The organism is Pseudosulfitobacter sp. SM2401, from assembly GCF_042932805.1.
In the GTDB taxonomy this organism is placed as follows: Bacteria; Pseudomonadota; Alphaproteobacteria; order Rhodobacterales; family Rhodobacteraceae; genus Ascidiaceihabitans.
Window position 1 is genome coordinate 3,638,689 of sequence record NZ_CP170633.1, and the last position, 57,124, is coordinate 3,695,812.

Genomic DNA, 57,124 nt, shown 5'->3' on the forward strand with positions numbered 1-57,124 from the left:
GCGCGTAAGGACGGTTTTTAGGATCGACAGAACGGGTGTTACACCTGATCCGCCAGCAAATCCAAGGTATGACTTGGCCTTGTTAGGCTCTATTTCTGTATGGAATTTGCCCATAGGCGGCATCGCGTGCAGGGTGTCGCCGACATTCAGTTCTGTGTTGGCAAATGTCGAAAATGCACCGCCATCAACGCGTTTGATTCCGACCTGCAATTTGCCGTCATCCAGCCCCGCGCAGATCGAATAATTGCGCCGCAATTCGGTCCCGTCAAAGTCTTGTTTGAACGTCAGGTACTGCCCTTGGACAAATGCGAAATCATCAGCGTTTTCGGGTTCTAACGTCAGCACAACCGCATCGCGGATCGTGTGGTGAATGTCGGTTACGGTGAGGGGACGGAATTGGGTCATAGGCTCAGATACACTTGAAATAATCGAAGGGTTCCAGACAGTCCGCACAGCGCCATTGTGCTTTGCACGGGGTGGATCCGAACTGGCTGATGCGTTGTACGTCTTTTGATTGGCAGTGTGGGCAACGATCAGGGCCACCGGCAGTTTGTGGTGGCGCAATCCCGTAAGTTTCCAATTTGGAACGCCCTTTTTCAGACAGCCAATCGGTGGTCCATGCAGGCGACAATTGGCGTTTTAGAGACAGGTTTTTGATGCCATGCCCTGTCATCGCCAATTCGATATCGAGGTTGATAATGCTTGTTGCGGGACAGCCCGAATAGGTTGGCGTCACGGTGATTTCCAAAGTGTCTTCTTGCCATTGAACATCACGAATGATCCCCAAATCAACAAGCGAGATCACCGGAATTTCGGGGTCTGGAACATTGTCCAGCCATTCCCAAATCTGCGTAACCGTGGGTTTTTCGACTACCATTTTGCATCCGGGTATGCGCGCGGCAAGGACTGCATGACCGCCAACATATGCCCTAGCGCTTCGGTGTGACGCGCGCCGGTTTTGCCGCCTTTGTGGGTGAATGTGCTGTCGGGTTGAACCAAGGTTGCCTGACCCAGAACATCCAGCAGACGTGCATCAAATGCGGGGCGCAGGGTGCTGGTGTCGATGTGATCGCAATCGTCGTTCAGGAACATTTCCCCGACATAAGGCCACAGCCGATCAAGGGCGTTTTGCATCCGGTTATGGCTTTCCTCGGTTCCATCGCCCAAGGCAATAACCGTGTCGGTCGAGCGTTCCAGATGGTACGTAACTTCCTTCAGTGATTTTTCAGCAATGGCGCTAATTTGTGCGTGATCAGATGCCTTTAGCGCACCCAGCATTTCGAAATGCCATGCGTCGAACAGGAACTGTCGCATCATCGTGTGACCGAAATCGCGGTTGGGTTGTTCGACCAATAGAAGGTTGCGAAAATCCCAAACGTCGCGGTGAAAAGCGAGGCCATCTGCGTCGCGATCACTGCCTTCGATTTCGGCGGCAAGGCCAAGCCAAAGTTGCGTTTGTCCGATCAGATCGAGGGCAATGTTTGCCAGTGCGATATCTTCTTCCAACACGGGCGCGACGCCGCACCATTCTGAAACGCGATGTCCTAAGACGAGGGAATTGTCGCCCATGCGGCAGGCAAATTCGAACAGGTTGCTCACATCGCACCTACGTCATCTGGGATGTCGAAAAACGTCGGATGACGGTACACTTTGTCGTCCGCCGGATCGTACAAATGCCCCTTATCCTCGGGTGAGGACGCGACGATCGCTGAGGATTCGACGGCCCAAATGCTCACGCCTTCTTTGCGACGGGTATAGACGTCGCGCGCGTTCTTGATTGCCATTTCGGCGTCTGGCGCGTGCAGACTGCCGACGTGGCGATGGGACAACCCATGCGCGCCACGAATGAAAATTTCCCAGAGGGGCCATTCTTGTTTGGTCATTTGAACTACTCCGCCGCCAGTTTTGCCGCGCGCTTTTTGTCGGCGTGGGCCATCATGCCGTCGCGCACCCACGCGCCATCGTCCCACGCTTTGTTGCGGGCTTCCATGCGGTTTGCGGCTTCTGGTCCGTTGCCTTTGAGGACATCGAAAAATTCATCCCAGTCAGGTTGTGCGAAATCGTAGCCGCCTTTTTCGTCGTTCCATTTCAGCGTCTCGTCCGGGATCGTCAGCCCTAGGTATTCTGCCTGTGGTGCTGTTTGATCGACAAACAATTGGCGCAACTCGTCATTGCCGTTCATCTTGATCTTCCATGCCATGGATTGCGCAGAATGGACAGAATCCCCATCGGACGGGCCGAACATCATCAGCGATGGCCCCCAGAACCGGTTCAGCGCATCTTGGGCCATGCGCTTTTGCGCAGCAGTGCCGTTTGCCATCTTCATCATGATGTCGAAACCTTGCCGCTGATGAAAGGATTCTTCTTTGCAAATCCGCACCATCGCACGTGCGTAAGGGCCGTAAGATGTGCGTTGCAGTGGTACTTGGTTCATGATCGCAGCGCCATCGACCAACCAGCCAACCGCACCCATATCAGCCCATGTTAGGGTCGGATAATTAAAGATCGAGCTGTATTTCATCCGCCCGTCAAGCAGCATTTCCGTCAGTTCATCCCGGGTCACACCCAGCGTTTCAGCGGCGCAGTAAAGGTACAGGCCGTGCCCTGCTTCGTCTTGTACTTTGGCGAGCAAAATCGCTTTGCGTTCCAGTGTGGGCGCGCGGGTGATCCAGTTGCCTTCGGGCAATTGGCCAACGATTTCAGAGTGCGCGTGTTGCCCGATCTGGCGGATTAAAGTTTTGCGATAGCCCGCTGGCATCCAATCCTTAGGCTCGATCTTGTCACCTGCATTGATGCGTTCCTGAAAGGCGCGTTCTTGGGGGTCCATTTCGTCCAATGATTTGACGCCTTGGCCAGTGGATTTCACCATTTGAGCATACATCGTTCAGACCCTTTCAAGGATAAGTGCAACGCCTTGGCCGACGCCCACGCACATTGTGCACAGCGCGTAGCGACCACCAGTTCGTTGCAGTTGATAGGCGGCCGTCATGACCAATCGCGCGCCCGACATGCCCAGGGGATGACCAATCGCGATGGCCCCACCTTGAGCGTTCACGCGCGGATCATCGTCAGCCACACCCAGGCTGCGCATTGTAGCGAGCCCTTGTGACGCGAAGGCTTCGTTTAACTCAATCACGTCCATTTGGTCGATGGTGAGCCCTGCGCGGTGCAGTACTTTTTCGCATGCCGGGATCGGGCCGATGCCCATCACGCGCGGCGCAACACCTGCGGCATTCATCGCAACGACACGCGCCATTGGCGTGAGGTTGTTCTTGGCGGCAGCGTCTTCTGATGCGAGCAACAGGGCCGCTGCCCCATCGTTCACACCAGACGCATTGCCTGCGGTCACTGTCAAATCAGCGCCATTGATGCCACGCAATTTCGCAAGCCCTTCTGCGGTGGAACCGGGGCGCGGATGTTCATCTGTGTCGACAATCAGTGCATCACCCTTGCGCTGCGGTATCGACACGGGCGCGATTTCCTGCGCAAAGGCACCAGCCTCATGGGCGGCGGCCCAGCGCGCTTGGGACCGCGCTGCAAATGCGTCTTGATCGGCGCGGTTCACGTCATAGTCAGCGGCAACATTGTCGGCGGTTTGCGGCATTGAATCGGTGCCATACTGATCGTGCATTTTGCGGTTCACAAAGCGCCAGCCGATGGTTGTGTCATACATTTGCGGGTCGCGCCCAAAGGCCGAGGTGGCCTTGCCAACGACGAAGGGTGCGCGGCTCATGCTCTCGACTCCGCCTGCGATGACCATGTCGAGATCGCCGGCTTTGATCGCACGTGCGGCCATGCCAACGGCGTCGAGACCGGAGGCGCACAAGCGGTTGACGGTGATGCCCGGCACGTCGACGGGCAGACCAGCGAGCAACGATGCCATGCGCGCGACGTTGCGGTTGTCTTCGCCAGCTTGGTTGGCGCAACCCATGATCACATCATCAAGTCGGGACCAATCGACATCCGGATTGCGCGCCATGAGGGCGGCAATTGGTGCCGCCGCCAAATCGTCAGCACGAACAGAGGATAATCCACCGCCATAACGACCGATGGGTGTGCGCTGCGCGTCACAAATGAATGCCTGCATGTCGAAATCTCCCTTAGTCCAAAAGCATAGGGGAGCCTGCGATTCGACGCAAATAAAACGTTACGAAAAATTTGATCTGAGAGATATTGCGTAACGCGTTAGAGCGACGCAGTGATCCCACCGTCGACGTACAGCGTGTGACCGTTCACAAAACTGGATGCTTTGGAGGATAGGAACACAGCAGCTCCAACCAGTTCATCCACATCACCCCAACGTCCCGCCGGGGTTCGTTTTTCCAGCCAAGACGTGAATTCGGGGTCAGCGACCAATGCTGCGTTCAGTGGCGTGTCAAAATATCCGGGCGCAATCGCGTTGCATTGCAGTCCGTGTTTCGCCCAATCGGTCGCCATGCCCTTGGTCAGGTTGCCAACGGCGCCTTTGGTCGCGGTGTATGGTGCAATTCCAGGCCGCGCTAGCAAGGTTTGAACAGACGCGATGTTGATGATTTTGCCCCGTTTGCGATCAATCATGTGACGCGCAACCGCTTGGCCGACGTGAAAGACCGAGGCGACATTGGTCTGCAACAATTTCTCAAACGCCTCGGGCGGGAAGTCCTGCAATTCGGTGCGGTGCTGCATACCGGCATTGTTGATCAGGATATCGATCGGACCGATGTCATTTTCGAACCGGTCTACCGCGGCGCGCACCCCGTGATGGTCCGTGGCATCAAACGGCAGTTGGTGGACAGTGGCGCCTGTATCCGCAAGCGTTTTGGCAGCAACGTCCAGCTTGGTTGTGTCGCGTCCGTTCAAAACGATTTCGGCACCCGCGCCTGCAAGCCCTTTGGCCAATGCATAGCCGATCCCTTGGCTGGAACCGGTGATCAGGGCGCGTAGGCCAGTCAGGTCAAACATTTGCAGTGTCATGGTTATTTCCCTTGATGCTCGCCCTCAACTATCCCAACGTTCGTCGCAAATGTATAGCGTTGAAAGCGAAACGATGTCCTCAAAAGCTGTTGTCATTCACGATGCCCGCGATCTTAGGGTTGAGCCGTATGAAACGCCGACACCCGCTGCCGGTGAGGTTCTGTTGGACATGAAAGCCGGTGGGATTTGTGGCTCTGACTTGCACTACTACAACCACGGCGGGTTCGGCCCTGTTCGGCTGCGTGAACCGATGGTTTTGGGGCATGAGGTGTCAGGAGTTGTGACGGCTTTGGGTGACGGTGTTGAGGGGTTGGCTGTGGGTCAGTTGGTTGCTGTATCCCCATCGCGCCCTTGTCTAAACTGCGAATACTGCTTGCGAGGGCAGCAAAACCACTGTTTGAACATGCGCTTTTACGGCAGTGCAATGCCGTTCCCGCATATCCAAGGTGCGTTCCGAAATGCGCTGGTTGTGTTGGCCAGTCAATGCGTTGTGGCGGATGGCCTAACCCCCGCACAGGCCGCAATGGCAGAGCCGCTGGCAGTCTGCCTACACGGTGTTGGACAAGCGCCTGACCTTTTGGGAAAAACGGTTTTGGTAACGGGCTGTGGCCCGATCGGAGTCCTTGCCATTATGGCGGCGCGACGGGCAGGGGCCGCTGAAATCATCGCAACCGATCTGTCAGATTACACCCTTTCTGTTGCGCGCGCGTGCGGGGCTGATCTTGGGCTGAACACCAAAACGGACCCCGATGCGCTGGCCCCGTTCAGCGCTGGCAAAGGGCGCATTGATGTGCATCTGGAGTGTTCCGGAGCCGCCGCAGCCTTGACGGCCGGCGTGACGGTTTTGCGCCCCGGTGGCACGTTGGTGCAGCTGGGTATGGGCGGCGACATGACCGTCCCGATGCAATCGATCACGGCCAAAGAAATCACTTTGCGCGGATCGTTTCGGTTTCACCCTGAATTCAGCACAGCGGTGACGTTGATGCAGAAGGGGCTGATTGATGTCGACCCGTTAATCACGCACAGTTTTGATCTAAAAGACGTGGTGGCCGCATTTGAGATGGCCAGTGATCGTTCGCAGGCGATGAAGGTTCAGATAACCTTTTGAGAGTACAGTCAGACCGTGTCGCATTTTACCGATTGGAAAACGCCTAAATGATTTCGCTTGGATTGGGACTAGTCGCTGCGTTGGCGTGGGGCATTCATGACGTGTGTGTGCGCTATGTTAGCCAACGCACGGGGATTGTGGCAGCGCTTTTGACGGTTCTGGTGTTAGGCAGTTTTCTAGCTGTCCCAGTGGCTTTCGTGTTTTCGGATGCCCAGATGACAACGGGCAACATCGTACGCGCGGTCGTCGCGGGCGTGGCATTTGCCGTCGCCGGATTGGCGTTGTACCACGCGTTTTCGATAGGGCCAGTGCGGCTGGTCGCGCCGATTATCGGGGCCTATCCAATCCTGTCTGTCGGGTGGGCTGCGATCAATGGCGCGTCGGTCGATGTGTTTCAGTGGATTGCGGTGTTGCTGGTGATTGCTGGTGTGGGGTTTGTTGCAGGTTCATCGGGTTCTTCTGAGGATAATTCACAGCGTCCGGCCGCAATCAAGTGGTCGCTGATGGCCTGCGTCGGTTTTGCGTTGTCGTTTGCGATTGCCCATTATGCGACAACTGAAGGCACGGAATTCAGCGTCAATGCTGTGTCGCGCTTGACCGCAGTTGTTTGTATCTTCGGGTATGCGTTGTTTACCCGTTCGGTCATGTTGCCCGCTCGATCGCAGCTGCCGTTGTTGGCGTTGATGGGTGCGCTGGACTGTTTGGCGCTGGGCGCAGTTGTCTATGCCGGTACGCAAACCAACCCTGAATATTCTGCTGTTGGTGCCTCTAGCTTTGGAATGATCACTGTCATTCTGGCGTCGCTTTTCTTGCGCGAAAAAATGACCAATGCCCAATGGGTGGGCGTCGCTGTAGTGTTCAGCGCCATCGCGTATTTGGCGTTTTAAAGGCTGGAAAAAAGCGCGAGGCCCACAACCAAAAGCATCGCGCAGGCCATCGCAATGTTGATCGCACGCTGCGTGCTCGCGCCCAAATTCAATTGACGCAAACGTACGCCTGCAAATAGCCACAACACGTGCAAGGGCGTCCAGATCAGGCTGTAAATTAGGATTTTTACAGTCACTTCGAACAAGAAGGCATCGGGAAACATCGCGAAACCCGAGAACAATGTTGTGGTTACGACGTATGCTTTTGGATTGATCGGTTGCAGGGCCAGCCCGTTCCAAAACCCGAGCGGTTTGGTCGGATCAATGAACCCAATGCGCGCGCCGGCGGTCGCGATCCGCCACGCAAGAAACAAAAGGTACCCAACAGACGCCAGTAGCAAAACCGTGCGCAGCCAAGGGATGGCAAGACCGGCCGCCGCGATCCCTGACAACACCAAAATCATCACGATGAACCCGCCGACATACAGCCCACCAATGAACGCGAGGCCGTGGCGATAGCCGTACGCCGCACCAATTCCGGCAGTCGTCAAAACACCTGGTCCGGGCGTGATGATCAAAAAGAAAACGGCGGCGATAAATTCAATCATGAGCAGTCATAAAGCCACTTCGAAATCTGCGATCCGGTCCCAGTCAAATTCGACACCGATTCCGTGGGTGTCCGGCGCGACGGCGCGCTGGTTTTCAATCACGAGGGGCCGTTTTGTGTAGCGATCAATAGGAAAGCTGTGGACCTCTAGCCAGCCGCCATGCTCTTGCGCAGACACCAACGAAACGTGCAATTCCTGCATACCGTGGCTGCACACTGGCACACCCGATCCGCGCGTCAATTCCGCAACCTGCAACCACCCCGTGATACCGCCACAGTTCGACGCATCCGGCTGAATGAACCCGAGATTTGATTGCTCCATAGCCATTTCGAATTCGTGGATCGTGTGCAGATTTTCACCCATTGCAGTGGCCATGCCAGTGGCCTTGGTGATCTCTGCGTAGCCCGAATAGTGATCGGGAATAATCGGTTCCTCGAACCACATTATGTCTTGGTCTTTGACGGCATTCGCGAGCGAAATAGCCTGTGGCACAGTCATCGAATAATTCGCGTCGATCATGAATTTCGCATCCGGCCCGATCTGCGCGCGCACGGCACGGATGCGGTCGATGTCTTCTGCCTCAGTCGGCTGGCCGATTTTGATTTTGACAGCATTGAGCCCTGCGTCCAGATAGCTTTGCACGTGGGTCAGCAGCTTTGGCAAGGGATAGGCCAAATCGATACCGCCGCCATAGGCATCGCAGGTTTTACCGGCACCACCTGCCATCTGCCACAGCGGTTTTCCGGCAGCTTTACAACGCAAATCCCACAAGGCGATATCAACGGCAGAGATCGCAAAACTCAGCACGCCACCACGCCCGACATAGTGCATGTGCCACTGCATTCCGTCGTACAGCGCCTCGATATTCGTAGCGTTCTGACCGATCAGCCACGGGGCAAGATCGCGATCAATCATAACCGCAATCGATTCACCGCCGCGCCCACCGGTGTAGGTATAGCCGGTGCCTGTACTGCCGTCTTCCAGCGTCACGGTGGCGGTGATCAGGTGAAAATGACTGTGATCACCGTGTTTGGCGTCCACCAAAACTTCGTCCAACGGCACGTTGAACAGGCGGGCTTTGACGGACGCGACCTGCACCCTACATTCCTGCGCATTCGGGAACGGCTGTTACGACTGTCCCGTCTTTTAGATGCTGCAACAGGTTGTCGACGGTCAAACCGCCCATCGCCGTGCGGGTTTCATGGGTGGCGCTGCCGACGTGGGGCAACAGGGTTACATTTGGCAGCGCACGCAAGCGTTCGGGCACGTGGGGCTCGCCCTCAAAGACGTCCAGACCGGCCCACCCAAGCGCGCCGGTTTCCAATGCTTCGATCAGTGCTGTTTCATCAACAACAGACCCACGCGAGACGTTGATCAGCGTGCCGTTTGATCCCAATGCGTTCATGACTTCTGCGTTGACGATCTTGTTCGTGGACGGCCCGCCGGGGGTGATGCAGATGATCACATCGCTGTCGTGCGCCATCGCCAAAAGACTGTCGTAGTAAGTGTACGCGACGTCCTTTTTGGTGCGCGAATGGTAGAGGATATTGGTGCCCCAAGGGGCCAGTTTATCCGCAATCGCTTGACCAATCCGACCTAACCCAAGGATGCCCACGGTTTGGTTGTCAGCAGAGCGGGTCAGCGGCGCGCCGCCGTTAGTTTCCCAGTCGCCCGATCGCACGTAGGCATCATCGCGCAGCACTTCGCGGTAGCACGACAGCATCAGCAAAATCGCGGTGGTTGCGACCTCTTGGTTCAAGACGTTTGGCGTGTGTGTCACGACGATGCCGCGGCGCACTGCCTCGGTTGCGTCGATCGCATCGTACCCGACGCCGTAGCCGCTGATGACCTTGAGGTTGGGTAGCGACGCCATCAGATCCGGGTTCACACCGTCATGGCCATTTGTGACGACATGGGTGATTTTGTCGGCAGGAAAATCGGCCAGCTGGTGGATGGTAAACGCAGCCTCAAGTCGCGCTTTCATAGCGTCGGTTATTCCGCCGATTTGCAAAAGATCAGGCATCTTGATCGACCTTTTGTTGTTGGTGGCCAAGTCCTTCGATTTTCAAATCCATCACGTCACCCTTTTTCAGGAAAACCGGGGTGGGTTTGATACCTAGTCCAACGCCGGGGGGCGTACCGGTCGTAATTACGTCACCGGGGTGCAGCGTCATCAGCGACGACAGATGTTCGATGATTTCAGCTACGGTAAAGATCATCGTGGCGGTGCTGCCTGTCTGCATACGTTTGCCGTTCACGTCCAAAGACATGGCTAGATTTTGCGGGTCCGCGACCTCATCCCGTGTCACCAACCACGGGCCAGTGGGGCCAAATGTGTCGCAGGATTTGCCCTTGGTCCATTGCCCCGTCAGATTCGCCTGATAGTGGCGTTCGGACACATCGTTGACGATGCAATAGCCGGCCACGTGATCCAGCGCGTTCTCTTTTGAAACGTATTTTGCCTTGGTGCCGATGACGACGCCCAGTTCGACTTCCCAATCGGTTTTTTCGGATCCGCGCGGCATGACCACATCGTCATACGCGCCGACGATGGCCGAGTTGGCCTTGAAAAACAGGATCGGGTGTTTGGGGATTTCGGCACCCGTTTCAGCGGCGTGATCCGAGTAGTTCAATCCGATGCAAAGGAATTTTCCGATGTTACCGACGCAGGCCCCGATGCGCTGTTCGCCGTCGATGATTGGCAGGCTTTCTACATCAATTGCACGCAGCTTTTCGAGTGCTGCATCGCCCAGCATATCACCGTTGATGTCACTGACGTGTGCGGACAAATCGCGCAACAGGCCTGCGCCATCCAACATGCCGGGTTTTTCTGCGCCAATGGCTCCGTAGCGTACAAGTTTCATGTGTTTCGTCCTTTAATGGTTGTCGCGTGGCATGTGCGTGCGTGCGATATCTTGGTATTCGGTTGAGCCTTTGAGGGTCATGCCCTCATCAAAGCGGCCGACTTTTTCGCGGAACAGTTCTTGCCACGGGGTTTGGTTTGCAGGGGCGTCATAGCCGCCGTTGGCTGCCAGCGTTCGCGCGCGATCTGCCAGTTCGTCCAGCGGCACCAGCATGTTGGCGGATCGTTTGCCCAGATCAATGCGGACGCGATCGCCGGTTTGCAATAACGCGAGCCCACCACCGTCCGCGGCCTCGGGTGAGGCGTTCAAAATCGAGGGCGAACCGGAGGTTCCGGACTGGCGGCCATCCCCGATGCACGGCAATGCCTCGATCCCTTTTTTGATCAAATAGGACGGCGGGCGCATGTTTACGACCTCGGCCCCGCCGGGATACCCTTTGGGCCCCGCGCCGCGCATGAACAGCACGCAATCTTGGTCGATATTCTCGGCTGGATCATCGATGCGGTGGTGGAAATCTTCGGGTCCGTCAAAGACCACTGCGCGGCCCTCGAACGCTTCGGGGTCGTCGGGGTTTGACAGATACGTCGCACGGAAGGCGTCGGAGATCACCGAGGTTTTCATGATCGCGCTTTCGAACAAATTGCCTGACAGGTTGATGAACCCTGCGTGTGCTTTCATCGGGGTTGCAGCGGTTTTGATCACGTCGTCATTCAGGGTCCGGGCCGCGCCACAATTGTCGCCCATGCTTTGCCCGTTTGCAGTGATCGCGCCGGGATGGGGCAACAGATCGGCGGCGATCAATTCGCCCACAACGGCAGGGACGCCGCCAGCTTGTTGGTAATCTTCGCCCAGATATTTTCCGGCAGGTTGCATGTTGACAAGCAAAGGAATGTGGTGTCCGACCGCTTGCCAATCGTCGTTGTCCAGCGGCACGCCGAGGTGGCGCGCGATGCCGTTCAGGTGGATCGGCGCGTTGGTCGACCCGCCGATGGCAGAGTTGATGACGATCGCGTTTTCAAACGCTTCACGCGTCATGATGTCGGTCGGGCGCAGGTCTTCCCACACCATGTCGACGATGCGTTTTCCGGTCTCGTAACTGATCTGGCCACGCTCGCGGTAAGGCGCTGGAATGGCGGCGGAACCGGGCAGTTGCATGCCCAACGCCTCGGCCAGCGAATTCATCGTGGTCGCCGTGCCCATCGTGTTGCAATACCCGACAGATGGGGAAGAGGCGGCGGCGATATCCATGAATTCGTCGTCATCAATTTCGCCAGCGGCCAGCAGTTCGCGCGCCTTCCAAATGACGGTGCCAGAGCCTGCGCGTTCGCCTTTCCACCAGCCGTTTAGCATTGGCCCGACGGACAATGCGATGGCGGGAATGTTGACCGTAGCAGCAGCCATTAAAAGGGCCGGCGTCGTCTTGTCACACCCGATGTTCAGCACGACGCCGTCCAACGGATAACCGAAAAGGGTTTCGACCAAAGACAGGTAAGCAAGGTTGCGATCCAACATCGCTGTCGGGCGCTTGCCGGTTTCTTGGATCGGGTGCACGGGCACTTCGATACACGTACCGCCAGCGGCGATAATGCCGTCGCGCACGCGCTTGGTCAGTTCGATGTGGTGACGGTTACAAGGCGACAGATCACTGCCGGTTTGCGCGATGCCGATGATCGGTTTGCCCGATTGCAGTTCCTCGCGCGTCAGCCCGTAGTTCAGGTAGCGTTCAAGATACAGCGCGGTCATTTCGCGATTGTCTTTGTTCATGAACCATTTGCGCGAACGCAGGTCTTCGACGCCAATTCGTGCCTTGGGTGTGACGCTAATTTTGCTCGTCATTGGCCGCTCCAACCTCCGTCGATGATATGGGGATGACCTGTGGTGAAACCTGATTCATCACTGGCCAGATACACCACCAGGGCGGCGATTTCTTCGGCGGTGGCGACGCGACCCATGGGCTGGCGCGCGACAAATTGCGCCAAAGCCTCGTCGTAGCTGCCGAGCTGTTCACCAAGGGCTGTGACGCGGTCGTGCCAACTGGGGGATTCGACGGTGCCGGGGCAGATGCAATTGCAGCGAATACCTTGCTTGATGTAATCGATGGCCACTGATTTGGTGAGACCCACAATGGCCGCTTTGGTCATGCCGTATGCGAAACGGTTGGGTGCGCCAATGACAGATCCGGCGGCCGAGGACATGTTGATAATCGACCCGCCGCCACCTTCGATCATGGCGGGCAATGCGGCCTGGATAGTGCGCACCATCGAACGGACATTCAGGTCAAAAGCAAAGTCGATTTCATCGCTCGTGGCATCCTGAATTGTGCCGTGATGCACAAAGCCCGCACAGTTGAACAAAACGTCCGGATTGGCCCGCTGCACGCCTGCTTGCACGCTCTCTTCGTTCAGCACATCAAGTTCGAAAATTTCAATATTTTCGTGATTCGCATCCCGAATCGAGGATAACGCATCCATGTTTATATCGGTTGCATAGACCTGCGCACCCTCTGCGGCCATCGCCAATGCACTGGCCCGACCGATCCCTTGACCGGCCGCTGTCACCAGCGCGCGTTTCCCACTAAGTCTTTTTCCAGTCACACTAATTTCCCATTTTCTTAGCTGTACCTTCGCCCCGCATGACGGATGAAAAGGATGTGGTTTCGCGAAAAATAGCAGCCTATGGGCTGGCTCCTTCGCAGGTTTACGTTAGCGTATGTCAGACAAACGGCTTTGACTACAGGCTTTGATCAACTTCTCAGGATGGGCGCGAACATGGCGGATGCACGCAAGATCACATTGATAGGAACGGGCCTGATGGGCGTGCCGATGGCGCGAAACTTGATGGCCGCCGGGCATCAGATGACGGTGTGGAACCGCACCCGCGCACGGGCGGATAGGCTGGTGGCGGATGGTGCAATTTGGGCGACAACTCCGGCGGATGCGATTGCTGGAACAGAGGTGATTATCACCATGCTGTCCGACGGTTTTGCGACGGCTGATTTGATTGCAGATCCGTCGGTGCGCGATGCGTTGCAGGCGGGCATGATTTGGCTGGATATGTCCAGCGCCAAGCCTGAACATGCCCGCGCGCAATGCGCAGATTTAGCGACCCTTGGTGTCGCGCATCTGGACGCACCAGTGTCGGGTGGAACCAAGGGCGCCGAAGGGGCAAGCCTTGCGATTATGGCCGGCGGTTCCGCTGAGACGTTCGAATTGGCAAAGCCGGTATTTGAGGCCATGGGACGCCCCGTGCATGTCGGTCCGTCTGGCGCTGGGCAGCTGTCGAAACTTGCCAATCAGACCATCGTTGCCGTAACCATCGGGGCCGTTGCCGAGGCTATGTTGTTGGTGGAACAAGGCGGCGCTGATCCCGCCGCAGTGCGCGCCGCGCTAAAAGGTGGTTTTGCTGACAGCGTGATTTTGCAACAGCACGGAGAACGGATGACGACTGGTAATTTTGACCCCGGCGGGTTGTCAAAATTCCAACTTAAAGACCTTGAAAACACGCTGGCCGAAGCAAACGCGTTGGGCTTGTCGTTGCCATCTACGCAAGCGGTCCGGGATCGGTTTGAACACTTTATCGAAGAAATGGATGGTGCGGATCGTGATCATTCTGGACTGTATCTGGAACTGAAAAAACGCAATGGGATGACAACATGACCAAAATTCTGATCCTTGGCGGCGGCGGTATGATTGGCCAAAAGCTGGCGCGCCGTATTTCTGAAAACGACATTTTTCCAGCAGTCGATCTGACGCTGTTCGACATTGCGTTTCCGCCGGATGGCGTACCTGCAAAACGTGTGACCGGCAGCGTGTCTGACCCTGCAACGGCGCAAAGTTTAGCAGCCACCCGCCCGGACGTGATTTTTCATCTTGCGGCGATTGTGTCGGGTCAAGCCGAGGCGGAATTCGATCTGGGTTGGGACGTCAACATGATGTCGATGTGGCATTTGTTGAAGGCGCTAAAGGACGAACATGACGGGTCCGGTGGCACCTATCGCCCGCGTTTGGTGTTCACGTCATCCATCGCTGTTTTTGGCGGTCCGTATCCCGATAAGATCGACGATGAATTTCTATCCGCACCCCAGACCAGTTACGGCGCCCAAAAGGCGGCCTGCGAATTGATGGTCAGTGATTTTAGTCGCAAGGGGTTCATCGACGGATTGTCCCTAAGGCTACCGACAATTTGTGTGCGACCGGGCAAGGCGAATGCGGCGGCGTCTTCTTTCTTTTCGGGGATCATTCGGGAACCGCTGAATGGTGTCGAAGCAATTTTGCCGGTCGCGGACACCGTGCGTCATTGGCATGCAAGTCCGCGCACGGCGGCTACGTTTTTGACCCACGCAGCGACACTGGATACCGCAAAGCTAGAGGGTCGGCGCGCGCTGAATTTGCCCGGTTTCAGCTGCACCGTCGCCGAGCAGATCGAGGCAATGCGACGTTTGGCAGGGCAAAGTGCCGTTGATCTGATTAAGCCCCAACCTGACGAGACGATCATGAAAATCGTCGAAGGCTGGCCGCGTAATTTTGACCCGCAGCGCGCAATTTCGCTGGGTTTTGTCGCCGAGCAAAGCTTTGATGAGATTATCGAGGTCTACATGCAGGACGATCTGGGTCAGAGCTAACGTCAGAATTAAAACTGGACGATTTCTACTTTAAGGGGCAAGCTTTGGAGGCGGTTCGTATTTTCGGACGCGCTTTCGATCCATTTCTGATTCTTAGACATTTATTTAAAGCAAAGGACATTTGTTATGCCTGATCAAACTCCTCCAATTCCGGCCGGCTGGGTCGGTGGTTTTGAGCAATCCAATCCAGATTTCGCTTATCCTGATCCAAATCTGACCTCGCTCGATATGCTCGGCAACTTGGACAACATCGACAAATTGCAGCGCCAACAGGCCGTGTTGTGGCCTGAATTTAGCTGGGAAACCGAACCGGGCGCGGCGGATCCCAAGCGCGCCTATCAGATGTTTGCCCCCGATATTTCGCGGCTTGGCTACACGGATGAAGGGCGCGTTTATTCGATCATCTGCCCGCAACAGGGCGTGTGTTCGCCGGCAATCGGTTGTCTGAACGTCGAAGTGACGGTGACGGGCCAGCGCGGTTGGGCCAACGAAACCGACCGTACATTGGCCGCCGACATGGAAGTGACCGGCAAAATTTGGTTCAGCCCAAGCGCCAAGCAAAAGACGTTGTACAAGGTGTTTTGGGAAATCTTCAAGCACTCAAGTCACCCGTTTCCGTCCAGCAAAGAGCACGCGATCGAAGTCACGACGTTTCGTCCCGGTCAGCCTGATCAGCCGATCTTTCCATTGCTCAAAGGGCAAAGCAAAACGTTCCCGATCCCTGATTTTGCCAAACACGAGGACGACGGTGCGTGGTCTGTCGGCAATCTGGCTGTCGAAATTGGTCCGATCAAACCGACGGGTGATAGCACAGTCGACAAGTTCAACGAGTTGGTTCTGGAGGTATTCAACCTCGGCGCTGGCAACATGTTGAAACAAGGCAATACGCTGACGTGGAATGTTTGGTTCAATCAGCCGGGACTGGTCGATCAAGAGGAATGGGCGGCGCATGCAGAAAAATGGCGCCAGTCCATTGATGCGGATCACGGCAGCCCTGATGGCGAAGGCACCGAGGCGCGCTATTTTGATGGCTCGCCGTTTAGTGTTGTGCAGTCGCTAGAAGACCAAGAGATCAAGAAAATTACTAGCTTTATCAAAAGCCATTTGTGACAAAACGCGTGGCCAGCGCAATTTTCTGTCCGGCCACGCAATTGACTACGCCAGCAACGTGTCACCCGTCAGATGCCGCGCCAAATGGTCGTGAATTTTCTGGCGGGTAAGGGTTTCGTCCCCGGCTAGCGCTGCCGTCATGATCTCAAAATGGTGTTCGATGTTTTCCGAGATGAAGCTAAAGTTTCGATCCGCGACCATCAGCTGTTGGCGGAAACGGGCGTAGACCAGGCTATGCATTTCCTTCAGCGTTTCGGACTGGCAGGCTGAAATCAGGGTCTGGTGGAATTCTTGTTCGGACGCGAACCACAGGCCGACAAGGGGCTCTTGATCATCGGTGGCATGAATGCGTTTTTCGATGTGACTTAGCTGGTGGTGGGCGGCCGTTAGGCGGGCTTCCCACGCCACGCCGCCATTGCGAATGGACAAAACTGTGCCTTCGCCTTCGAGCAGCACGCGCATGTGCGTCAGCTCAATCAGCAGAGCCGGTTGACGTTCAGGAACTCGAAAACCACGCTGTTCTTGGAAATTGACCAGACCGACGGTAGACAGGCGAAACAACGCTTCGCGCACGGTGCTGGCCGAGCAACCCAGTTCGTTTCGCAAGTATTCTGCGCGCAGTTTTGTGCCATGCAGAAACCCGTTCGAAATCAGGCGGTGCCGCAAGGCTTCGTAAATGTCTTTGTCTTGGGTCATGATTGGCTATGCGTCCATTGCAGATTTTAGCTGCCGCTGTATATCACAATAATTTTGAAATTATACTAAAATCTCAAAATTATTGAAAATTTACTATTTTTCTTGTGAGACTCGAATTCCCAACATAACCTTGGGTCAGCGTATCACGGACGGAGCCAATGGCTTCGCGAAACTTTGCAACGCTTCACGTCTGGGAGGACAATATGAAATTTATGAAAACAGCGGCTACAGTTGCCGTCGCTGCGGCAATGGCTGCAACAGGTGCGATGGCCGATGGTCACGCCACAACGAAACTGCGGATCCAAACACACTTTTCCCCTGAAACATTGTCGGGTCAGTTGGCTGCGAAATACGTCAATGACATCCAAGAGATGTCTAACGGCGAAATTCAGATCGAAATGTTCTATTCCTCTTCCGTCGTGAAATCGGTTGAAACGTTTGACGCAGCGGCCACAGGAATTCTGGACTGCGACATGACCGGCGGCGCGTATCAAACGGGTAAAAACCCGGCGTTCCAATTTGCGGGTGACTTGATGGGTGGTTATCAGAACCCGTATCAGCAGATGGCTTGGTTGCTGCATGGCGATGGCCGCGCAGCACTGAACGGCTTGTACAATGGCTATGACATGGAATTCATTGGTTGGTGGATCCCGGGCCCGGAATCACTGGCGTCGACCAAACCGATCCGCTCTGTTGGTGACTTCAAAGACTGGAAGTTCCGCTCTCCCCCCGGCCTTGCGACAAAAGTATTCGCAAACCTTGGCGCCTCGCCAATCGTTATGGATTTCAACGAAATCTTTACAGCGCTTGAAACCGGCATCATCGACGGCGCCGACGCGGCAAACCTGACCAACAACGTCGGCTTGGGTCTGTATGACATCGCAGAGCACACCAACTTTCCTGGTTTCCACTCTATGCCAGCGGATCACCTCGCGTGCCGCAAAGACATCTGGGATGCGATGCCTGCGCACCACCGCAAAATCATGGAAGTCGCGATGGACAGCCTCGCGTTGCACAACGCAACCAAGAACGAAGTCCAAAATGCGCAGACAGCCAAAGACCTGCGCGCCAAGGGTGTAAACCTGTACGAATGGACACCTGAAGATCTGCAAGTTTACCGTGACGCAGTTCAAAAAGGCTGGACAGAGTTTGCAACCACACCCGAAGCCAAAGCGCTTTTGGAAAGCCACATCGCGTTCCTGAAAGACATGGGCGCAATGAAATAAGTCCTCTCTTGGACATTTGAACATCGCGGCAGGGCTTTGCAAAAGGCCCTGCCGTTTCTTCCTCACACATCTGAAAACCCAATGAAAATCACCCGCATCACCAGCCATGTATTGCAGTACGACATGCCCGAGCAGTTGGGCTATTCGCAGCAGTACTATGCGCAACGCACGGCCCATTTGGTCGAGGTCGAAACCGATGAGGGCATCACCGGGTGGGGTGAATGTTTTGGTCCAGGCAACATTGCGCTGGCCAACAAAAACATCGTCGAAAAGGTGATCCAACCGATGGTCTTGGGGTTAGACCCGATGGACCGCGATGTGATTTGGCACAAAGTTTACAATCTGATGCGTGATCACGGCCAAAAGGGGATGCCGCTGCAATCCTTGTCCGGTGTTGATATCGCGCTGTGGGACATTGCGGGCAAGGTCACGCGCCAGCCCATTCACAAACTGATCGGTGGTGCGCATCGCACGTCGGTGCCCTGTTATGGCTACGGTATGATGCTGCGGGATGAACCGGTCGAGGCGCTGGCCACCCGGTTTGTAGATGAGGCCGCCGCGATCAAAGATGCGGGATTTGTCGCGACCAAGATGAAGGTTGGGTTCGGTCCCAAACCTGACGTCGCCCTGTGCGAGGCTGTGCGCCGCGGCATCGGTGACGATTTCAAATTCATGGTCGACGCCAACCACGCCTACACCACGTCGGATGCGTTCTATGTGGGGCGGGCGTTAGAAGAGCTCGACGCTTACTGGTTCGAAGAGCCCATCGCGCCCGAAGACCTAGACGGCTACCGCGAATTGCGCGCCGGTCTCAAGGTTAACATTTCTGGCGGCGAGGCTGAATTTAACCGCTGGGGCTGGCGGGCGATCCTGGAAAATCGTGGACTGGACATCGCGCAGCCAGAGGTTTGCGCGCTGGGTGGCATCAGCGAATACCTGCGCGTGCTCGCCCTGTGTCACGCCCATTTCACGCCTGTCATCAATCATGTTTGGGGCAGTGCTATTGCTGTCGCAACAAACCTGCAATTGCTGGGTGCAATGCCGCCCTTGCCCGGTGGTCTGCACCCTTGGGAACCGATGTTGGAATTCGACACAACCGACAACAAATTCCGCGATGAATTGCTGCAAGAACCGCTCGATATCCAAGCCCAAGTCAAAGCCAACAATGGCCGCGTCGCCGTACCAACCGCCCCCGGAATCGGGGTCGAACCGGACCGCGCCTTTATCAAACACTACACCTGGGACGCCTAAGCCCTAAGGAAGGGGACACCATGTCGCAAAAATCTGGATCGCTTTGGGAATGGGTCATACCGATGACCTTTTTCGTCTGTGTCTCGTGGGTGGTTTGGCAACTGCCTGCCTTCATTCTGGACTGGATTCCGCCGGCCAGTGAATCGCTTTATGGGCAGGTCGAGGCGATCTTTATGCGCTCGGATATTATCGCCTTATCCCCGATTTTCAACAAACATATCGACATCGTTGATCTGATCGCTTTGGTGATGATCCCGGTGACGTTGATCTTGGGTATTCGCACCGTGCGCCGCGCGTCATTAGAGAACGAAAACTTCAAAGCCATCGACAAAATCGCGATGTTCCTCGGGCGCGTGACGATGATGATGATTGTGACCCTAACATGCGTCATGCTGTACGAAGTGTTCGTGCGCTACGTGGTTGAACGCCCCACACTTTGGGCCAATGAAACCACCCTTTGGTTGGCAAGCTTCGTGTTTCTGCTGGCCGGTCTGTACGCCATGCAACAGCGCAGCCATATCCGTATTGTGCTGCTGTATGATGCTGTGCCGCGCAACGTGCAGCGGGCGTTTGATGTGATCTCGACCTTGCTGATAATTCTGTTTGCTGCGGCGACTGTGTTTGGCAGTTACAAATACGTTTTCTACAACAAGCTCTACAAATGGGAGCTGTACGGATCGGCCTTTAACCCGCCGATTCCGGCGACGTTGCAGCCGATGGTTTTGATCGTCATCACGCTGGTTGCCATTCAATCGGTCATCAATTTGATCAATGACTGGAACGCCGATCCGGCAAGCCTGCGCACCCCCGAAGTTGACGAAGACGAAATCGAAGCGATCAAACGGTCCCTTGGCCAAGATGTGGAGTCTAAATAATGGATATCGGCACAATTTCACTGATCGTAATGCTGGCGCTGATTGCGCTTTTGGCGATTGGTATGCCGCTGGGTTTTGCCTCTGCTGTGTTGGCCGTCGCCGTTTTGGTGATGAAATTTGAACCTGCGTTAATCACGAATCCGATGTCGTTCGGTGATGGGATGCTTACGGGGCGGCCGGGGACGGGCGCGCTAAACCTGATGCAGAATAAAATATATGGGCTTTTGACGGACTATGTCCTGATATCGATCCCGTTGTTCATTTTTATGGCGTCGCTGCTGGAACGATCCGGCGTGGCGAAAACCATGTACGATTCACTGTCGATGTGGCTGAACCGAACCCGTGGTGGCATTGCGATTGTGACGTCGATCATGGCGGTGATCATGGCAGCGATGTCGGGGATCATCGGTGGTGAAGTAGTGTTGCTGGGTCTGATTGCCTTGCCGCAGATGCTACGGCTTGGGTATAATCAGAACCTTGCGATCGGGACGATTTGCGCCTCGGGCAGCTTGGGCACGATGATCCCGCCATCCATTGTTTTAATCATCTACGGGTTGATCACTGAAACCTCGATCAAGGCGCTGTTCACCGCATCGTTTGTCCCGGGCTTTATGCTGGCCAGTTTCATTATCATCTACATTATTGTGCGCACGCAGATCCGACCCCAAGACGCGCCTCTGCCTGATCCGGTACCCGGTGACCCGGTTGGGCGTGAAAAGGCGGGCTTGTTTTTTGCATTCCTGAACGTGCTGCTGATTGCAGGCGCGGTGGTGTTGTTCGTTCGTGCGGGGTTCATCGAATTCTCGGGGCAGAATGCGGCCAACGATGGTGACCCTTACGCATTGGCATCGATCGGCGCGATGATGAAATTGGGCTTGGTCATTGCGGCAGCTTTGGGCGTTGCGTTCTTTGCATTTGGCAAGGAACGATCCGCGCGCGGCTGGAAATTGGGCAAAGGTTTGGTTCCTCCAATCATCGTGATTGGCGTCGTTCTTGGGTCTATTTACGGTGGTATCACGGGCATTACCGAAGCCGCCGGAATGGGCGCGTTGGCGGTATTCCTGATTGCGGTTTTGCTGCACTACACGACCGAAGAATGGGTGGCGTTGGCCCGCAGTCGGGCCGCACGTATCGCGATGATTGCAGGGGCTGTGTTGGTGGTTGCAATCATCGCACCGATGATCTTGATCCCGAATTCGGAGCTAAAGGGCGAGATGCGGTTTATGATCATCTCTATCGCGATTTTCACTGCAATCCTGCGTATCGAAGACATGCGTGATCTGCTGTGGGATGCCTTACTGCGCACGATGAAATCCACAGGCACTATCATCTGGGTGACCATCGGTGCGGCGACGTTGGCGGGGGCCTATACCGTCGCTGGCGGGCCTGACTACATCGCGAACCTTATCATCGGGGCGGAGCTGCCGACGATGGGTATTATCCTCGCGATGATGCTGATCTTGTTGTTCATGGGCGCGTTCATGGATTGGGTTGGCATCGTGCTGCTGATCATCCCTGTGTTCTTACCGATTGTGCGCCGCTTGCCGATTGATGAAATTGGGTATTTTGGCGAATTGGAACCCAAAAACGTTGCGATCTGGTTTGGCGTCGTCTTCTGTATGAACATGCAGGTTAGTTTCCTATCGCCTCCGTTCGGTCCGGCCGCGTTCTATCTAAAATCGGTGGCCCCACCGCACATCAGCCTGACAGATATCTTCAAAGGGTTCCTGCCGTTTATTGGTATCCAACTCTGCGCGCTGACAGTCCTTTTGATCTGGCCATCAATCGTCGAAGTGTTGCTGTGATGTTGATACCTGAACAAATCGCGCAGTTCGAAAGCCAAGGGTATTTGGTTGTGCCTGATGTATTGCCTTTTGCCGTGCTTGAAAACGTACGAACCGAGTACAGCGCATTGATGGACCGGTTGTATGCGGGTTGGCATGCAGAGGGTCGCGTGCCACCGCCGACGGGTCTCGATTTCTGGGGCAAGTTGCTAGAGGCGTACAAGGCCAAATGCGACTATTTTCAGTCAATGGATATCTCGCTGCCGGGTGACCAGATCACAGCGGACACGCCGTTTCATTTTGGTCCGGCGGTGTTCGACATGCTGACGGCGCCGTCTTTGCTGGATATGGTGGAGCAGCTTTTGGGCGGCGAGTTGACCAGCAATCCGATCCAACATGTGCGCATAAAACCACCCGTTACTGCGCTAAAATCCGATGAAATTCGCGCACACATCGCGGCAACTGATTGGCATCAAGATCGCGCAGTCGCGCTGGCGGATGCAGACGACACGCAGATGGTTACGGTGTGGTTGGCGATCACGGATGCGACAGTCGAAAACGGTTGCTTGCAGGTTCAGGCCAAGACGCCAGACCAAACGATGCTGCCGCATTGTCCGCGCACGCAAACGGGCATAGCCGAAGGGTTCGTGGACGAGGCAAATGGCATCCCGCTGCCCGTCAAAGCAGGGGGCGCTGTGTTCTTTCATCCGCTCACGCCGCACGGATCGTTGTCAAACCAGACGGAAAAATTTCGCTGGTCTTTTGACATTCGATTTAACGTGACAGGCCAGCCCACAGGCCGCAGTCACTTCCCTGAATTTGTCGCCCGTTCACGCGGCAATCCCGAAACCGAACTGCGCGACTGGGTCGAATGGAAAACAATGTGGGAAGACGCCCGCGCGCATCTTTCCAATGCCCCACATACCGATATTCACCGCTGGTCATCCGACGCGCCCTTCTGCGCTTAAACCGAAAGTAAGCTCATGGATTTTGTTCGTCTTGATCGCGCCGATAACGTGGTCACAGCCACGCGCCCGCTAGAGGGTGGCGTTGCGATTGAAAGCACCAAAACCCGCGCGTTGATCCCGTCTGGTCACAAGGTGGCGGTGGTCGATATTGCGTCCGGTACTCCGGTGCGCAAATACGCGCAATTGATAGGCTATGCGTCGACGGATATCGCGGCAGGTGATCACGTGCACACGCATAATGTGGAATTCCGCAATACGGACATGGCCTATGAATTTTCGACCGATTTACGCCCGGTGACACCAACCAGTGGTGATACGTTCATGGGCTACCGACGTGAAAACGGCCGCGTTGGCACGCGCAATTACATCGCAATTGTGACGTCGGTGAATTGCTCTGCGACCGCCGCGCGGATGATTGCGGATCACTTTACCCCCGACGTTTTGGCCGACTATCCCAACGTGGACGGGGTCGCAGCATTTGTGCACGGCACAGGGTGCGGCATGGCAGATAACGGCGACGGTTTTGAGGCCTTGCAGCGCGTCATGTGGGGCTATGCGAAACATCCAAATCACGCGGGCGTCTTGATGGTTGGTCTGGGCTGCGAGATGAACCAGATCGATTGGCTGCTTGAGGCATATGGTCTGAAACAGGGCCCGCTGTTTCACACTATGAACATTCAAAACGTTGCCGGTTTGCGGCGCACGGTTGAACTCGGGATCAAAAAGGTCGCGGCGATGCTGCCTTTGGCAAACCTTGCAACCCGCACCGAGTGCCCCGCATCCGAGCTGATGGTCGCGCTGCAATGTGGTGGATCGGATGCGTGGTCTGGCGTTACGGCGAACCCGGCGCTGGGCTACGCTTGTGATTTGCTGGCGGCCCAAGGTGGAACTGGTGTGCTGGCCGAAACCCCCGAGATTTACGGTGCCGAACATCTGCTGACCCGCCGTGCGATTGACCGCAGCACAGGCGACAAACTGATCGGCCTGATTGACTGGTGGCAGGACTACACGACGCGCAACAATGGTTCGATGGACAACAACCCGTCACCCGGAAACAAAAAGGGTGGTTTGACCACGATCCTCGAAAAATCTTTGGGGGCCGCGGCCAAGGGCGGCACGTCGCCGTTGATGGGCGTCTACAAATACGCAGAACCTGTGACAGCGCGCGGTTTCACCTTTATGGACAGCCCCGGCTACGATCCGGCGTCTGTCACGGGGCAGATCGCATCGGGCTGTAACTTGGTGTGTTTCACGACTGGGCGGGGGTCTGCATTCGGGTCCAAACCGGCCCCGACAATCAAGGTCGCGACGAATTCCGAGATGGCAAAACGCATGTCCGAGGACATGGACGTAGACGCAGGCACGATCCTGACCCAAGGCGTAAGTGTCGAGGAAAAGGGACGTGAAATTTACGAAATGTTCCTGAGCGTTGCCTCTGGTGAGGTCAGCAAATCCGAAGCTCAGGGCCTTGGCGATTACGAATTCGTCCCATGGCAAATCGGAGCCGTGATGTGAAACGGATCTTGGTTGTTGGTGGCGGGCTAATTGGCATCCGCCATGTCGAGGCCGTGCAGGCGCACGCCGGTTGTGTCTTGGTCGGTTTGGTCGATCCGGATGCGTCGATGGGTGCCGATTTTGCGGACATGAAGGATGTGGTCGAACCAGTGGACGGTGTGATCATTGCGACACCAACGCATCTGCACAGTGCGCACGGAATTCAAGCGGCGCAACGCGGTTGGCATTTGCTGATCGAAAAACCGGTGGCGGATGATTTGCAAGGCGCGCGCCGTTTGGAAACAGCCGTGACGCACGCCAAAATCGGTTCGCTTGTTGGTCATCATCGCCGTTATCACGCGCCCGTTCAGCAGCTAAAGCAGGTGATCGCAGAGGGCATGATCGGCACGGTTGTCGCCGCGAATGTCATCTGGGCCATGCGCAAACCGGACGACTATTTTGAGGGCAATTGGCGCACGGCTGGTGGCAGTCCTGTGATGATCAACCTTGTGCACGACATTGATATTTTGCGGTTTGTGATTGGCGAAATTTCCAATACGGCGTCGATCCGCGGCAAAGGTCTGCGGGGCAAGGATCGCATCGAAAGCGGCGCAGTTGCGCTGGCGTTTGAAAATGGTGCAACGGGTACGATCAGCTTTGCCGACAATGCGGCCACGCCTTGGGGGTTTGAGGCAGGTACAGGTGAAAACCCGAACATCGGAACCACGCATCAGGACATGATGTGGATAATGGGGACTAGGGGCGCGATCAGCTTTCCGTCGATGACGGTTTGGTCCGGTCAGCACTGGGGAAATGCCGCGCAGGTGCGCCCGATTTTGGTTGCTAAAAACAGCGTGCCGCCTTTGACCGCGCAGTTAGATCATTTCATCGACGTGATGAACGGTGCGCCGCCTCTGATTGATGTTGCTGATGCGACGCGCACGTTGGAAATCGCTTTGAATATCGAAGAACAATTGTCGGCCTGAAACTGCGCCTCACAGACACTCACAAACAGGAGAATTCACATGAGCAAACCAACAATCGGATTTATCGGCCTTGGCCTAATGGGCGCTGCGATGGTCGGTCGTCTTCAGGATCTAGGTTATAGCCTGACCGTGATGGCCAACCGTTCGCGCCCGAATGTGGATGCTGCGATCGCCCGTGGTGCCACCGAAGTTTCCACTGCACGCGACGTGGCCGCTGCCAGCGATGTGATCATGTTGTGCATGGACACCAGCGCCAGTGTCGAGGGTCGCATGCGCGGTGCGGACGGCGTTATTGCGGGCTTGAAACCTGGCGCAACGGTTGTGGATTTTGGCACGTCTTTGCCGGGATCAACGCGGGCGTTGGGCGTCGAAGTCGAAGCCGCTGGTGGTCACTATCTGGACGCCCCATTGGGCCGCACGCCAGCACACGCAAAAGACGGTTTGCTGAACATCATGACGGCAGGTGACAAAGACGCTTTTGCCGCGGTTGAACCCGTGTTGAAAGACCTTGGTGAGAATGTCTTTCACCTTGGCGATTTGGGATCTGGCCATACAATCAAACTGATAAACAATTTCTTTGGAATGACCGTCGCAAATGCCATGTCCGAGGCGTTCGCGATGGCCGATGTTGCTGGCATTGATCGCGGCCAGATGTATGACGTGATGGCCGCCGGTCCGTTGCGGTCAGGCATGATGGATTTCGTCAAGGCGTACGGCGTCGACAAAGACCCGAGCATGCTGGAATTCGCGATCAAAAACGCTGCCAAAGACGTCGGGTACTACGCCCAAATGGCGAAAGACGCTGGCGTCGACAGCATCATGTCGCAAGGCCCGCTGACCGCGTTAGAGCAAGCTCGCGATTCAGGTCAAGGCGACGAAATGGTCAGCCAGATGGTTGATTTTTACGCCAAGCGGTTCGCCAAATAATCCATGGCGGTTTTGGCGCAAAGCATAGAAGACAAACCGCGCCTCGGCATCATTTTGATGCTTGGGGCGTGGTTTCTGTTTGCGCTGGTCGACACGGGGGCCAAGTGGCTTGCCGTGGCCGGTTTGCCTGCGTTTCAGCTGGCATTCATGCGATATGCGGGTCATTTTGTGATTTCGATTGGGGTCATTGCCAAGGATGGCATCAGCCGTGATCGCTTCCAAACTAGCCACAAATGGCAGGTCATCAGTCGCGCGCTTTTGCTGGTGTCTGCGACCTTGTCGAACTTTTACATCCTGCAATTTCTGCCGCTGACTGTTGTTTCGGCGATTATATTTTCCAGCCCCGTCATCGTGTGCTTTTTGTCGATCTACGTGCTGAAGGAACCGGTTGGCCCGTGGCGCTGGTTTGCGATTGTCCTTGGCTTTGTCGGCGTTTTGATTGTGGTGCGACCCTTTGGTGAAGACTTTCATTTTGCGATGGGTTTGGTGATTTATCAGGCCACGGCGCTGGCGCTTTATTCGATTATGACGCGTCGTTTGGCCGGCATTGTGGCCGTGGACACACAGCAGTTTTACATGGGGCTGGTCGGTACGTTTGTGTTGCTGCCCTTTGCGATTTGGACATGGCAATCGCCCCAGACATTTATTGGTTGGATCGTGCTGATTGGACTTGGCATATTGGGTTGGGCGGGGCATCAGTTGCTCACGAATGCGCACCGGTTTGGAACAGCAAATACACTGATGCCATACACGTATTCGTTTATGATTTATGTCTCTTTTTGGGGCTATTTTGTGTTTGGCGATGTGCCGGACCAATGGACAGTTTTGGGCGCACTTGTGATCATTGGATCGGGCCTCATCATTTGGAAACGGGAGCAAAGCTAATGCGCATCGCGTGTATCGGAGAAGCCATGATCGAGCTGTCCATGGCTGGCGAAGCAGCACATGTCGGGGTGGCAGGTGACACGCTAAATACGGCGATTTATTTGCACAGGTCAGCGCCTGAATTGCAGGTCGACTACGTGACCAATTTGGGGGATGACCCGTTTTCCGATCAAATCAAAACGTTTATCGCCAATCAAAATATTGGGACAGATGCGATCACGATGATGCCCGGCGCGTCGCCCGGCCTGTACGCAATCACGACCAGCGAAACGGGCGAACGATCGTTCACGTATTGGCGCAGTGCGTCTGCGGCGCGGGGCATGTTTCAAGCCGGAGATACCTGCGATTTCAGCAGTCTGTCTCAGTACGATGCGGTGTATTTGTCCGGTATTTCGATGGCGATTTTACCGCATCCCGTACGTTTGGCGTTGATCGATTGGTTGCAGAATTCGGACGTTCAGGTGATCTACGACAGCAACTATCGCCCGCGATTATGGAAAGACGCAGACACCGCGCGCAAGGTGACGACCGCAATGTGGGCGCGCGCAGATATTGCGTTGCCGTCAATAGATGACGAGATGGAATTGTTTGAAGAAACGGCTGATCAAGTCACAGCCCGCTTCGCAAAACACCAAGGAACTGGCGCGTTAAAACGCTCGGCTTTGGGGCCATTATCTTTGGGCGTGCATGTCCAGCAGGATTACATGGCGGCACCCAGTGTGGTGGATACAACAGCAGCCGGAGACAGCTTTAATGGCGGATACCTAGGGTCTCTTTTGTCGGGCTCATCGCAGGTTGATGCGTTGATGGCGGGGCACAATTGTGCTGCGAGGGTCGTGCAATATCGTGGGGCGATTATTCCTGCATAAGCGGGAGCAGGTCCACAGCATTCACAAGTTTTAGCAGCTCAAAAACCGGATCGTTTGATTGCACAGCGTGTGCGATTTGATGTGCTTTAGGATCATCCAAAATGCGTCCTTCGCGGGTCTCTTCGATGCAGAAATTGATCCAGCTTTTGAGTCCATGCACCAGCGCATCAGCAGGTTCACCCATTGCCAAAAGATCTCTGATTGTTTCGATAAAACGGTACGGTGTTTTCTGACTTCCATCCATCGCGATTTGGCGCAGGGCATGGCGCAATTCCGGATTTTCGAACCGCTTGACCAAGGCACTTGCATAAGCGCCGGATGGGTCATTTGCCCCGATGGGCAAGGTCTTGATCGCTTCGTTCATTAAGGTTAAAACGCGATCGTGCAGCACCGGATCGGCGATTGCTTGGTGCACAAATTCATGGCCGCGCGCGATGCCGTTATAAGCCAACAACGAATGCGCCCCGTTTAGCATGCGGAGTTTGCGCAGCTCGTGCGGGGCGACATCGCGCACAAATTGCACATCCGGCCAGTCGGGGCGTTGGCCTGCGAAATCATCCTCAATGACCCACTCGCGAAAAGGTTCCGTTGGCACGGCCATCGGGTCATTCAAGGCATTGCGCAAGGCATCGGTCGTTGCAGGCGTGATCCGGTCGACCATCGCGTTGGGGAAAGTGAACAACGACCAATCGAGCGTTAGATGCGCGGCTCTTGCGAACTGTTTTACGGCTCGTTTCAAGGCTTGTCCGTTTGCTATCCGATTGTCGCACGGCAGAATGGTCACGGGGGTCGCGCGCATCGAAAGGCCAAAGGCCAGATAGCTGATCAAGGTTGACGGCGTTTGTGTTTTCAGGTCCTGCGCAATCGCGGGATCCGAAAAATCGAGCTGCCCGTTCGCATCCAGATGATAGCCTTTTTCCGTCACTGTGGCCGAGATAATGTCCGCGCTGTTGACGCCATCCAACACTGCTTGGGGGTCTTCGGGCGCGACGAGAATATTGCGCAAAACAGTGATCTTTTTGGGGCCGATCCCTTGCACACCCAGGGTGTAGTCAAAGCCCTGTTTCGCCAGCTTATTGCGAGTTTCGGGACTGCGAAGACTAACACCTACCACGTCCCACTGACCTGCATCGGCAGTGTAATCCAACAGGTGCGCGCAGGCGAAGTTGCCCAATCCAAAGTGTAAAATCCGGCCCATCAGGGTGCCAATCCATAAGCGTCACGTGCCAGATCAGTTGCTAGCGTTTGCGCCAATTCTGCCGCATCTTTTGCGCCAAAATATCCGCGGTTCATCTGCTGTGCCAAATGATCGGCAACGCCGCGCCGCCACAAATCATGGCGGGCAGGGATCGACATGAACGCCCGTGTGTCATCGTTAAAGCCAGCCAAATTGTGATAGCCTGCCGTCTCAACAACCTGATCAAAATACCGTGCAATGCCGGCTGGACTGTCATGAAACCACCAAGGTGGTCCGATGCGTAACGCAGGCCAGTGCCCCGCCATAGGCGCAAGTTCGCGGGCGTATGTTGTTTCATCCAGCGTGAACAAGATCAGCGTGAAATCAGGTGTATTTCCGACCCGATTTAGCAGAGCCTCAAGCCCGCGCACCCAATCCACAGCTACAGGAATGTCGGCGCCTTTATCGCGCCCAAAATCTCTGAGGACATCTGAATTTGTATTGCGCCGCGATCCGCCGTGTATCTGCATCGTCAGCCCATCTTCGACAGACATTTGCGCCATTTCAATCAGCATATGACCGTAGAATTTGGCGGCATCTTCTGGTGTCGCGTTACTCTTGCAAAGCTTTTGATACAGCTCTTCGGGGTGATCAATCCACTCGGTATGAACGACTTCGATTGCGTGATCCGTGGCTGTGGCACCCATCATTGCAAAGAACGTGCGGCGTTTGCGAAGTGCTGCGAGGTAGCCGTTAAAATCACCGGTATCAGTGCCTGTCAGTTGCCCAAGATGCCTCACGTTCTCCACAAAACCAGGGTCGCTTGGGTCTAGCACGCTATCTGGCCTGAACGTTGGAATCACGCGCCCGTTCCATGGGCTATCAGCGATCGTTTGATGATGCTCAAGCGTGTCCAAAGCACCATCTGTGGTCGCCAAAACTTCGATTCCAAAGCGGTCGAACAACGCACGAGGGCGGTGATCGTCCAGCGCTAAAAGTTCTGCGATTTGGTCATAAATCTGATCTGCTGTTTCAACGGAAAGCGGCGTTGAGATGTTCAGTGTTTCGCGCAAAACATAGTTAATCCATAGCCGTGACGGTGTGCCTAAAAACAGATGCCAATGGGCGGCAAACAGGCGAAAAACATCACGGGACTTTGTGGTTCTACCTGCCGCGCCAATCCCCAAGTTCGCCAACGGAACTCCTTGTGAATACAGCATCCGAAACACGTAATGGTCCGGTATCACCAACAGCTTGGCGGGGTTTGCAAATGGCGTATCCGAGGCGAACCACGCAGGATCGCAATGCCCATGTGGCGATACAATCGGCAAATTGGCGATGCCCTCGTACAGGTCTTGTGCTGGCCCGTGCAGTCTGTACATTTTGATGGCTCCAATGGCGGCAATTACTGGGATTGCGCCTTGCATCTTGGCCCTGTGAACCGGCACAATCAAGTCAGGAAAAGGGGCCTGTATGAACATCGCATTGATCGGTTTGGGCATGGTTGCAGACACCCACGTCGCAGCGATCCGCGCGTCCGCGCAAAACCTGAACCTGTCGTGTGTTTTGGGGCGGGATGCCGGGCGAACGCGGGCGTTTGCGGATAAAACTGGCACACGCGTGGCTGATGCAACCAAAGATATTGCGCAGGATACGTCCATCGACTTTGCAATTGTTGCAACGCCCCCAAATGCGCGGATTGAAATCGTTCGCGCTCGTGCGGCCTCGATTGCCTTGAAACAAGCAATTGATGCGGGTGTCTTGGGTGACCTTGCGACGGTGGAATTGCGTATTCCGTGGTGGCGGAATCAAAGCTATTATGACGCGCCCGGGCGTGGCAGTTTTGGGCGTGACGGCGGTGGTGTGATGATCAGCCAAGCGATCCATACTCTGGATTTGGCGATGTGGTTGGTTGGGCCGATTGCGACGATACAAGCGCTCATGCGCACCACGCCTTTGCATCATCTAGAAGCCGAGGATTGGGCAGGCGCATTGTTCGAATTCGAAAACGGCGTGTGCGGTTCGTTGATGGCCAGCACCGCGGCGTTTCCCGGACAGGCAGAAAGCATCGTGATCCAAGGCAGCAAGGCGGCAGCACATTTGGCTTTTGGCGTTTTGACGTTGCACCATCTTGATGGTCGGACCGAAGAACTTGGCGCGAACGCCAGCACCGGTGGCGGCGCGGACCCAATGGCGTTTACTCATGCGTGGCACCAATCGGTGATCGAAGATTTCGCGCGTGATCCTAGCGATCAGGTGGCGATCGATACGGCGTTAGCAGAGGTTCCCGACCAACCAATCGGCTGCGTTGGTTTCTTTGCTGAAATGGCAAAAGCGATTGCGGGCCTGCCCAGCGATACGATCCATTTTGCAGATGGCACGCGGTCAGTTGAACTGGTCACCGCGATCTATCATTCTGCACGCGGTGGCGGCCGTGTTAAGCTGCCCATTCCCCCCGATCACCCGCTTTTTGAAGGATGGCTACCATGAAACAATGTTGGCGTTGGTTCGGGCCTGATGACCCGATTGCTTTGGCTGATTTACACCAAATCGGGGTGCAAGGAATTGTCACCGCGTTGCATCAATTGCCGCCCGGTCAGCCGTGGACAGAAAGCGATATTGCTGCCCGTCAAGCCGTACTGGCGAACGCGGGATACAACTGGGATGTGGTCGAAAGCTTGCCGGTTTCAGAAGCAATCAAGACGCAAGCGCCCGAGGCATCCGCGCACATCGCGTCCTATATTTCCAGCCTGCATGCTTTGGCCGCACGAGGGATAGAAACCGTTTGTTACAACTTTATGCCGATCCTTGACTGGACACGGACGTCACTGCGCGCACCGCAACCGCATGGTGGTGCGGCGATGCTGTTTGATCTGGTGGATTTTGCGGTGTTTGACCTGCATATTTTGCGCCGCGGCAACGCACCGTCGGACTATCCGCAAGAGGTGACAGACGAAGCAAATCGCGTGTTTTCTGCCATGTCAGACACTGAAAAGACGACCCTTCAACACAACATCACGGCTGGTTTGCCCGGCTCCAATGATCAATGGAGCGTGGACGACGTGCGCGCCCTTTTGGACACCTACGATGGGATCACACCTGACCGTCTGCGCGCGCATCTGATCGACTTTTTGACCGAGGTGGCACCTGTCGCGCAAAGCCTTGGAATGCGGTTGTGTTGTCACCCTGATGATCCACCGTTTTCCTTGCTTGGCCTGCCGCGAGTCATGTCCAGCACGCAGGATTACGGCGCAGTTTTGAATGCAGTGGATGTTCCGGCCAACGGGGCGACATTGTGCACAGGATCGCTAGGTGTTGTGTCCAGTTTCGATGGTCCGGAATTTGTGCGAACCCATGGACCGCGGATTCATTTTGCGCATTTGCGCAACACGATGCGCACTCTCAGTCTCGACCGCGAGCGCCCGAATTTTTTCGAAGCTCCGCACCTGGAGGGGGACGCCGATATGGTTGGTACGGTCCGTGCTCTGATGGCCGAACAAAAGCGCCGTGAAATCGAGGGACGTAGTGATTGGCAAATCCCGATGCGCCCTGATCACGGACAGGAATTGCTGAGCGATCTTGGCGGGCACAGCACACCCGGCTATCCGTTGATTGGGCGGATGCGCGGGCTGGCTGAGCTGCGTGGAATAATGGCGAGCGTCTAGCGAACGACGTGCACCGAACAGGTTGCGTGGCGCACGACGCGGGCAGCGTTGGGGCCTAGCAGATAGTCTGAAATGTCCGCCTTATGCGCCCCGACAACGATCAAGGATGCGCCGGTTTTTTTGGCAAGGTTCAACACTTCTTCGTAGGCGCGGCCCGTGGCGATGACATGGCGCACTTTGGCGTTTTGATCGGCGTCCAAGGCCTTGGTCACCAGCGCGTTGAGGTGTTCCTTTGCTTCGGTCACCATTTTTTCGTGGTGGTCTTTGCTAAAGAATGAGCTGACTTGGCTCATTCCAAAATCGGGAACAACAGCGATCACATCGAGCTGCGCGTTGTCCAAAGCGGCCAGTTGCGCGGCTTTTCGGATGGCTTTGATATCGTCGTCACCGTTGCTGACGTCGACGGCACATAAAACAGAATTGGTCATGCTGGAACTCCTGTCCGGGACATGCGGGCGCGTTGCAGGAATGCGATGAACATCAAAAAGATCAACGCGGGGATGAACACCAGTTCTTTTGGCATCTGATTTGCTGGCGCTTGGACTGATGCGATTTGCACTGGATCATCGCCGTAGAAATCAAAGCTGCTGAGGCTGTCCGAGAAAGGTGATCCAAAGGATGGTTCGTCCATTTTTGTGACCCCATCTTGGTCAAGCAACAACAGGCCGGACGCTGTCATGCGTTCGTCTGCTGATCCGGCCCCAACTGGCAACAGCAGCGTGGTTTCTTTGGTGTCGCCAGTGTCGAAATCGGGGCCAGAGATGATCAATCGTATCTCATCGCCCTCCGATGCATTGCCAAGTGCTGTGGCGAATGCCGCGGGTTCAACCTGTTCGAACGGTGGTTGGATGCGGTCCATCACAAAGTCGGGCCGGAACAGTGCGAATGCGACCAAGACCAAAGCGACGCTTTCGTAGATGCGGCTTTTGGTCAGGAACCAACCCATGGTTCCTGCGGTGAATACCAGGATCGCGATCGAGGCGGTTATGAACACAAGTATCCCTTGGACCCAACTGACGTTTATCAACAGCAGGTCGGTGTTAAAGATGAACACAAACGGCAGCGCCACGGTGCGCAAGCTGTAGAAGAATGCGACGAAACCGGTTTTGATCGCATCGCCACCAGACACGGCAGCAGCGGCAAAGCTGGCAAGCCCGACAGGCGGGGTCACGTCAGCCATGATGCCAAAGTAGAACACGAACAGGTGCACCGCGATCAGTGGTACGATCAGCCCCGATTGCGCACCAAGTTCGACAACAACACCAGCCATCAAAGACGACACAACGATGTAGTTCGCGGTGGTCGGTAGCCCCATCCCAAGGATCAGGGACAACAGCCCGACCATCACCAGCATCAAAATCAGATTGCCGCCGGACAGGAATTCAACCAGATCGGCCATGACTTGGCCCACACCTGTTAGGGTCACGGTGCCGACAATCACGCCAGCCGTGGCCGTTGCGAGGCCGATGCCGATCATGTTGCGCGCGCCGTCGATCAGGCCTTGGATCAAGTCGCCAAGACCTTGGCTAAACGCATTGGCCATGTCGTTTTGACCACGAAAGATCGCCTTGAGCGGACGTTGTGTCAGCAAGATCACGAACAGCAGCATCGTGGCCCAGAAGGCGGACAAGCCCGGTGATTTCTGTTCGATCATCAAGAAGTAAACCAAGACGATAATGGGCAGCAGGAAATACAAACCGGATTTGTAGATTTCACCAACGACAGGCAGTTCGATTTCTTCTGCGTTGGGATCGTCAGGCTCCAAATCAGGGACGCTAGAGGCGAGATACAACAGGCCGGCGTAGGCCACAAAGATCAGGACGGACATCACAACTGCTGAGGCGTCACCTGCCGCCGCCGCAACCCAACCAACGGGGTATTGCACGCCGTAACAAAGGGCTGCGAAACCGACAAAGAATGCCATCATGCCACCAATGGTTTTGCCCATCGACACCACGCGGTTGCCCAGCGTTGGCATGTTGTTTTTCACAGCCTCGAGGTGAACAATGTAGACCAGCGCGATGTAGGAAATGGTGGCGGGCAAGAAAGCGTGGGTGATGACCTCGACGTAAGAAATGCCGACATATTCCACCATCAAGAACGCCGCAGCACCCATAACAGGTGGCATGATCTGGCCATTGACAGAGGACGCAACCTCGACCGCGCCCGCCTTTTCAGAACTGAACCCGACGCGTTTCATCAGCGGGATGGTGAACGTCCCCGTGGTCACGACGTTAGCGATGGACGAGCCCGAGATCAGGCCAGTCGCGGCAGAACCAACCACGGCGGCTTTGGCCGGACCACCCTTGAGGTGACCCAATGCGCCGAACGCCATTTTGATGAAATAATTGCCCGCGCCTGCCTTATCCAGCAGCGCGCCGAACAGGACGAAAAGGAACACGAATTTGGTCGAAACGCCCAACGCGATGCCGAACACGCCTTCTGATGTGATCCACATGTGGCTCATCGCTTTTTTCAGCGATGCACCTTTCCAGCGGATGACGTCAGGGATGATCTCTGAGGAACCGAAGAAGACGTAGCCTAGGAAAATTGTTGCGATGATCGCCATGGCAGGCCCCAGCGCGCGGCGGGCCCCTTCGAACAAAATCAGCAGACCAGCAAGGGCGAACCATTTGTCCATGTTGTCGGCAAGGCCGCCCGCATCAACGATTTTTTGGTAAAAGAAAAACCCGTACATGGCGATGAATGCACCGACCAAACCCAGCAGCCAGTCCACCATCGGAATGTAGGCGCGTGGGCTGGATTTGAACGCCGGGTACGCCATGAAGGCGAGGAATACAGCAAATGCCAAATGGATCTGGCGCGAGTTGTTGATCACATCGCCGGGGAACACATAGTTGGCAAGCGGCGAGGCAAGCAGCACCTGAAACAGCGACCAGACGACGGCCACAACGGCCAATAATGTGCCAACGGCACCTGCAGGATCACGCGCCCCTGCATCGGAAGAGGCTACAAGATCTTGTAGTTCTGCTTCGCTAAGTGCCCGGTTTTCGGATGATTTTTCGGCCATGTCTGATGTCCCCCTGAGGTGCAGTTTTGACTGCATTTATAATTCTGGGTCGTGGTAAAATCGTGGTGGAGGGGCAGCGCGTGCCCCTCCGATTGTCATAGCTTAGTCGATCAAGCCGGCTTCTTTGTAGTATTTCATTGCACCGGCGTGCAGAGGTGCCGACAGACCAGCTGTCGCCATTTCCTTGGGGTCAAGGTTGGCGAATGCAGGGTGCAGCTTGCGGAAATCTTCGATGTTTTCCATCACGGATTTCACAACGATGTAGACGGCTTCTTCGGACACATCTGACGACGTGACGAATGTTGCACCAACGCCGAATGTTGCTGTGTCTGCGTCATTGCCGCGGTACATGCCGCCCGGAATATTGGCTGTGCGGTAGAACGCGTTGTCGCTGATCAGGCCGTCAACTTCGGCACCGCTGACGGTAACCAAAACGGAATCACAGGCTGTTGTTGCCTCTTGGATCGAACCGGAAGGGTGGCCGACTGTGTACACCATCGCATCGATTTGGTTGTCGCACAGGGCGGCGGACTGTTCTGCTGCCTTCAGCTCAGTTGCCAAAGCGAAATCGCCTGTTGTCCAGCCTTTGGCCTCTAGCAGAACTTCCATTGTGCCGCGTTGGCCGGAACCGGGGTTGCCGATGTTGACGCGCTTGCCCTTAAGGTCGTCAAACGTGGAAATGCCTGCGTCTGCGCGGGCCACAACAGTGAACGGTTCAGGGTGGACCGAGAATACAGCGCGCAGGCCTTCAAATGCACCGGCGTCCTCAAATTTGGATGTGCCGTTGTACGCGTGGTACTGCCAATCGGATTGGGCCACACCAAATTCCAACTCGCCTTCGCGGATGGTGTTGATGTTGTAGACAGACCCACCTGTGGATTCGACCGAACACCGAATGCCGTGTTCTTTGCGGCCTTTGTTGACCAAACGACAGATCGCGCCGCCTGTAGGGTAGTAAACGCCCGTGACGCCGCCTGTGCCGATCGTGATGAATTCTTCGGCGAATGCCGCTGGTGCCATCATGGCCCCGACAGCCATTGCTGCGAATGACAATTTCAATTGGTTGGACATCAGAAGTCTCCCTTTAGTTGATGTTCGTAGATGCTATGCGTCGTCCCAAGCATTATCGGGGCGACAGGTGCGCAATTTTTTGACTGCTGGCAGGCGCGCGAAACTGGCTCGGCGTTGCCATCAGTTTTCCTGATCATGATCGGGGAAAACCCAAGAGTCGAGCAATAACACAAAAAGAAATGATGGCGGCATGATCGTATTGATGAACGGTGCAGTGGGCGTTCGTGACGGCGAACATGATCTTGTCAAACGTCGGCGCATCGTGGTTCAGTGACGGTGCCGCATCAATTTAGGGATCAACGCCATGTCACATGTTTTTCCAAGACATACGAAATCTGCGCTTCCCAGAATTGCACGCGGTGAGGGTGTCTATTTGTACGATCAAGCAGGCAAACAATACCTTGATGGATCGGGTGGTGCGGCGGTGTCCTGCCTTGGGCATGGGGACGCGGATGTGATCAATGCGATCAAGGCGCAGCTTGATGAAATTGCCTATGCGCACACCAGTTTCTTTACGTCTGACCCCGCCGAGCAATTGTCGGATAAGCTGATTTCCCACGCACCCGATGGCATCGACCGGGTTTATTTGGTGTCCGGTGGGTCTGAGGCGATGGAAGCGGCGTTGAAACTTGCGCGCCAGTATTTTGTGGAAATTGACCAACCGCAACGCCGCCATGTGATTGCCCGCCGGCAAAGCTATCACGGCAACACATTGGGGGCCTTGGCAACGGGCGGCAACGAATGGCGTCGCGCCCCGTTCGCGCCTTTGATGGTCGATACGACACATATTTCGCCGTGTTTTGAATACCGTGGAAAACGGGCCGAAGAAACAACAGCAGACTACGGATTACGCGTCGCAAACGAGCTTGAAACCGAAATTCTGCGCCTCGGCGAGGACGCCGTGATTGCCTTTGTCGCAGAGCCTGTTGTCGGTGCAACAGCTGGTGCTGTTCCGGCTGTCGAGGGTTACTTTAAACGCGTGCGCGAGATTTGTAATCAATACGGTGTTCTGCTGATTCTAGACGAGGTCATGTGCGGCATGGGCCGTGTCGGTACGTTATTTGCCAGCGAACATGACGGCATCAATCCGGACATCGTTGCCATCGCCAAAGGGCTGGGTGCGGGGTATCAACCTATCGGTGCGATGCTGTGTTCGGGCAAAATTTATGACGCGATAGAAACCGGCAGCGGGTTTTTCCAGCATGGTCATACCTACGTTGGCCACCCGACTGCCTGTGCTGCAGCATTGGCTGTCTTGAGCAAACTCACAGATGGTGGGCTAGTTGCGCAATCCGCACTCATGGGCGAGAAACTGCAAGACGCATTGCAGCAGGCGTTTGGCCAGCACCCGAACATCGGCGATATTCGTGGGCGGGGTCTGTTCTGTGGCATCGAAATTGTTGAGGATCGTGACACCAAACGCCCGTTTGACCCATCGCGGGCCATTCACAAGGCGCTTAAAAAGGCAACGTTCGAGGTTGGACTTGCCTGCTATCCGATGGGTGGAACCGTGGATGGCCAAAACGGTGATCACATCCTGTTGGCACCGCCGTTCATCCTACAAGACAGTCATATCGACGAGATCGTGACCAAACTGGAAACCGCAATTGTTCGGGTGCTACCGCAGTAGCTACATCAACCGTTTTTCAGACCTGCGTCGGCAATTGTGAAACTGGAAAACATGGTGCCCGGATAGGGGTATTCAGCTACCCGCGTAGTCATCGATTTTAAACAGCTAATAGTCAACGATATGTCACTGATCGTGCAGTTCTTCGAACACAGAATGTCGGCTGTGGAACGCGGAGCCAGTTTAAGAGGGCCAAAAACTGTCGGTTTGGTGTTTCTTAAAAATAACGAATAACGCTAGCTTAGACGGTCTCACTTGAGGGACACTTGGCTAGACATCATGGCTTGCATCTATGCGCGACTTTTGTGAATGGCTCAGTCCGAAACGCCCGACGTAGGAAATTAAGGAACCGTACGCTATCAGCGTGTAGGACATGAGTTCCAAACCTTCTTGGATGGCTGCCTTGTACGAAGAATTGTAGCTTGAACCCATCACCGCTTCCCATAGTGACCCGTTTCCAAAAAGACGCGTGAAAAACAGGAGTAGAAGTACTCCGATGTAAATAAAAGTAGCTGGGCGCGTTTCGAAATGCCGCAACAAGGGTTCGGTCAGCGTTGCGCGATTTCGATACACCAACACGGTTCCTACGATCAGCACACCAGTTCCCGGAATTTTCCAGAAACCCTGCCAGATGTGATCAAACAGAGCGTCACTTTCGCGGATTAACAGGAATGAAAAAAACGTTGCGACGAACAACAGATACCCTCGTGCTGGGGGGAATTTGAATGCACCTGTCACGATGAAAGCTATAGACACGAATAACAGCGCATTATGCAAGAATTCGGTCAACGATTCTTCAGACACACTGTCAGAAAGGATTGTGACATCTACATAAATGATCACAGGTACGAGTGCTATCAATACTGCCAGCATGACGAATTCTAGGCCGATAGCGATAAGCCTGTGTGCGGTCGATTTGGGCTGTCTCTGTGGTGTACGAGGCAACTGGTCAAGAGCTTGTTTTTTAGAACCCTGATGAACAACGGACATAGCAAAATGGCCCCAGTGATGTTGCGCCTAAATATGCCCTGAGCACATATGACGATCTGAATAATTATCAATTCGACGAGATGCCAGCGATAGAGATAGCGCTAACTTTTCCTATATATAGCAGCCATTCGTGGCTTTAAAGAGTTTTGGTAGTTTGGGTGCTGCACGGATATTCGCTGCGGTTGCGAATATTGTGAAGTGCAAATTTATGCTCCGATGGCCGCATCCATCAGGCGATCTCAGCTGATGGACGCGACACACTCCGCAATCTGCTCGGGAGACCACTTATGCCGTAGTTTTGCTGAGACTGCGTGGGGCAATACAGGGTGGCAAGCCAGCTTGCATATCTTCGGGCGCAGAGCACGGTTTCATGCCGCCTGATCTGATGCCGTCGCACGATAATCCGCAACGCCGCCTTTGCGCCGGACCTCGCGGTTGATCGTCGAGGGTGCGCGACCCAATTGGCGCGCGATCATACGAAGGGATTGCTTCATACCCAGCCCCGTGAAACCTCTCCGCGCTGCCAACACTCCATCTCTTCACAAAGAGTAAAGTGTTGAGGCCGCCGCCTAAACTGTCGAATGCTGCCCTGATCACACAGGTCTGCTCGTCACATTTCAAGACTTCATCTGCGGGAATTTGTCGAGGATCGTCAGGCGCTCATCTCGTCTTTCTTGATTAGGCCGGCAATGCAAAGTCGTGCGTATCTTGATGTAAGTTATGTAAGTTCAAACTTCACTTTTGAGTTCATCAATTCTTAGAGGTGTATCGGCTAAGATCAAGAATGGGAAAAATAGGTCATGACAAAATGAGCACTACTGCAACCAACACTGTCATTGATCCAACCGCGAACACGTTTGATACTGTTTCATTCTTTGAAAAGGTAGTGTCTCTGGTCCCAGGCATTGTCTATGTCTTTAATCAAAAAACGATGGCGAATGAATATTCGAACCGCTCCATTGCAACGCTCCTTGGGTACTCGTCGGATGAGATCATCAAGATGGGTGATGCGCTTCTGCAGACCGTCATTCATCCAGATGATCTGGAAGGGCTTGTGGCATATTTTGCTAGTTTGCAAAGCTTAGCAGATGGGGAGGTCGCAAATTTTCGGTACCGTATTTACGCAGTTGACGGTTCTGTGCTGTGGTTTAGTACAATTGATACTGTGTTTGAGCGCGCCGCGGATGGATCTGTGTTGCGTCACATCGGTGTAGCGAGTGATGCCACCGAACAGGTAAGTCAAAACCTTGAACTTGCTGCTATAAACATGACCCTAGAAATGCGCATTGCAGAGCGGACAAGCCAATTAGCCGCTTTGAACGCGACCCTAGAGACGAAAGTGCAAGATCGAACATCGGAATTGTTATGCATCAACGACGAACTTGAACAGCTAACCTACATCGCGACGCATGACCTGAAAGTCCCGATTACCAATCTGACCCATCTCACGCAAATTCTAGCAGAAGACACCAGCGGCTTGAACAAAGAGCAGTGTGATGTGGTTGGTTGGATGGGGGTAAGCTGCGCTCAGGCAAATGGTAAGGTTGCAGGCATGGTCCAAGTTGCACATGCGCGTTCTGCAGAGTTAAAACAGCTTGAACCTGTTAATTTGCGGACTGTAGCGGAGACATCTTGTCGCGTTCTTGAACATGAAATTAAGGCTTCGACGGCTGTCATTTCTGTTGATTTCGATGCGGGACAATCTGTCGAATACCTAGCATTCGAGAGTGCAAGTATTTTTGATAACCTCATAGGAAATGCCTTGAAGTATGCACACCCTGACCGGACACCACAGGTTCATCTGCGTACTCAGATGGGTGATGATCATATCCTCCTGATCGTACGTGATAATGGCACTGGATTGAATCTGCCAACGGACGAAGAGAAAGTGTTCGGATTGTTCAAACGTGCTCACGTCGAACCACCCGGTAGCGGCATTGCACTTTATTCCATTCGCAAAACACTTGAGCGCTATGGAGGCGACATACAGGTGGATAGTGTCCTTGGTGAATGGACTGAATTTCAGATTTCCTTCCCCAAGCGATCTCTCGTAAATGTGAAAGAAGACGCGTGATGGAACAGATCAAGAAAGTTCTTTTGATTGACGACGATACAGTGACAAACATGATGCATCAGAGGATTATCAATAAATCAGGGCGGGCCCAGGAGATATTGGTAGCGACGGATGGCTTAGCTGCGTTGGAGATATTGGAACAACATATTTCTGACAATGAAACACTGCCCGAACTGATCTTTCTCGACATCAACATGCCCCGCATGGGTGGGTTCGAGTTTTTGGAGGAATTTGAAGAACGGGGTATTGGCGCTAACGGGCAAAAGATCATTGTCATGTTATCAACATCTCTTATGAAATCCGACCATGATCGGGCGCAGGCAGACCCAAACGTGCATTGTTTTGCAAATAAGATGATTGGTTCTGAGGAGTTCTTAGGTTTTGTGGAAGAGGCTCTCCTAATCCGCCCTACCTAAAATTTTGGGATAAATATTATTTCTGAATAGTGATTTACCGAGACTAACGGTTACGTCTCTTTAAGTGTCTAACGAATGCTAAAAGCAGGCATTGACGGGTTTGCAGCGAACAGCAGCTTTGTCCGCAAAGCCGTCATCGGTACCCCGAAATGCTGCATTGATTATCAACGTCCGTTTCAGGGAAGCCATTCACAACATGCTGAAGGTGGATGTTCGGGTGCATACTATTCAGGTAGTATTGGGTATATAATTGAAATTTTTGAATATTTTTGCAAAAATTGGTGCCCAGAAGAGGACTCGAACCTCCACGTCCATAAGGACACTAGCACCTGAAGCTAGCGCGTCTACCATTCCGCCACCTGGGCACAGGTGATGAGCGCTGTTTATGTTTGGCACTTGGGCGAGTCAAGCGAGATAATGCGTTGGCTACAGCGGAAATCCAGATTGGTCAAAAGACAGGTGGAGGCGCCCGATTGCACATAAAACCAGACAGAAATTGCTATACTCTGCCTGATCTAATCAAAAATTTTCACCTCATTTACATTGTTCGGCAACACTGAACGGAGTATGGAAGGCGCAACTTTTCTCTGCAGGAGCATGGGTCATGTCCAAGCTGGTCACTATCTACGGCGGTTCAGGTTTTGTCGGACGCTACATTGCGCGCCGGATGGCCAAGGCTGGATGGCGTGTACGGGTTGCGGTCCGTCGCCCGAACGAGGCGTTGTTTGTGAAGCCTTATGGCGTTGTTGGTCAGGTCGAACCAGTGCTGTGTAACATTCGCGATGACGTGTCTGTAGCGGCTGTGATGCAGGGTGCGGATGCGGTTGTGAACTGCGTTGGGATCTTGGCGCGCAATGGTAAGAATACGTTTGACTCGGTTCAATCCGAAGGGGCGACACGGGTTGCGCGTATCGCGGCCGAACAAGGTATCGGGTCGATGGTCCACATCTCGGCGATCGGTGCAGACGCAGATGCGGCCAGCGATTATGCGCGCACAAAAGCCGAAGGCGAGGCCGGCGTTTTGGAGCACATGCCGAAAGCGACGATCCTGCGCCCGTCGATTGTGTTCGGTCCCGAGGATGAATTCTTTAACCGCTTTGCCGGCATGACGCGCATGGGCCCAATCCTGCCAGTGGTTGGCGCGGACACGATGTTCCAGCCTGTCTACGTCGATGACGTGGCGCAAGCTGCTGAGCTGGCGCTGACCGGTGCTGCCGATGCAGGCGTTTACGAATTGGGCGGGCCGGATGTGGCAAGCTTTCGTGACCTAATGGAACGCATGTTGAAAATCGTGCGCCGCCGTCGTTTGATTTTGAACATCCCGTTCTTTGCAGCAAGCATTATGGGCTGGTCCCTGGAGTTGGCGAGCAAACTGTCTTTGGGCATCATCCCCGCGATGGTCACCCGCGATCAGGTGCGTAATTTGCGCAACGATAATGTGGTGTCCGAAGGGGCTAAATCCCTAGCGGATCTTGGGATTGAACCGGTTACGATGGCGTCTGTTCTGCCTGACTATCTGTGGCGTTTTCGCCCGTCCGGTCAGTACGATGCAATCAAGGAAAGCGCTAAGAACCTGCGGACCTAAACGTAGGCCCATCCGATCAGGATGATGCCTAAAATCATGCGGTAGATCACGTATGGTGTAAAGCTGACGGTGCGCAACAAGCGCATCATCAGGCTAAGTGCGATCAGGGCTGCGAGAAACGCAAACACCGCGGCAATGGCGCCGTCGCGCGCTAGTGCCCAATTGGCCTGATCGATCACGTCCAATCCCAGCAATGTGCCAGAGGCCAAAATGGTCGGGATCGACATTAACATCGCCAACTTTGCACCACCTTCTCGGCCATAGCCCAGACGTCGGGCTGCCGTGATCGTAATGCCGGATCGGGATGTCCCGGGGATCAAGGCAAGAACTTGGGCGCACCCCATCCACAGCGCGTGTTTCAGTGTCCAGTCGGTGGCTTTGCGGTCAGTGGTGCCAGTGCGATCCGCCCAGTACAGGACCAGACCAAAGATCAGCATCATCCAACCGATCACTGCGGTTGAGCGCAGCAATTCGTTGAGGCCGCTAGCCTTCAGGATCAGCCCGGCAATGATGACTGGAATGGTTGCGATGATCAGGCAAAGTGCCAGAAATGCACCCGCCGTGTCGACCTTGCCGCGCAGCAAGCGGGTCGTTCCCGTGGCCGCGATTTTCACGTCTGACCAAAAGAACAGGATCACTGCGAATAACGTGCCGACGTGCACGGCTACATCGATCGCCAGCCCCTGATCCGGTGCGCCTGTCAGCGCAGGCAACAAAATCAAATGCCCTGAAGAGCTGACAGGTAGGAACTCAGTTAGCCCTTGGATCACAGCCAGAATAAAAAGATGGAACAGTGTCACAAAAGGGTCCTGCTGTGATTGGTGTGCCCTGATCGTATAAGCGAATGATAATAAATAGAAAGTTCCAATATGGTTCCGTATCGGACTTAAAATTGACAAAGATCAGCAATAAAATCAGAAGACATCAAAAAATAATTGTATATAGGTCAGTAAAGCTGCCTTTTATTGCGACGCGGGGTGATTTAAAGACGGGTTTCTGAATTATGCGCGCAGAATCTGCGGATGGAGAATGTCATGGCTGAACAACCGATGCTTAAATTTGTAACGATTGACCGCGACATGCCGCAAAAGCGTGAGGCGGAAACGCGCCGGGAAGACTTTAACGAGATTTACGCCGAATATGCGGACGCCAAAGCCAAAGAGCAATCAAGCCGGTGCAGTCAATGCGGCGTGCCTTATTGTCAGACCCATTGCCCGCTTCATAACAACATTCCCGATTGGTTGCGTTTGACCGCCGAAGGGCGCCTACAAGAGGCATATGAAGTAAGTCAAGCGACCAATACGTTCCCCGAAGTCTGTGGCCGCATCTGTCCACAGGACCGTCTGTGCGAGGGCAATTGCGTCATCGAAAGTTCGGGCCATGGTACCGTAACCATCGGGTCAGTTGAAAAATACATCACCGACACAGCATGGGAAAAAGGCTGGGTATTGCCGATTTCCCCCACGGTCGAACGCGCTGAAAGCGTCGGCATCATCGGGGCTGGACCGGGCGGTTTGGCTGCGGCCGACGTGCTGCGCCGTGCTGGCGTTCAGGTCACAGTTTATGACCGCTATGACCGTGCTGGTGGTTTACTGACCTACGGTATCCCGGGGTTCAAACTGGAAAAAGACGTGGTCATGCGACGCAATGATCAGCTGGCCCAAGGTGGTGTGAAATTCGAACAAAACGTAGACATTGGTACCGACATCAGTTTCGCTGATTTGCGCGTCCGCCACGATGCAGTGATCATCGCCACAGGTGTTTATAAATCAAGGAAAATTTCCGCCCCGAACGCCAATGCGAATGGCGTCCTAAAGGCGCTTGATTTCTTGACGGCGAGCAACCGCAAAAGCTTTGGCGACGCTGTGCCGGAATTTGACGACGGTGCCCTGAACGCGATGGGCAAACGGGTCGTTGTGATTGGCGGCGGTGACACGGCGATGGACTGTGTGCGCACGTCGATCCGCCAAGGTGCGACGTCGGTCAAATGTTTGTACCGCCGTGATCGCACAAACATGCCTGGCAGCCAGCGCGAAGTACAAAACGCCGAAGAAGAAGGCGTCGTGTTCGAATGGTTGAGTGCGCCGAAAGGCTTTGCTGAAACAGGTGGCAATGTCACGGGAGTGATGGTGCAGAAGATGCGCTTGGGCGCACCGGACGCAACGGGCCGCCAAGCACCCGAAGTGATTGAGGGCGCGGATTATGTCGAAGACGCGGACATCGTGATTATGGCGCTGGGCTTTGAGCCCGAAGACCTGCCAACCTTGTGGGGCGAACCTGATTTGCCAGTGTCCCGTTGGGGCACGATTGTGACCGAATACGTCACCGGCAAGACCGCGATGGACGGTGTTTACGCGGTAGGCGACGTCGTGCGCGGCGCGTCATTGGTAGTTTGGGCAATCAAGGATGGCCGCGACTGTGCCCAAGCGATTTTAGAAGGGCTAAGTGCCACAAAAACGATGGCAGCCGAGTAGTCAAAGCCTGCAATTCCAAGCCTTAGCAGATTTTTCGGGAACAATCGGTAGGACAAGTATCCTGACCTAAGTGATGAAAGAGACCTAAACGTGAGCGAGACCAAACATATCCAAGGACAGTGCCTTTGCGGCGCGGTAACGGTAAATGCAAGCGTTTCGGAGCCTGCTTTGCGCGCGTGCCATTGTGATATGTGTCGTCGTCATACCAGCTCGATGTTTGTGTCGCTGCGAACGGATCCAGGTTCGATCAAGGTGAACGGCCCCGCCAAAACCTTTCGATCTTCTGATTGGGCAGAGCGTGGGTTTTGTAAAACTTGCGGTTCCACGCTTTGGTACGGAACGGTTCACGACGGGGCGCTCAATCTGTCTGCAGGACTGTTTGACAACGCAGCAGGGGCCGAGATGAAGATCGAGTTTTTTGCCGACGCTGCCCCAAACGGCTACGCGCTGGCTGGCGATCACAAGAAGCTAACCACGCAAGAGACAATTGCTTTGTTCGCACCCGACGAGGAGGCGCAATGACACGCTCGGCCGTTGGAAAATGCCTGTGCGGCGACGTGCGGTTCGAAGCGCAGGACGTGCCCGAGACCTTTGGCGTCTGCCATTGCGAAATGTGCCGCCGGTGGACCGGATCAGCACTGTTAGAAGTCAGCATCCCCGAGCAATCGGTGGTGTGGCATGGCACAGAACATATCGCCACGCGCCAGACCTCTGAGTGGGCGGAACGTGGGTGGTGCCGAAACTGTGGAACGGGCCTGTTTTACAGGGTCACTATGGCTGGTGAATGGTCAGGCTCTGTCGATATTCCATTGGGTATTTTCGACGATCCCAGCGGATTTGTCATGAGCCACGAAATCTACATCGACTTTAAACCGGATAGCTTTGCCTATGGCGGTGAAGGTCGAAAACAACTGACCCGTCAGCAATGTGTGGAAAAATTTAGCCTGCTGGGCAATGACCCGGCGGACGCGTCCCGAGGACGGATAGATCAAGGAGAAACAACATGACCAAATATGACGCAGACTGGGTTGCCGCCGAGGAAGCCAAGCGTGCCTACATGGCGAAAAACGGTCTCTATTCCGAAGAAGAAGAGCATTCTTCTTGTGGCGTTGGTCTGGTCGTTTCTGTTGATGGAACCCCTCTGCGTTCAGTGGTTGAAAATGGCATCGCTGCGCTAAAAGCAATCTGGCACCGCGGCGCTGTCGATGCAGATGGCAAGACGGGGGATGGCGCGGGCATCCACGTTCAGATCCCCGTGAAATTCTTTTACGACCAAATCGAACGCACCGGTCACACCCCTGACATGGACAAACTGATCGCGGTTGGTCAGGTGTTTTTGCCACGCACCGATTTCGGCGCGCAAGAAACGTGCCGGACCATCGTCGAGACCGAAGTTTTGCGCATGGGCTACTACATTTATGGCTGGCGCCACGTGCCGGTAAAGGTTGAATGTCTGGGGGAAAAAGCGAATGCGACCCGCCCAGAGATTGAACAGATTCTGATCAGCAATACCAAAGGCGTCGACGAAGAAACCTTCGAGCGCGAACTGTACGTGATCCGCCGTCGCATTGAAAAAGCGTCGACCGCGGCAGGCATTCCGCAGCTTTATCTGGCGTCGCTGTCGTGCCGTTCGATCATCTACAAAGGCATGATGCTCGCCGAGCAAGTGGCCGAATTTTACCCCGACCTGATGGACGAACGGTTTAAATCTGCCTTTGCGATTTACCACCAGCGTTATTCGACAAACACCTTCCCGCAGTGGTGGTTGGCCCAACCGTTCCGCATGCTTGCGCACAACGGTGAAATCAACACGCTAAAGGGCAACCTGAACTGGATGAAAAGCCACGAAATCCGGCTTGCATCTGGCGCATTTGGCGACATGGCCGAGGATATTAAACCGATTGTAGCGTCCGGATCTTCGGACTCTGCCGCATTGGATGCAGCCTTTGAAATGCTGGTCCGCGCGGGTCGCAATGCGCCGATGGCCAAGACAATGTTGGTACCAGAAAGCTGGTCTAAGCAGGCCGTCGAACTGCCCCAAACGTGGCGCGACATGTATTCGTATTGCAACTCTGTGATTGAACCTTGGGATGGGCCAGCCGCCCTTGCGATGACAGATGGTCGCTGGGTTTGCGCGGGCCTAGACCGCAACGGCTTGCGTCCAATGCGTTACGTCGTGACCAACGATGGGTTGGTGATTGCGGGCTCCGAAACCGGCATGGTGCCGCTTGATGAATCCCGTGTCCTTGAAAAAGGCGCGCTTGGACCGGGCCAAATTCTGGCCGTCGATATGGTCGAGGGAAAATTGTACCATGACAAAGAAATCAAGGATCAGTTGGCCAGCCAGCAACCGTTTGGCGAGTGGGTTAACAAGATCAAGGACCTCGAAGAACCGCTAAGCCACGTGACCGAAGCACCGCTGTTCACGGGTGATGCGCTGCGTCGTCGCCAGATCGCGGCAGGGTACACAATCGAAGAATTGGAGCAAATCCTTGCGCCAATGGCTGAGGATGGCAAAGAAACGCTGGCTTCGATGGGCGACGATACGCCCTCTGCCGTGTTGTCCAAAATGTACCGCCCGTTGTCGCATTTCTTCCGCCAGAATTTCTCGCAAGTGACAAACCCTCCGATTGATTCCTTGCGTGAATTCCGAGTGATGAGCCTGAAGACGCGGTTCGGGAATCTTAAAAATGTGCTGGACGAAGACAGCAGCCAAACCGAGATTTTGACGCTGGATAGTCCGTTTGTCGGCAATGCCCAATGGGATCAGCTGACCAAAGAATTCAACGCGGATCATGCGACTATCGACTGCTCGTTTGAAGCAGGTGACGGCAAGCTGAGCACAGCGCTGGGTCGTATCCGCAACGAGGTTGAGGACGCCGTGCGTTCCGGTGCCGGTCACATCGTTTTGACGGATCAGTTCAGCGGTGAAGACCGCGTTGCCGTGCCGATGATCCTTGCGACGTCAGCTGTGCACAGCCACCTGATCCGCAAAGGTTTGCGCACATTCTGTTCGCTAAACGTGCGCTCGGCGGAATGTGTTGATCCGCACTATTTTGCGGTTCTGATCGGCTGTGGCGCGACCGTTGTGAACGCCTATCTGGCCGAGGATTCGCTGGCGGATCGCATCGAGCGCGGATTGATGGACTGCACCCTGACCGAAGCTGTTGCCCGGTATCGTAATGCAATTGATCAAGGCTTGCTCAAGATCATGGCCAAGATGGGAATTTCGGTTGTTTCTTCTTATCGCGGTGGCCTCAATTTTGAAGCCGTCGGCCTGTCACGTGCCATGTGCGCGGAGTATTTCCCGGGCATGACGTCACGGATTTCAGGCATTGGTGTGTCCGGCATTCAGCGCAAAGCCGAAGAAGTCCACGCCAAAGGTTGGGCTGATGCACATGCACGCGTTCTGCCTATCGGTGGCTTTTACAAAGCTCGCAAAACCGGTGAGACCCACGCGTGGGAGGCGACCTCGATGCACATGATGCAAACTGCGTGCAACCGCGCATCCTATGCGATGTGGAAACAGTATTCGGCCAAAATGCAAAGCAACCCGCCGATCCATTTGCGTGATTTGCTGGACATCAAACCGCTTGGCACTGCGATCCCGATCGAAGAGGTCGAAAGCATCACGTCGATCCGCAAACGCTTTGTCACGCCGGGCATGTCCTTGGGCGCACTGAGCCCAGAGGCGCATAAAACGTTGAACGTGGCGATGAACCGGATTGGCGCAAAGTCGGATTCGGGCGAGGGCGGCGAAGACCCCGCGCACTTCCATCCTGAGCCCAACGGCGACAACCCGTCTGCGAAAATCAAGCAGGTCGCGTCGGGTCGTTTTGGTGTGACTGCCGAATATTTGAACCAGTGCGAAGAGCTGGAAATCAAGGTTGCTCAAGGCGCCAAGCCGGGTGAAGGCGGGCAATTGCCGGGGATGAAGGTCACTGATCTGATCGCCCGTTTGCGGCACTCGACCAAGGGCGTGACGCTGATTTCACCACCGCCGCACCACGACATTTACAGCATCGAAGACCTCGCGCAGTTGATCTACGATCTCAAGCAGATCAACCCGCGTTGCAAGGTTACGGTTAAGCTGGTGGCGTCGTCAGGCGTCGGCACGATTGCCGCTGGTGTGGCCAAGGCCAAAGCCGACGTGATCCTGATTTCGGGGCACAATGGCGGTACCGGTGCGTCGCCTGCGACCTCAATCAAATACGCAGGTCTCCCGTGGGAAATGGGCCTGACCGAGGCGCATCAAGTGCTGTCGATGAACAACCTTCGCGAGCGGGTCACCCTGCGCACGGATGGTGGTTTGCGCACGGGTCGTGACATCGTCATGGCGGCAATGTTGGGGGCCGAAGAATACGGCATCGGCACCGCCGCGTTGATCGCGATGGGCTGCATCATGGTGCGTCAGTGTCAGTCAAACACCTGCCCTGTCGGCGTGTGTACCCAAGACGAAGCGCTGCGTGATAAATTCACGGGCAACGCCGACAAAGTCGTCAATCTGATCGGATTCTATGCCCAAGAAGTCCGCGAACTGCTGGCGTCAATCGGGGCGCGATCCATGGATGATATCATCGGACGTGCGGATTTGCTGGCGCAGGTTTCGCGTGGGTCGGCGCATCTGGACGACTTGGATTTGAACCCGCTGCTGATCACTGTTGATGGTGCCGCTGCGATCAAATACGACCGTAACAAACCGCGCAATCCTGTGCCTGATACGCTCGATTCAGAGATCGTGCGTGACGCTGCCCGCTTCCTTGAAGAGGGTGAAAAAATGCAACTGTCGTACGCGGTGCAGAACACGCATCGTTCCGTTGGCACGCGCACCTCTAGCCATATCGTCAAGAATTTCGGGATGCGCAATGCGTTGCAGCCGGACCATTTGACGGTGAAATTGCAAGGCTCTGCCGGGCAATCGTTGGGCGCATTTGCGGCACCGGGTCTTAAGCTGGAAGTGTCGGGTGACGCCAACGACTACGTCGGCAAGGGCCTGTCTGGCGGCACGATTGTTGTACGTCCACCGATGGTCACGCCCATCGTCGCGTCCGAAAACACGATCATCGGCAACACGGTTCTGTACGGCGCAACCGACGGATATTTGTTCGCGGCAGGACGCGCTGGCGAACGATTTGGGGTGCGCAACTCAGGCGCAAAAGTCGTGATCGAAGGCTGTGGATCAAACGGGTGTGAATACATGACCGGCGGCGTTGCTGTGATCCTTGGCGACATCGGCGCGAACTTTGGCGCGGGCATGACCGGTGGCATGGCGTATCTGTACGACCCCGATGGCAAAGCGGGCGAAATGATGAACATGGAAACGCTGGTGACCTGCCCCGTGACCGTGCAGCATTGGATCGATCAACTCGAGGCATTGCTAGAGCGTCATCTGGAGGAAACCGGTAGCCGAAAAGCCGCTGACATCCTGCAACATTGGGACCTTGAGCAGGGCAACTTTATGCAAGTTTGCCCCAAGGAAATGCTGGTGCATTTGCCCGCACCCCTGTCGCAAGAACAGACAGCGATCCCTGCGGAATAAGAAACAGCGGAGCAACCCGCTTTTTCTTGGGCGTCCAAGGCTTTCCTGATTTAGCCTTGGACGCTATAGCTGCTTAGATGGCCAAAGCAGTGAACACAAAAAAACCCAAGAAACCAAAGACAAAGCGCAGCTTTTTCAGGCGTGTGCTTTGGCAGAGTTTCCGCGCGTTGTGCGCATTGTTTGTGTTCGCGGTGTTTGTCATCGTGCTTGGCGCGGTCGTGAACCCGCCCAGCACGATCTACATGGGTCAAGAATCACGCCGCTTGGGTGGGGTTGACCACGAATGGGTGTCTATCGACGAAATCGCCCCCGTGATGGCGCGCAGTGTTGTCGCGGCCGAGGATGCGAATTTTTGCAACCACTGGGGCTTTGATCTGGCGGCGATCAAGCTGGCGATTGCACAGGGCGGAAATCGCGGTGCGTCAACGATCAGCCAGCAAACGGTCAAAAACGTGTTTCTGTGGCATGGACGCAATTACACCCGCAAAGCGTTGGAGGCATTTATCACGCCGCTGCTTGAGGCGATCTGGTCCAAGCGCCGCATCGTCGAGGTGTACCTGAATGTGGCCGAGTTTGACGAAGGTGTTTTTGGCGTCGAAGCCGCCGCACGCCATTATTTTGGCGTTGGGCCCGAAGCGCTCAGCGCAGTTCAGGCAGCCCGTTTGGCCGCCGTTCTACCAAACCCCAAGCAACGATCAGCCAGTAAACCGACGTCTTATCTGCGTAAACGTTCAAGTCAAATCCTAAGCGGTGCGGCCACAATTCGCGCGGACGGTCGCGCTGCGTGTTTCGAGAGTTGAAAAACCCCACACTTGCAGGCATTGAAGAAAGACAGTTTTAAATGACCTTGGATATCTGATGGCCCGCCTGTTTCACGTCCCACTATCCCCGTTTTGCCGCAAGGTGCGCCTGTCTCTGGCAGAAAAGAAGATCGAGGTAGAACTGGTCGAAGAACGCTATTGGGAAGCAGACCCGGATTTCCTGCGCCGCAACCCGGCAGCCAAAGTTCCGGTGTTGCGTCTGGACGGCATTATGATGTCCGAAAGCGCGCCGATTTGCGAATACATCGAAGAAACCCGGCCAGAACCATCGCTGTTGCCATCTGACCCCGAAGGCCGGCTGGAAGTGCGTCGTTTGGTCGGCTGGTTCGACGATAAATTTCACAACGAAGTGACCGCAAAATTGCTGTATGAGCGGGTGAACAAAAAGGTCATGGGCCAGGGCTATCCTGACAGTAAAAACGTCAAAGCCGGTGCCAAGGCGATCAAATATCACCTCGATTACATGACGTGGTTGCTGGACCATCGCCGCTGGTTGGCGGGTGACAACATGACTCTTGCCGACTTTGCTGCGGCCGCGCATTTGTCGTCGCTGGACTATATTTCTGACGTGGATTGGAACCGCTCCGAGATCGTTAAGGATTGGTACGCCAAGATCAAATCCCGCCCTGCGTTTCGGTCTATTCTGGCGGATCAGGTGTCAGGTTTTCCACCACCGCGTCACTACAATGATCTTGATTTTTGATCCTCTAAATCCATGAACAGCTTGAAAGAGCAGTTGGTCGCGCGTGCCCTTGAAGAAGGGTTCGTGATGGCGCGTGTCTGCCGCCCAAATGCTGTCCCCGAAATGCCCGAACGTTTGGCCGCTTTTGTTGAGGCTGGCTATCACGGTCAAATGGGCTGGATGGCTGACCGCATGGCATGGCGCGGTGATCCCGCTACCTTGTGGCCAGAGGCAAAATCAGTCTTGATGCTGGCCGAAAGCTACGCACCTGATCACGACCCACGTGACATTTTGGGGATGCCCGAAAAAGGCGCGATTTCGGTCTATGCGCAAAACAAAGACTACCACGATTTGGTCAAAAAACGCCTGAAACGATTGGCCCGTTGGTGGATCGATCTGGCAGGCGGCGAGCTTAAGGTTTTCGTCGACACAGCCCCCGTTCCTGAAAAGGCATTGGGTGCGGCTGCGGGTTTGGGATGGCAAGGTAAACACACCAATCTGGTGTCGCGGGATTGGGGCAATTGGGCCTTTTTAGGGTCTATTTTTACCACAGTTGAATTGGAACCCGACGCGCCCGAAATTGACCATTGTGGATCGTGTCATGCCTGTCTGGACGTGTGCCCGACAGATGCCTTTGTTGCCCCATACCAGATGGATGCACGCCGCTGTATTTCGTATCTGACGATCGAACACAAAGGGCCGATTGCACCTGATTTGCGTGCCCTGATGGGCAATCACATTTACGGGTGTGACGATTGTTTGGCCGCCTGTCCGTGGAACAAATTTGCGGTCACGGCATCCGACATCAGGTACGCCGCGCGCGATGATTTAGCGGCCCCTGATTTAGGTGCACTCGCCGCTTTGGATGACGCCACATTCCGCACGAAATTCTCCGGCTCGCCGATCAAGCGCATCGGGCGGGATCGTTTTGTGCGCAATGTGTTGTATGCGATTGGCAATTCCGGGTCAGCGCGCCTGCGTGAGGTGGCGCAAGGGCTGGTTAATGATCCGGATGAGGCCGTCGCCGACGCTGCGCGTTGGGCGGTGACGCAACTGGACAAGACGTGTCGCACATAGCCGTTATCTGGGACAAAACGAAGTAGGAGAAACCTGATGGCGTTGTTGTTAGGCGTGGACACAGGCGGGACATACACAGATGCGGTTTTGATCCGCGACGAGGTCGAAGTGATTGCTTCGGCCAAGGCTTTGACGACCCGTCAGGATCTTGCGATAGGCGTTGGCGGGGCTGTGCGTGCTGTGCTGGAACAATCCGGAATGGCAGCGTCTGACGTGTCGATGGCGTCCTTGTCCACAACGCTCGCCACCAACGCGCTGGTCGAAGGCCAAGGCGGGCGTGTCGCCCTGATCTACATCGGGTTCAAGGAAAAAGACTTGTCAGGACACGGCCTTGCTGATGCGCTAAAGGGCGATCCTTGCATCGTGCTGGCAGGTGGTCACAATCACGCAGGGGGCGAGGCGACGCCACTGGATGAACCCGCGCTGATTGCATTTCTGGAACAGCACAAAAACGACGTGAGCGGCTTTGCCGTCGCCAGCCAATTCGCCACGCGCAACCCTGCACACGAACGTCGCGCGATGCATTTGGTGTCTGCGCTGACCGGTCGGCCCGTGTCAGCCTCGCATCAGTTATCCGCCAAACTGAACGGGCCCAAACGCGCGCTGACTGCTGTCTTGAACGCCCGCCTGATCGGGATGATTGACCGGTTGATCGGACGCGCCGAACAGGTGCTGACCGAGATCGGTGTGACAGCGCCGATGATGGTTGTGCGCGGTGACGGCGCGTTGATTTCTGCGGTCCAAGCGCGCGAACGCCCGATCGAGACAATCCTCAGCGGACCTGCTGCGTCCATCGTCGGTGCGCGCTGGATGACGGGCGCGACCCACGCGCTGGTGTCGGATATTGGCGGTACGACCACAGACGTGGCACTGTTGCGCGATGGTCGTCCTGCGATTGACCCAGGCGGCGCGCGCGTTGGCCCCTACCGCACGATGGTCGAGGCTGTTGCGATGCGCACCCACGGTCTCGGTGGCGATAGCGAAGTCCATTTCATCGCGTCTGGCCTGAAGGGCGGCGTAACACTGGGGCCGCGCCGTGTTCTGCCAGTATCCCTGATTGCGTTGGACGCGCCCGAACTCGTGCACGAAACGCTCGACAGTCAGTTGCGCAGCAGCAATCCGGGTGAGTACGACGGACGATTTGTGCGCAAGGTGCAGGGTCAAAGCGTCGAAGGGCTAGGGCCAAGGGACGAAGCGCTGCTCGAACGGATCGGCAATCACGTGCAGCCTTTGGGTGATGTGCTGCGATCAAGAATGGACCAAGGCGCGCTGAAACGCTTGGTTGAACGTGGGCTTGTGCAAATCGCGGGGGCGACGCCTTCGGATGCAAGCCACGTTTTGGGGCGGGTTGATGTGTGGGACAATGAGGCGGCTGAAAAGGCGCTGTTGTTGTTCGGACGCAGGCGCACAGGCGCTGGCAATGTGCTAAGCCGTGATGCGAACGAGATCGCGCAAATGATTGTGGATCGCCTTACTCATCAGACAGGATTGGCGCTTCTCGAAGCGGCGTTCGCCGAAGAAGACTTGGACTTTGAGCTGTCCGAAGATGTGCTGGCCCGTCATGTCTTGATGCAAACAGGGTTGCAAAAGCACAAAGGTCTCGTGCGGATAGACACCGGACTGAACGTGCCTGTGGTCGGGCTAGGTGCCTCTGCTGCCAGCTATTATCCAGCGGTTGGTGTGTTGATGGGGACGCAGATGATCTTGCCCGAACATGCCGGAGTTGCGAACGCGATTGGCGCGATTGTCGGGCGGGTCACAATGCGGCGATCAGGGACGGTGACCTCACCTGGCGAGGGCCAGTTTCGCGTGCATCTGGACACAGGACCCCAAGATTTTGCAAATGCTGAAACAGCGCTCAACACCCTAGAGGACATTTTGCGTAAAGCGGCCATCGCGGATGCGCAGGCTGCAGGTGCAGATGACATTCAAGTGCGTGTTGAACGCGATATTCGCAAAGCCGAAGCGGAGGCGCGCGAAGTATTTGTCGAAGCGACCATTATGGTCGAGGCCGCAGGTAGACCACGGGTAGCACAGGACGCACGACCCTGACGTTGTCTTGATTTGAAACACTCTGGGGTTTGGGGCAACGCCCCAAGGGTAAGGTGGGTCGAGACCCACCTTGCCAATGTTTTAGTTACTCAGCTGCGCGCTTTGGTAACACCCAACCCGGGCGCACAAAGTGGCAAGTGTATCCGTTAGGAATACGCTCCAGATAGTCCTGATGCTCTGGTTCGGCTTCCCAAAAGTCGCCAACAGGATCAACTTCGGTCACAACTTTTCCCGGCCAAATGCCAGACGCTTCGACGTCTGCAATTGTGTCCACGGCGATCTGATACTGCGCCTTGTTCGCGTAGTAGATGGCCGAGCGATAACCCATGCCGCGGTCATTGCCTTGTTGGTTAACCGTGGTCGGGTCGTGGATCTGAAAGAAAAATTCTAACAGCTCGCGGTACGTCATCACGGACGGGTCAAAGACAATCTCGATCCCTTCAGCGTGCGTGCCGTGGTCGCGATAGGTCGCGTTTGCCACGTCGCCACCGGTGTAGCCAACGCGGGTTGACGACACGCCCGGCATTTTGCGGATCAAATCCTGCATGCCCCAGAAACATCCACCGGCCAGTACTGCGCGTTCTTGGGTCATGCGACGTCCTCCACTTGATCAATAAATTTCCCGTAGCCCTCGGCATCCATGTCGTCGCGATGGACAAAACGCAAAGATGCAGAGTTGATGCAATAGCGCAGCCCACCACGATCTGCGGGGCCGTCAGGGAACACGTGTCCCAAATGGCTGTCGCCATGTT

General features: G+C 55.2%; 53 protein-coding genes and 1 tRNA gene (2 of these 54 running past the window's edge). 29 read left to right on the forward strand and 25 right to left on the reverse strand.

The genetic code is table 11. The annotated features are described in order from the left end of the window. From ACFIO0_RS17835 to ACFIO0_RS17865, 7 genes are all read right to left on the reverse strand, one after another. Positions 1 to 405: the 5' end (the start) of a 2Fe-2S iron-sulfur cluster-binding protein gene (locus ACFIO0_RS17835; RefSeq protein ID WP_390911741.1), read on the reverse strand. The gene continues 660 nt to the left of window position 1, outside the view; the window shows 405 of its 1,065 coding nt (coding positions 1-405); the start codon lies at positions 403 to 405; its stop codon lies off the left edge, out of view. A 4-nt stretch (positions 406 to 409) separates the two neighbouring features. Next, entirely contained in the window at positions 410 to 877 is a 468-nt protein-coding gene (gene paaD, locus ACFIO0_RS17840) for a 1,2-phenylacetyl-CoA epoxidase subunit PaaD (RefSeq protein ID WP_390911742.1), read from the reverse strand. Beyond that, positions 871 to 1,569 carry a 1,2-phenylacetyl-CoA epoxidase subunit PaaC gene (gene paaC / locus ACFIO0_RS17845; RefSeq protein ID WP_390915365.1) on the reverse strand — a complete coding sequence of 233 codons (699 nt, stop codon included), beginning with the start codon at positions 1,567 to 1,569 and terminating at the stop codon, positions 871 to 873. The genes paaD and paaC overlap by 7 nt, the downstream gene beginning before the upstream one ends. Positions 1,570 to 1,595: 26 nt before the next feature. Then, entirely contained in the window at positions 1,596 to 1,883 is a 288-nt protein-coding gene (gene paaB / locus ACFIO0_RS17850) for a 1,2-phenylacetyl-CoA epoxidase subunit PaaB (protein WP_390911744.1), read from the reverse strand. 5 nt (positions 1,884 to 1,888) lie between these two features. Beyond that, positions 1,889 to 2,881, reverse strand: a complete 993-nt coding sequence (gene paaA, locus ACFIO0_RS17855; RefSeq protein WP_390911745.1) for a 1,2-phenylacetyl-CoA epoxidase subunit PaaA — start codon at positions 2,879 to 2,881, stop codon at positions 1,889 to 1,891. Between the two features lie 3 nt (positions 2,882 to 2,884). After that, entirely contained in the window at positions 2,885 to 4,087 is a 1,203-nt protein-coding gene (gene pcaF / locus ACFIO0_RS17860) for a 3-oxoadipyl-CoA thiolase (protein WP_390911746.1), read from the reverse strand. Between the two features lie 98 nt (positions 4,088 to 4,185). Then, positions 4,186 to 4,953: an SDR family oxidoreductase gene (locus ACFIO0_RS17865; RefSeq protein ID WP_390911748.1), complete on the reverse strand. Its 768-nt coding sequence runs from the start codon at positions 4,951 to 4,953 to the stop codon at positions 4,186 to 4,188. 73 nt (positions 4,954 to 5,026) lie between these two features. Here ACFIO0_RS17865 and ACFIO0_RS17870 point away from each other — a divergent pair, with 73 nt between their 5' ends. Both ACFIO0_RS17870 and ACFIO0_RS17875 read left to right on the forward strand, forming a co-directional pair. Beyond that, entirely contained in the window at positions 5,027 to 6,061 is a 1,035-nt protein-coding gene (locus tag ACFIO0_RS17870) for an alcohol dehydrogenase catalytic domain-containing protein (RefSeq protein WP_390911749.1), read from the forward strand. Positions 6,062 to 6,108: 47 nt separating this feature from the next. Beyond that, positions 6,109 to 6,948: an EamA family transporter gene (locus tag ACFIO0_RS17875; protein ID WP_390911750.1), complete on the forward strand. Its 840-nt coding sequence runs from the start codon at positions 6,109 to 6,111 to the stop codon at positions 6,946 to 6,948. Here ACFIO0_RS17875 and ACFIO0_RS17880 read toward each other — a convergent pair. Genes ACFIO0_RS17880 through ACFIO0_RS17905 form a run of 6 tightly spaced genes read right to left on the reverse strand, consistent with a single transcriptional unit; the run spans position 6,945 to position 12,993 of the window. Next, a complete protein-coding gene (locus ACFIO0_RS17880; RefSeq protein WP_390911751.1) occupies positions 6,945 to 7,535 on the reverse strand; it encodes a LysE family transporter in 591 nt (196 codons plus the stop codon). The two genes, ACFIO0_RS17875 and ACFIO0_RS17880, sit on opposite strands and share 4 nt — an antisense overlap. 6 nt (positions 7,536 to 7,541) lie before the next feature. After that, the gene (locus ACFIO0_RS17885; RefSeq protein WP_390911752.1) at positions 7,542 to 8,633 is read right to left on the reverse strand and encodes an enolase C-terminal domain-like protein; all 1,092 of its coding nucleotides are present in this window, start codon (positions 8,631 to 8,633) and stop codon (positions 7,542 to 7,544) included. Position 8,634: 1 nt separating this feature from the next. Next, a complete protein-coding gene (locus tag ACFIO0_RS17890; protein ID WP_390911753.1) occupies positions 8,635 to 9,558 on the reverse strand; it encodes an NAD(P)-dependent oxidoreductase in 924 nt (307 codons plus the stop codon). Next, a complete protein-coding gene (locus tag ACFIO0_RS17895; protein WP_390911754.1) occupies positions 9,551 to 10,399 on the reverse strand; it encodes a fumarylacetoacetate hydrolase family protein in 849 nt (282 codons plus the stop codon). Before ACFIO0_RS17895 ends, ACFIO0_RS17890 begins: the two co-directional genes overlap by 8 nt. Positions 10,400 to 10,411: 12 nt before the next feature. After that, complete coding sequence (locus ACFIO0_RS17900) at positions 10,412 to 12,235, reverse strand: dihydroxy-acid dehydratase (protein WP_390911755.1); 1,824 nt, start codon at positions 12,233 to 12,235, stop codon at positions 10,412 to 10,414. After that, positions 12,232 to 12,993, reverse strand: coding sequence for an SDR family oxidoreductase (locus ACFIO0_RS17905; RefSeq protein ID WP_390911756.1), 762 nt, complete (start codon positions 12,991 to 12,993; stop codon positions 12,232 to 12,234). Before ACFIO0_RS17905 ends, ACFIO0_RS17900 begins: the two co-directional genes overlap by 4 nt. A 174-nt stretch (positions 12,994 to 13,167) precedes the next feature. On the opposite strand from ACFIO0_RS17905, the gene ACFIO0_RS17910 reads away from it, so the two are divergent. The 3 genes from ACFIO0_RS17910 (at position 13,168) to ACFIO0_RS17920 (ending at position 16,130) form a co-directional block, all read left to right on the forward strand. Further along, positions 13,168 to 14,055 carry an NAD(P)-binding domain-containing protein gene (locus tag ACFIO0_RS17910; protein WP_390911758.1) on the forward strand — a complete coding sequence of 296 codons (888 nt, stop codon included), beginning with the start codon at positions 13,168 to 13,170 and terminating at the stop codon, positions 14,053 to 14,055. Next, complete coding sequence (denD, locus tag ACFIO0_RS17915; protein WP_390911759.1) at positions 14,052 to 15,020, forward strand: D-erythronate dehydrogenase; 969 nt, start codon at positions 14,052 to 14,054, stop codon at positions 15,018 to 15,020. The genes ACFIO0_RS17910 and denD overlap by 4 nt, the downstream gene beginning before the upstream one ends. A gap of 126 nt (positions 15,021 to 15,146) precedes the next feature. Continuing rightward, a complete protein-coding gene (locus ACFIO0_RS17920) occupies positions 15,147 to 16,130 on the forward strand; it encodes a hypothetical protein (RefSeq protein ID WP_390911760.1) in 984 nt (327 codons plus the stop codon). Between the two features lie 45 nt (positions 16,131 to 16,175). Here ACFIO0_RS17920 and ACFIO0_RS17925 read toward each other — a convergent pair whose 3' ends face one another. Beyond that, the gene (locus ACFIO0_RS17925) at positions 16,176 to 16,826 is read right to left on the reverse strand and encodes an FCD domain-containing protein (protein ID WP_390911761.1); all 651 of its coding nucleotides are present in this window, start codon (positions 16,824 to 16,826) and stop codon (positions 16,176 to 16,178) included. A 203-nt stretch (positions 16,827 to 17,029) separates the two neighbouring features. Here ACFIO0_RS17925 and ACFIO0_RS17930 point away from each other — a divergent pair, with 203 nt between their 5' ends. From ACFIO0_RS17930 to ACFIO0_RS17975, 10 genes are all read left to right on the forward strand, one after another. After that, complete coding sequence (locus ACFIO0_RS17930; protein WP_390911762.1) at positions 17,030 to 18,052, forward strand: TRAP transporter substrate-binding protein DctP; 1,023 nt, start codon at positions 17,030 to 17,032, stop codon at positions 18,050 to 18,052. 81 nt (positions 18,053 to 18,133) lie between these two features. After that, positions 18,134 to 19,303: an enolase C-terminal domain-like protein gene (locus ACFIO0_RS17935; protein ID WP_390911763.1), complete on the forward strand. Its 1,170-nt coding sequence runs from the start codon at positions 18,134 to 18,136 to the stop codon at positions 19,301 to 19,303. 20 nt (positions 19,304 to 19,323) lie between these two features. Continuing rightward, positions 19,324 to 20,178, forward strand: a complete 855-nt coding sequence (locus ACFIO0_RS17940) for a TRAP transporter small permease subunit (RefSeq protein ID WP_390911764.1) — start codon at positions 19,324 to 19,326, stop codon at positions 20,176 to 20,178. Further along, positions 20,178 to 21,983, forward strand: coding sequence for a TRAP transporter large permease subunit (locus ACFIO0_RS17945; RefSeq protein ID WP_390911765.1), 1,806 nt, complete (start codon positions 20,178 to 20,180; stop codon positions 21,981 to 21,983). Before ACFIO0_RS17940 ends, ACFIO0_RS17945 begins: the two co-directional genes overlap by 1 nt. Continuing rightward, complete coding sequence (locus tag ACFIO0_RS17950; RefSeq protein ID WP_390911766.1) at positions 21,983 to 22,930, forward strand: phytanoyl-CoA dioxygenase family protein; 948 nt, start codon at positions 21,983 to 21,985, stop codon at positions 22,928 to 22,930. The genes ACFIO0_RS17945 and ACFIO0_RS17950 overlap by 1 nt, the downstream gene beginning before the upstream one ends. Before the next feature lie 15 nt (positions 22,931 to 22,945). Then, a complete protein-coding gene (locus tag ACFIO0_RS17955; protein ID WP_390911767.1) occupies positions 22,946 to 24,445 on the forward strand; it encodes a UxaA family hydrolase in 1,500 nt (499 codons plus the stop codon). Then, positions 24,442 to 25,410, forward strand: a complete 969-nt coding sequence (locus tag ACFIO0_RS17960) for a Gfo/Idh/MocA family oxidoreductase (RefSeq protein ID WP_390911768.1) — start codon at positions 24,442 to 24,444, stop codon at positions 25,408 to 25,410. The genes ACFIO0_RS17955 and ACFIO0_RS17960 overlap by 4 nt, the downstream gene beginning before the upstream one ends. Before the next feature lie 39 nt (positions 25,411 to 25,449). Continuing rightward, on the forward strand, positions 25,450 to 26,337 hold the full coding sequence (locus tag ACFIO0_RS17965; RefSeq protein ID WP_390911769.1) for an NAD(P)-binding domain-containing protein: 888 nt from the start codon (positions 25,450 to 25,452) through the stop codon (positions 26,335 to 26,337). Positions 26,338 to 26,340: 3 nt separating this feature from the next. After that, positions 26,341 to 27,222 carry an EamA family transporter gene (locus ACFIO0_RS17970; protein WP_390911770.1) on the forward strand — a complete coding sequence of 294 codons (882 nt, stop codon included), beginning with the start codon at positions 26,341 to 26,343 and terminating at the stop codon, positions 27,220 to 27,222. Next, the gene (locus ACFIO0_RS17975) at positions 27,222 to 28,091 is read left to right on the forward strand and encodes a PfkB family carbohydrate kinase (RefSeq protein ID WP_390911772.1); all 870 of its coding nucleotides are present in this window, start codon (positions 27,222 to 27,224) and stop codon (positions 28,089 to 28,091) included. The genes ACFIO0_RS17970 and ACFIO0_RS17975 overlap by 1 nt, the downstream gene beginning before the upstream one ends. Here the strand turns inward: ACFIO0_RS17975 and ACFIO0_RS17980 are convergent. Both ACFIO0_RS17980 and uxaC read right to left on the reverse strand, forming a co-directional pair. Then, the gene (locus ACFIO0_RS17980; RefSeq protein WP_390911773.1) at positions 28,078 to 29,289 is read right to left on the reverse strand and encodes a mannitol dehydrogenase family protein; all 1,212 of its coding nucleotides are present in this window, start codon (positions 29,287 to 29,289) and stop codon (positions 28,078 to 28,080) included. The genes ACFIO0_RS17975 and ACFIO0_RS17980 overlap by 14 nt on opposite strands. After that, on the reverse strand, positions 29,289 to 30,650 hold the full coding sequence (uxaC, locus tag ACFIO0_RS17985) for a glucuronate isomerase (protein ID WP_390911774.1): 1,362 nt from the start codon (positions 30,648 to 30,650) through the stop codon (positions 29,289 to 29,291). Before uxaC ends, ACFIO0_RS17980 begins: the two co-directional genes overlap by 1 nt. A 91-nt stretch (positions 30,651 to 30,741) precedes the next feature. Here uxaC and ACFIO0_RS17990 point away from each other — a divergent pair, with 91 nt between their 5' ends. Both ACFIO0_RS17990 and uxuA read left to right on the forward strand, forming a co-directional pair. Continuing rightward, positions 30,742 to 31,758 (forward strand): Gfo/Idh/MocA family oxidoreductase, encoded by a 1,017-nt coding sequence (locus tag ACFIO0_RS17990; RefSeq protein ID WP_390911775.1) that lies wholly within the window; start codon positions 30,742 to 30,744, stop codon positions 31,756 to 31,758. After that, positions 31,755 to 32,933, forward strand: a complete 1,179-nt coding sequence (uxuA, locus tag ACFIO0_RS17995; protein ID WP_390911776.1) for a mannonate dehydratase — start codon at positions 31,755 to 31,757, stop codon at positions 32,931 to 32,933. Before ACFIO0_RS17990 ends, uxuA begins: the two co-directional genes overlap by 4 nt. Here uxuA and ACFIO0_RS18000 read toward each other — a convergent pair. From ACFIO0_RS18000 to ACFIO0_RS18010, 3 genes are all read right to left on the reverse strand, one after another. Beyond that, a complete protein-coding gene (locus tag ACFIO0_RS18000) occupies positions 32,930 to 33,361 on the reverse strand; it encodes a universal stress protein (RefSeq protein ID WP_390911777.1) in 432 nt (143 codons plus the stop codon). The two genes, uxuA and ACFIO0_RS18000, sit on opposite strands and share 4 nt — an antisense overlap. Beyond that, positions 33,358 to 35,964, reverse strand: a complete 2,607-nt coding sequence (locus tag ACFIO0_RS18005; RefSeq protein WP_390911778.1) for a TRAP transporter fused permease subunit — start codon at positions 35,962 to 35,964, stop codon at positions 33,358 to 33,360. The genes ACFIO0_RS18000 and ACFIO0_RS18005 overlap by 4 nt, the downstream gene beginning before the upstream one ends. A gap of 102 nt (positions 35,965 to 36,066) precedes the next feature. After that, entirely contained in the window at positions 36,067 to 37,035 is a 969-nt protein-coding gene (locus ACFIO0_RS18010) for a TAXI family TRAP transporter solute-binding subunit (RefSeq protein WP_390911779.1), read from the reverse strand. Positions 37,036 to 37,339: 304 nt separating this feature from the next. Between ACFIO0_RS18010 and ACFIO0_RS18015 the strand changes: the two genes are divergently transcribed. After that, positions 37,340 to 38,665, forward strand: a complete 1,326-nt coding sequence (locus tag ACFIO0_RS18015) for an aspartate aminotransferase family protein (RefSeq protein ID WP_390911780.1) — start codon at positions 37,340 to 37,342, stop codon at positions 38,663 to 38,665. 267 nt (positions 38,666 to 38,932) lie between these two features. Here ACFIO0_RS18015 and ACFIO0_RS18020 read toward each other — a convergent pair whose 3' ends face one another. Both ACFIO0_RS18020 and ACFIO0_RS18025 read right to left on the reverse strand, forming a co-directional pair. Then, the gene (locus ACFIO0_RS18020; protein WP_390911781.1) at positions 38,933 to 39,652 is read right to left on the reverse strand and encodes a hypothetical protein; all 720 of its coding nucleotides are present in this window, start codon (positions 39,650 to 39,652) and stop codon (positions 38,933 to 38,935) included. A gap of 368 nt (positions 39,653 to 40,020) precedes the next feature. After that, the gene (locus ACFIO0_RS18025) at positions 40,021 to 40,146 is read right to left on the reverse strand and encodes a helix-turn-helix domain-containing protein (RefSeq protein ID WP_390911782.1); all 126 of its coding nucleotides are present in this window, start codon (positions 40,144 to 40,146) and stop codon (positions 40,021 to 40,023) included. Positions 40,147 to 40,460: 314 nt separating this feature from the next. Here ACFIO0_RS18025 and ACFIO0_RS18030 point away from each other — a divergent pair, with 314 nt between their 5' ends. Together ACFIO0_RS18030 and ACFIO0_RS18035 are read left to right on the forward strand one after the other, a co-directional pair. After that, positions 40,461 to 41,726 (forward strand): ATP-binding protein, encoded by a 1,266-nt coding sequence (locus tag ACFIO0_RS18030; protein WP_390911783.1) that lies wholly within the window; start codon positions 40,461 to 40,463, stop codon positions 41,724 to 41,726. Further along, complete coding sequence (locus tag ACFIO0_RS18035; RefSeq protein WP_390911784.1) at positions 41,726 to 42,142, forward strand: response regulator; 417 nt, start codon at positions 41,726 to 41,728, stop codon at positions 42,140 to 42,142. The genes ACFIO0_RS18030 and ACFIO0_RS18035 overlap by 1 nt, the downstream gene beginning before the upstream one ends. A 279-nt stretch (positions 42,143 to 42,421) precedes the next feature. Here ACFIO0_RS18035 and ACFIO0_RS18040 read toward each other — a convergent pair. Next, positions 42,422 to 42,507: transfer RNA gene (locus ACFIO0_RS18040), tRNA-Leu, on the reverse strand. A 239-nt stretch (positions 42,508 to 42,746) separates the two neighbouring features. Between ACFIO0_RS18040 and ACFIO0_RS18045 the strand changes: the two genes are divergently transcribed. Beyond that, positions 42,747 to 43,727: an NAD-dependent epimerase/dehydratase family protein gene (locus ACFIO0_RS18045; RefSeq protein WP_390911785.1), complete on the forward strand. Its 981-nt coding sequence runs from the start codon at positions 42,747 to 42,749 to the stop codon at positions 43,725 to 43,727. Here ACFIO0_RS18045 and ACFIO0_RS18050 read toward each other — a convergent pair. After that, entirely contained in the window at positions 43,724 to 44,527 is an 804-nt protein-coding gene (locus ACFIO0_RS18050; protein WP_390911786.1) for an undecaprenyl-diphosphate phosphatase, read from the reverse strand. The genes ACFIO0_RS18045 and ACFIO0_RS18050 overlap by 4 nt on opposite strands. Before the next feature lie 234 nt (positions 44,528 to 44,761). Here ACFIO0_RS18050 and ACFIO0_RS18055 point away from each other — a divergent pair, with 234 nt between their 5' ends. The 8 genes from ACFIO0_RS18055 to ACFIO0_RS18090 all read left to right on the forward strand — a co-directional run bounded on the left by ACFIO0_RS18055 (position 44,762) and on the right by ACFIO0_RS18090 (position 56,372). Continuing rightward, on the forward strand, positions 44,762 to 46,201 hold the full coding sequence (locus ACFIO0_RS18055) for an FAD-dependent oxidoreductase (protein WP_390911787.1): 1,440 nt from the start codon (positions 44,762 to 44,764) through the stop codon (positions 46,199 to 46,201). Between the two features lie 90 nt (positions 46,202 to 46,291). Continuing rightward, entirely contained in the window at positions 46,292 to 46,723 is a 432-nt protein-coding gene (locus tag ACFIO0_RS18060; protein WP_390911788.1) for a GFA family protein, read from the forward strand. Next, positions 46,720 to 47,208, forward strand: a complete 489-nt coding sequence (locus tag ACFIO0_RS18065; RefSeq protein WP_390911789.1) for a GFA family protein — start codon at positions 46,720 to 46,722, stop codon at positions 47,206 to 47,208. The genes ACFIO0_RS18060 and ACFIO0_RS18065 overlap by 4 nt, the downstream gene beginning before the upstream one ends. Continuing rightward, positions 47,205 to 51,740 (forward strand): glutamate synthase large subunit, encoded by a 4,536-nt coding sequence (gltB, locus tag ACFIO0_RS18070; RefSeq protein WP_390911790.1) that lies wholly within the window; start codon positions 47,205 to 47,207, stop codon positions 51,738 to 51,740. Before ACFIO0_RS18065 ends, gltB begins: the two co-directional genes overlap by 4 nt. Before the next feature lie 77 nt (positions 51,741 to 51,817). Continuing rightward, complete coding sequence (gene mtgA / locus ACFIO0_RS18075; RefSeq protein WP_390911791.1) at positions 51,818 to 52,540, forward strand: monofunctional biosynthetic peptidoglycan transglycosylase; 723 nt, start codon at positions 51,818 to 51,820, stop codon at positions 52,538 to 52,540. A gap of 58 nt (positions 52,541 to 52,598) precedes the next feature. Continuing rightward, positions 52,599 to 53,264, forward strand: coding sequence for a glutathione S-transferase N-terminal domain-containing protein (locus ACFIO0_RS18080; protein ID WP_390911792.1), 666 nt, complete (start codon positions 52,599 to 52,601; stop codon positions 53,262 to 53,264). 12 nt (positions 53,265 to 53,276) lie between these two features. Continuing rightward, positions 53,277 to 54,320, forward strand: a complete 1,044-nt coding sequence (gene queG, locus ACFIO0_RS18085; RefSeq protein WP_390911793.1) for a tRNA epoxyqueuosine(34) reductase QueG — start codon at positions 53,277 to 53,279, stop codon at positions 54,318 to 54,320. Positions 54,321 to 54,356: 36 nt separating this feature from the next. Continuing rightward, positions 54,357 to 56,372 (forward strand): hydantoinase/oxoprolinase N-terminal domain-containing protein, encoded by a 2,016-nt coding sequence (locus ACFIO0_RS18090; protein WP_390911794.1) that lies wholly within the window; start codon positions 54,357 to 54,359, stop codon positions 56,370 to 56,372. An 85-nt stretch (positions 56,373 to 56,457) separates the two neighbouring features. On the opposite strand, the gene msrA is transcribed toward ACFIO0_RS18090, so the two are convergent. After that, on the reverse strand, positions 56,458 to 56,964 hold the full coding sequence (gene msrA / locus ACFIO0_RS18095; RefSeq protein WP_390911795.1) for a peptide-methionine (S)-S-oxide reductase MsrA: 507 nt from the start codon (positions 56,962 to 56,964) through the stop codon (positions 56,458 to 56,460). Beyond that, positions 56,961 to 57,124, reverse strand: partial view of a peptide-methionine (R)-S-oxide reductase MsrB gene (msrB, locus tag ACFIO0_RS18100; RefSeq protein WP_390911796.1) — the 3' end only. It continues 286 nt past the right edge of the window; the window shows 164 of its 450 coding nt (coding positions 287-450); its start codon lies off the right edge, out of view; its stop codon occupies positions 56,961 to 56,963. The genes msrA and msrB overlap by 4 nt, the downstream gene beginning before the upstream one ends.

Coding starts and splice junctions, on each gene's coding strand:
- ACFIO0_RS17900 (WP_390911755.1), bottom strand. CDS start 12,235: ATGACGAGCAAAATTAGCGTCACACCCAAGGCACGAATTGGCGTCGAA.
- ACFIO0_RS17945 (WP_390911765.1), top strand. CDS start 20,178: ATGGATATCGGCACAATTTCACTGATCGTAATGCTGGCGCTGATTGCG.
- ACFIO0_RS18010 (WP_390911779.1), bottom strand. CDS start 37,035: ATGTCCAACCAATTGAAATTGTCATTCGCAGCAATGGCTGTCGGGGCC.
- ACFIO0_RS17990 (WP_390911775.1), top strand. CDS start 30,742: ATGAACATCGCATTGATCGGTTTGGGCATGGTTGCAGACACCCACGTC.
- ACFIO0_RS17955 (WP_390911767.1), top strand. CDS start 22,946: ATGGATTTTGTTCGTCTTGATCGCGCCGATAACGTGGTCACAGCCACG.
- pcaF (WP_390911746.1), bottom strand. CDS start 4,087: ATGCAGGCATTCATTTGTGACGCGCAGCGCACACCCATCGGTCGTTAT.
- ACFIO0_RS18000 (WP_390911777.1), bottom strand. CDS start 33,361: ATGACCAATTCTGTTTTATGTGCCGTCGACGTCAGCAACGGTGACGAC.
- ACFIO0_RS18045 (WP_390911785.1), top strand. CDS start 42,747: ATGTCCAAGCTGGTCACTATCTACGGCGGTTCAGGTTTTGTCGGACGC.
- ACFIO0_RS17890 (WP_390911753.1), bottom strand. CDS start 9,558: ATGCCTGATCTTTTGCAAATCGGCGGAATAACCGACGCTATGAAAGCG.
- ACFIO0_RS17980 (WP_390911773.1), bottom strand. CDS start 29,289: ATGGGCCGGATTTTACACTTTGGATTGGGCAACTTCGCCTGCGCGCAC.
- ACFIO0_RS17950 (WP_390911766.1), top strand. CDS start 21,983: ATGTTGATACCTGAACAAATCGCGCAGTTCGAAAGCCAAGGGTATTTG.
- ACFIO0_RS17920 (WP_390911760.1), top strand. CDS start 15,147: ATGCCTGATCAAACTCCTCCAATTCCGGCCGGCTGGGTCGGTGGTTTT.
- ACFIO0_RS17875 (WP_390911750.1), top strand. CDS start 6,109: ATGATTTCGCTTGGATTGGGACTAGTCGCTGCGTTGGCGTGGGGCATT.
- ACFIO0_RS17930 (WP_390911762.1), top strand. CDS start 17,030: ATGAAATTTATGAAAACAGCGGCTACAGTTGCCGTCGCTGCGGCAATG.
- paaD (WP_390911742.1), bottom strand. CDS start 877: ATGGTAGTCGAAAAACCCACGGTTACGCAGATTTGGGAATGGCTGGAC.
- msrA (WP_390911795.1), bottom strand. CDS start 56,964: ATGACCCAAGAACGCGCAGTACTGGCCGGTGGATGTTTCTGGGGCATG.
- ACFIO0_RS18030 (WP_390911783.1), top strand. CDS start 40,461: ATGAGCACTACTGCAACCAACACTGTCATTGATCCAACCGCGAACACG.
- ACFIO0_RS18080 (WP_390911792.1), top strand. CDS start 52,599: ATGGCCCGCCTGTTTCACGTCCCACTATCCCCGTTTTGCCGCAAGGTG.
- ACFIO0_RS17910 (WP_390911758.1), top strand. CDS start 13,168: ATGGCGGATGCACGCAAGATCACATTGATAGGAACGGGCCTGATGGGC.
- mtgA (WP_390911791.1), top strand. CDS start 51,818: ATGGCCAAAGCAGTGAACACAAAAAAACCCAAGAAACCAAAGACAAAG.
- ACFIO0_RS17965 (WP_390911769.1), top strand. CDS start 25,450: ATGAGCAAACCAACAATCGGATTTATCGGCCTTGGCCTAATGGGCGCT.
- ACFIO0_RS18005 (WP_390911778.1), bottom strand. CDS start 35,964: ATGGCCGAAAAATCATCCGAAAACCGGGCACTTAGCGAAGCAGAACTA.
- queG (WP_390911793.1), top strand. CDS start 53,277: ATGAACAGCTTGAAAGAGCAGTTGGTCGCGCGTGCCCTTGAAGAAGGG.
- gltB (WP_390911790.1), top strand. CDS start 47,205: ATGACCAAATATGACGCAGACTGGGTTGCCGCCGAGGAAGCCAAGCGT.
- uxaC (WP_390911774.1), bottom strand. CDS start 30,650: ATGTACAGACTGCACGGGCCAGCACAAGACCTGTACGAGGGCATCGCC.
- denD (WP_390911759.1), top strand. CDS start 14,052: ATGACCAAAATTCTGATCCTTGGCGGCGGCGGTATGATTGGCCAAAAG.
- ACFIO0_RS17940 (WP_390911764.1), top strand. CDS start 19,324: ATGTCGCAAAAATCTGGATCGCTTTGGGAATGGGTCATACCGATGACC.
- paaC (WP_390915365.1), bottom strand. CDS start 1,569: ATGGGCGACAATTCCCTCGTCTTAGGACATCGCGTTTCAGAATGGTGC.
- ACFIO0_RS17880 (WP_390911751.1), bottom strand. CDS start 7,535: ATGATTGAATTTATCGCCGCCGTTTTCTTTTTGATCATCACGCCCGGA.
- ACFIO0_RS18020 (WP_390911781.1), bottom strand. CDS start 39,652: ATGTCCGTTGTTCATCAGGGTTCTAAAAAACAAGCTCTTGACCAGTTG.
- ACFIO0_RS17935 (WP_390911763.1), top strand. CDS start 18,134: ATGAAAATCACCCGCATCACCAGCCATGTATTGCAGTACGACATGCCC.
- ACFIO0_RS18035 (WP_390911784.1), top strand. CDS start 41,726: ATGGAACAGATCAAGAAAGTTCTTTTGATTGACGACGATACAGTGACA.
- ACFIO0_RS17975 (WP_390911772.1), top strand. CDS start 27,222: ATGCGCATCGCGTGTATCGGAGAAGCCATGATCGAGCTGTCCATGGCT.
- ACFIO0_RS18065 (WP_390911789.1), top strand. CDS start 46,720: ATGACACGCTCGGCCGTTGGAAAATGCCTGTGCGGCGACGTGCGGTTC.
- ACFIO0_RS17870 (WP_390911749.1), top strand. CDS start 5,027: ATGTCCTCAAAAGCTGTTGTCATTCACGATGCCCGCGATCTTAGGGTT.
- paaB (WP_390911744.1), bottom strand. CDS start 1,883: ATGACCAAACAAGAATGGCCCCTCTGGGAAATTTTCATTCGTGGCGCG.
- ACFIO0_RS18090 (WP_390911794.1), top strand. CDS start 54,357: ATGGCGTTGTTGTTAGGCGTGGACACAGGCGGGACATACACAGATGCG.
- ACFIO0_RS17970 (WP_390911770.1), top strand. CDS start 26,341: ATGGCGGTTTTGGCGCAAAGCATAGAAGACAAACCGCGCCTCGGCATC.
- ACFIO0_RS18015 (WP_390911780.1), top strand. CDS start 37,340: ATGTCACATGTTTTTCCAAGACATACGAAATCTGCGCTTCCCAGAATT.
- ACFIO0_RS18055 (WP_390911787.1), top strand. CDS start 44,762: ATGGCTGAACAACCGATGCTTAAATTTGTAACGATTGACCGCGACATG.
- ACFIO0_RS17895 (WP_390911754.1), bottom strand. CDS start 10,399: ATGAAACTTGTACGCTACGGAGCCATTGGCGCAGAAAAACCCGGCATG.
- ACFIO0_RS17865 (WP_390911748.1), bottom strand. CDS start 4,953: ATGACACTGCAAATGTTTGACCTGACTGGCCTACGCGCCCTGATCACC.
- paaA (WP_390911745.1), bottom strand. CDS start 2,881: ATGTATGCTCAAATGGTGAAATCCACTGGCCAAGGCGTCAAATCATTG.
- ACFIO0_RS17925 (WP_390911761.1), bottom strand. CDS start 16,826: ATGACCCAAGACAAAGACATTTACGAAGCCTTGCGGCACCGCCTGATT.
- ACFIO0_RS18025 (WP_390911782.1), bottom strand. CDS start 40,146: ATGAAGCAATCCCTTCGTATGATCGCGCGCCAATTGGGTCGCGCACCC.
- uxuA (WP_390911776.1), top strand. CDS start 31,755: ATGAAACAATGTTGGCGTTGGTTCGGGCCTGATGACCCGATTGCTTTG.